Source organism: Microbacterium sp. S308A+, assembly GCF_049800815.1.
GTDB lineage: Bacteria > Actinomycetota > Actinomycetes > Actinomycetales > Microbacteriaceae > Microbacterium.
The window spans coordinates 110,849-166,063 of sequence record NZ_JBNAFT010000002.1; the positions used below are offsets into that span (position 1 = coordinate 110,849).

Annotated in this window: 54 protein-coding genes (2 of these 54 only partly in view); 30 read left to right on the top strand and 24 right to left on the bottom strand. The window is 72.0% G+C overall.

Annotation, left to right across the window (positions count from 1 at the left end):
• The 6 genes from ACP15J_RS06335 to ACP15J_RS06360 all read left to right on the top strand — a co-directional run.
• On the top strand, positions 1-880 hold the 3' portion of the coding sequence (locus ACP15J_RS06335; RefSeq protein ID WP_424936171.1) for an HtaA domain-containing protein. The gene continues 158 nt to the left of window position 1, outside the view; only the last 880 of its 1,038 coding nucleotides appear in the window; its start codon lies beyond the left edge, outside the window; it ends in the stop codon at positions 878-880.
• Positions 877-2,010, top strand: coding sequence for a heme/hemin ABC transporter substrate-binding protein (locus ACP15J_RS06340; RefSeq protein ID WP_424936172.1), 1,134 nt, complete (start codon positions 877-879; stop codon positions 2,008-2,010). Before ACP15J_RS06335 ends, ACP15J_RS06340 begins: the two co-directional genes overlap by 4 nt.
• Entirely contained in the window at positions 2,007-3,125 is a 1,119-nt protein-coding gene (locus ACP15J_RS06345) for a FecCD family ABC transporter permease (protein WP_424936173.1), read from the top strand. Before ACP15J_RS06340 ends, ACP15J_RS06345 begins: the two co-directional genes overlap by 4 nt.
• Positions 3,116-3,931 (top strand): heme ABC transporter ATP-binding protein, encoded by an 816-nt coding sequence (locus tag ACP15J_RS06350; RefSeq protein WP_424980897.1) that lies wholly within the window; start codon positions 3,116-3,118, stop codon positions 3,929-3,931. Before ACP15J_RS06345 ends, ACP15J_RS06350 begins: the two co-directional genes overlap by 10 nt.
• A gap of 105 nt (positions 3,932-4,036) precedes the next feature.
• Positions 4,037-6,646, top strand: a complete 2,610-nt coding sequence (locus ACP15J_RS06355) for an HtaA domain-containing protein (protein ID WP_424936175.1) — start codon at positions 4,037-4,039, stop codon at positions 6,644-6,646.
• Positions 6,647-6,736: 90 nt separating this feature from the next.
• Positions 6,737-7,999 carry a hypothetical protein gene (locus ACP15J_RS06360; RefSeq protein WP_424936176.1) on the top strand — a complete coding sequence of 421 codons (1,263 nt, stop codon included), beginning with the start codon at positions 6,737-6,739 and terminating at the stop codon, positions 7,997-7,999.
• 69 nt (positions 8,000-8,068) lie between these two features.
• Here ACP15J_RS06360 and ACP15J_RS06365 read toward each other — a convergent pair whose 3' ends face one another.
• Positions 8,069-8,968 (bottom strand): alpha/beta hydrolase, encoded by a 900-nt coding sequence (locus tag ACP15J_RS06365; RefSeq protein WP_424936177.1) that lies wholly within the window; start codon positions 8,966-8,968, stop codon positions 8,069-8,071.
• 73 nt (positions 8,969-9,041) lie between these two features.
• Between ACP15J_RS06365 and ACP15J_RS06370 the strand changes: the two genes are divergently transcribed.
• Both ACP15J_RS06370 and ACP15J_RS06375 read left to right on the top strand, forming a co-directional pair.
• A complete protein-coding gene (locus ACP15J_RS06370; RefSeq protein ID WP_424936178.1) occupies positions 9,042-9,746 on the top strand; it encodes a TetR/AcrR family transcriptional regulator in 705 nt (234 codons plus the stop codon).
• A gap of 36 nt (positions 9,747-9,782) precedes the next feature.
• A complete protein-coding gene (locus ACP15J_RS06375) occupies positions 9,783-11,216 on the top strand; it encodes an MFS transporter (protein WP_424936179.1) in 1,434 nt (477 codons plus the stop codon).
• Between the two features lie 18 nt (positions 11,217-11,234).
• Here ACP15J_RS06375 and ACP15J_RS06380 read toward each other — a convergent pair whose 3' ends face one another.
• The 3 genes from ACP15J_RS06380 to ACP15J_RS06390 form a co-directional block, all read right to left on the bottom strand.
• Positions 11,235-12,128 carry a sigma factor-like helix-turn-helix DNA-binding protein gene (locus tag ACP15J_RS06380; protein ID WP_424936180.1) on the bottom strand — a complete coding sequence of 298 codons (894 nt, stop codon included), beginning with the start codon at positions 12,126-12,128 and terminating at the stop codon, positions 11,235-11,237.
• A gap of 36 nt (positions 12,129-12,164) precedes the next feature.
• Entirely contained in the window at positions 12,165-12,623 is a 459-nt protein-coding gene (locus tag ACP15J_RS06385; protein ID WP_424936181.1) for a carboxymuconolactone decarboxylase family protein, read from the bottom strand.
• Between the two features lie 155 nt (positions 12,624-12,778).
• Complete coding sequence (locus tag ACP15J_RS06390) at positions 12,779-13,195, bottom strand: VOC family protein (protein ID WP_424936182.1); 417 nt, start codon at positions 13,193-13,195, stop codon at positions 12,779-12,781.
• A 115-nt stretch (positions 13,196-13,310) separates the two neighbouring features.
• On the opposite strand from ACP15J_RS06390, the gene ACP15J_RS06395 reads away from it, so the two are divergent.
• Positions 13,311-13,718, top strand: coding sequence for a RidA family protein (locus ACP15J_RS06395; protein ID WP_424936183.1), 408 nt, complete (start codon positions 13,311-13,313; stop codon positions 13,716-13,718).
• Between the two features lie 7 nt (positions 13,719-13,725).
• Here the strand turns inward: ACP15J_RS06395 and erm are convergent, their stop codons facing one another.
• The 4 genes from erm to ACP15J_RS06415 form a co-directional block, all read right to left on the bottom strand.
• Complete coding sequence (gene erm, locus ACP15J_RS06400; RefSeq protein WP_424936746.1) at positions 13,726-14,550, bottom strand: 23S ribosomal RNA methyltransferase Erm; 825 nt, start codon at positions 14,548-14,550, stop codon at positions 13,726-13,728.
• A 267-nt stretch (positions 14,551-14,817) separates the two neighbouring features.
• Positions 14,818-15,393 (bottom strand): hypothetical protein, encoded by a 576-nt coding sequence (locus tag ACP15J_RS06405; protein WP_424936184.1) that lies wholly within the window; start codon positions 15,391-15,393, stop codon positions 14,818-14,820.
• A 113-nt stretch (positions 15,394-15,506) separates the two neighbouring features.
• Positions 15,507-15,917: a VOC family protein gene (locus ACP15J_RS06410; protein ID WP_424936185.1), complete on the bottom strand. Its 411-nt coding sequence runs from the start codon at positions 15,915-15,917 to the stop codon at positions 15,507-15,509.
• A 72-nt stretch (positions 15,918-15,989) separates the two neighbouring features.
• The gene (locus ACP15J_RS06415; RefSeq protein ID WP_424936186.1) at positions 15,990-16,766 is read right to left on the bottom strand and encodes a siderophore-interacting protein; all 777 of its coding nucleotides are present in this window, start codon (positions 16,764-16,766) and stop codon (positions 15,990-15,992) included.
• A gap of 88 nt (positions 16,767-16,854) precedes the next feature.
• On the opposite strand from ACP15J_RS06415, the gene ACP15J_RS06420 reads away from it, so the two are divergent.
• The 4 genes from ACP15J_RS06420 to ACP15J_RS06435 all read left to right on the top strand — a co-directional run bounded on the left by ACP15J_RS06420 (position 16,855) and on the right by ACP15J_RS06435 (position 20,699).
• Positions 16,855-17,850, top strand: coding sequence for a siderophore ABC transporter substrate-binding protein (locus tag ACP15J_RS06420; RefSeq protein WP_424936187.1), 996 nt, complete (start codon positions 16,855-16,857; stop codon positions 17,848-17,850).
• Between the two features lie 77 nt (positions 17,851-17,927).
• A complete protein-coding gene (locus ACP15J_RS06425; RefSeq protein ID WP_424936188.1) occupies positions 17,928-18,911 on the top strand; it encodes an ABC transporter permease in 984 nt (327 codons plus the stop codon).
• A complete protein-coding gene (locus tag ACP15J_RS06430; protein ID WP_424936189.1) occupies positions 18,904-19,947 on the top strand; it encodes an iron chelate uptake ABC transporter family permease subunit in 1,044 nt (347 codons plus the stop codon). Before ACP15J_RS06425 ends, ACP15J_RS06430 begins: the two co-directional genes overlap by 8 nt.
• Positions 19,944-20,699 (top strand): ABC transporter ATP-binding protein, encoded by a 756-nt coding sequence (locus tag ACP15J_RS06435; protein WP_424936190.1) that lies wholly within the window; start codon positions 19,944-19,946, stop codon positions 20,697-20,699. The genes ACP15J_RS06430 and ACP15J_RS06435 overlap by 4 nt, the downstream gene beginning before the upstream one ends.
• Positions 20,700-20,715: 16 nt before the next feature.
• Here ACP15J_RS06435 and ACP15J_RS06440 read toward each other — a convergent pair whose 3' ends face one another.
• Together ACP15J_RS06440 and ACP15J_RS06445 are read right to left on the bottom strand one after the other, a co-directional pair.
• Positions 20,716-21,693 carry a DNA-3-methyladenine glycosylase family protein gene (locus ACP15J_RS06440; protein ID WP_424936191.1) on the bottom strand — a complete coding sequence of 326 codons (978 nt, stop codon included), beginning with the start codon at positions 21,691-21,693 and terminating at the stop codon, positions 20,716-20,718.
• A gap of 47 nt (positions 21,694-21,740) precedes the next feature.
• Entirely contained in the window at positions 21,741-22,463 is a 723-nt protein-coding gene (locus tag ACP15J_RS06445) for a winged helix-turn-helix domain-containing protein (RefSeq protein ID WP_424936192.1), read from the bottom strand.
• Between the two features lie 340 nt (positions 22,464-22,803).
• Here ACP15J_RS06445 and ACP15J_RS06450 point away from each other — a divergent pair, with 340 nt between their 5' ends.
• The 3 genes from ACP15J_RS06450 to ACP15J_RS06460 all read left to right on the top strand — a co-directional run bounded on the left by ACP15J_RS06450 (position 22,804) and on the right by ACP15J_RS06460 (position 27,563).
• Positions 22,804-23,112 (top strand): GNAT family N-acetyltransferase, encoded by a 309-nt coding sequence (locus tag ACP15J_RS06450; RefSeq protein ID WP_424936193.1) that lies wholly within the window; start codon positions 22,804-22,806, stop codon positions 23,110-23,112.
• Positions 23,113-23,208: 96 nt separating this feature from the next.
• A complete protein-coding gene (locus ACP15J_RS06455; protein WP_424936194.1) occupies positions 23,209-24,435 on the top strand; it encodes an exonuclease SbcCD subunit D in 1,227 nt (408 codons plus the stop codon).
• The gene (locus tag ACP15J_RS06460) at positions 24,435-27,563 is read left to right on the top strand and encodes an AAA family ATPase (RefSeq protein WP_424936195.1); all 3,129 of its coding nucleotides are present in this window, start codon (positions 24,435-24,437) and stop codon (positions 27,561-27,563) included. Before ACP15J_RS06455 ends, ACP15J_RS06460 begins: the two co-directional genes overlap by 1 nt.
• A gap of 17 nt (positions 27,564-27,580) precedes the next feature.
• Here the strand turns inward: ACP15J_RS06460 and ACP15J_RS06465 are convergent, their stop codons facing one another.
• The gene (locus ACP15J_RS06465) at positions 27,581-28,138 is read right to left on the bottom strand and encodes a hypothetical protein (protein WP_424936196.1); all 558 of its coding nucleotides are present in this window, start codon (positions 28,136-28,138) and stop codon (positions 27,581-27,583) included.
• A gap of 172 nt (positions 28,139-28,310) precedes the next feature.
• On the opposite strand from ACP15J_RS06465, the gene nadE reads away from it, so the two are divergent.
• Positions 28,311-29,129, top strand: coding sequence for an ammonia-dependent NAD(+) synthetase (gene nadE / locus ACP15J_RS06470; RefSeq protein WP_424936197.1), 819 nt, complete (start codon positions 28,311-28,313; stop codon positions 29,127-29,129).
• Positions 29,130-29,237: 108 nt separating this feature from the next.
• Complete coding sequence (locus tag ACP15J_RS06475; protein ID WP_424936198.1) at positions 29,238-32,750, top strand: TM0106 family RecB-like putative nuclease; 3,513 nt, start codon at positions 29,238-29,240, stop codon at positions 32,748-32,750.
• 208 nt (positions 32,751-32,958) lie between these two features.
• Here ACP15J_RS06475 and ACP15J_RS06480 read toward each other — a convergent pair whose 3' ends face one another.
• From ACP15J_RS06480 to ACP15J_RS06495, 4 genes are all read right to left on the bottom strand, one after another.
• Entirely contained in the window at positions 32,959-33,366 is a 408-nt protein-coding gene (locus ACP15J_RS06480; protein WP_424936199.1) for a hypothetical protein, read from the bottom strand.
• 104 nt (positions 33,367-33,470) lie between these two features.
• A complete protein-coding gene (locus ACP15J_RS06485; protein ID WP_424936200.1) occupies positions 33,471-34,244 on the bottom strand; it encodes a DNA-formamidopyrimidine glycosylase family protein in 774 nt (257 codons plus the stop codon).
• Entirely contained in the window at positions 34,237-35,049 is an 813-nt protein-coding gene (locus ACP15J_RS06490) for an EI24 domain-containing protein (protein WP_424936201.1), read from the bottom strand. Before ACP15J_RS06490 ends, ACP15J_RS06485 begins: the two co-directional genes overlap by 8 nt.
• A 14-nt stretch (positions 35,050-35,063) precedes the next feature.
• Positions 35,064-39,725, bottom strand: a complete 4,662-nt coding sequence (locus tag ACP15J_RS06495; RefSeq protein ID WP_424936202.1) for an ATP-dependent helicase — start codon at positions 39,723-39,725, stop codon at positions 35,064-35,066.
• A gap of 105 nt (positions 39,726-39,830) precedes the next feature.
• On the opposite strand from ACP15J_RS06495, the gene ACP15J_RS06500 reads away from it, so the two are divergent.
• On the top strand, positions 39,831-40,241 hold the full coding sequence (locus ACP15J_RS06500; protein ID WP_424936203.1) for a DUF6157 family protein: 411 nt from the start codon (positions 39,831-39,833) through the stop codon (positions 40,239-40,241).
• Between the two features lie 152 nt (positions 40,242-40,393).
• On the opposite strand, the gene ACP15J_RS06505 is transcribed toward ACP15J_RS06500, so the two are convergent.
• A complete protein-coding gene (locus ACP15J_RS06505) occupies positions 40,394-42,052 on the bottom strand; it encodes an ATP-binding cassette domain-containing protein (protein WP_424936204.1) in 1,659 nt (552 codons plus the stop codon).
• Positions 42,053-42,317: 265 nt separating this feature from the next.
• Here ACP15J_RS06505 and ACP15J_RS06510 point away from each other — a divergent pair, with 265 nt between their 5' ends.
• Positions 42,318-42,677, top strand: coding sequence for a hypothetical protein (locus ACP15J_RS06510; protein WP_424936205.1), 360 nt, complete (start codon positions 42,318-42,320; stop codon positions 42,675-42,677).
• On the opposite strand, the gene ACP15J_RS06515 is transcribed toward ACP15J_RS06510, so the two are convergent.
• Positions 42,650-43,342, bottom strand: a complete 693-nt coding sequence (locus tag ACP15J_RS06515; RefSeq protein ID WP_424936206.1) for an alpha/beta hydrolase — start codon at positions 43,340-43,342, stop codon at positions 42,650-42,652. The two genes, ACP15J_RS06510 and ACP15J_RS06515, sit on opposite strands and share 28 nt — an antisense overlap.
• 147 nt (positions 43,343-43,489) lie before the next feature.
• Here ACP15J_RS06515 and ACP15J_RS06520 point away from each other — a divergent pair, with 147 nt between their 5' ends.
• The gene (locus ACP15J_RS06520) at positions 43,490-44,092 is read left to right on the top strand and encodes an NUDIX hydrolase family protein (RefSeq protein WP_424936207.1); all 603 of its coding nucleotides are present in this window, start codon (positions 43,490-43,492) and stop codon (positions 44,090-44,092) included.
• Entirely contained in the window at positions 44,092-44,823 is a 732-nt protein-coding gene (locus ACP15J_RS06525; RefSeq protein ID WP_424936208.1) for a gamma-glutamyl-gamma-aminobutyrate hydrolase family protein, read from the top strand. Before ACP15J_RS06520 ends, ACP15J_RS06525 begins: the two co-directional genes overlap by 1 nt.
• Here the strand turns inward: ACP15J_RS06525 and ACP15J_RS06530 are convergent.
• Together ACP15J_RS06530 and ACP15J_RS06535 are read right to left on the bottom strand one after the other, a co-directional pair.
• Positions 44,812-45,696, bottom strand: a complete 885-nt coding sequence (locus ACP15J_RS06530; protein ID WP_424936209.1) for an alpha/beta hydrolase — start codon at positions 45,694-45,696, stop codon at positions 44,812-44,814. The two genes, ACP15J_RS06525 and ACP15J_RS06530, sit on opposite strands and share 12 nt — an antisense overlap.
• An 8-nt stretch (positions 45,697-45,704) precedes the next feature.
• Positions 45,705-46,676, bottom strand: a complete 972-nt coding sequence (locus ACP15J_RS06535) for a cation diffusion facilitator family transporter (protein WP_424936210.1) — start codon at positions 46,674-46,676, stop codon at positions 45,705-45,707.
• Positions 46,677-46,728: 52 nt separating this feature from the next.
• On the opposite strand from ACP15J_RS06535, the gene proC reads away from it, so the two are divergent.
• Positions 46,729-47,568 carry a pyrroline-5-carboxylate reductase gene (proC, locus tag ACP15J_RS06540; RefSeq protein ID WP_424936211.1) on the top strand — a complete coding sequence of 280 codons (840 nt, stop codon included), beginning with the start codon at positions 46,729-46,731 and terminating at the stop codon, positions 47,566-47,568.
• Between the two features lie 54 nt (positions 47,569-47,622).
• On the opposite strand, the gene ACP15J_RS06545 is transcribed toward proC, so the two are convergent.
• The 3 genes from ACP15J_RS06545 to ACP15J_RS06555 form a co-directional block, all read right to left on the bottom strand.
• A complete protein-coding gene (locus ACP15J_RS06545) occupies positions 47,623-48,303 on the bottom strand; it encodes an alpha/beta fold hydrolase (RefSeq protein ID WP_424936212.1) in 681 nt (226 codons plus the stop codon).
• 136 nt (positions 48,304-48,439) lie between these two features.
• Entirely contained in the window at positions 48,440-49,111 is a 672-nt protein-coding gene (locus ACP15J_RS06550) for a potassium channel family protein (protein ID WP_424980898.1), read from the bottom strand.
• Positions 49,104-50,519, bottom strand: coding sequence for a TrkH family potassium uptake protein (locus ACP15J_RS06555; RefSeq protein WP_424936213.1), 1,416 nt, complete (start codon positions 50,517-50,519; stop codon positions 49,104-49,106). Before ACP15J_RS06555 ends, ACP15J_RS06550 begins: the two co-directional genes overlap by 8 nt.
• Before the next feature lie 76 nt (positions 50,520-50,595).
• Here ACP15J_RS06555 and ACP15J_RS06560 point away from each other — a divergent pair, with 76 nt between their 5' ends.
• Positions 50,596-51,012, top strand: a complete 417-nt coding sequence (locus ACP15J_RS06560) for an ArsR/SmtB family transcription factor (protein ID WP_424936214.1) — start codon at positions 50,596-50,598, stop codon at positions 51,010-51,012.
• A 37-nt stretch (positions 51,013-51,049) separates the two neighbouring features.
• Here ACP15J_RS06560 and ACP15J_RS06565 read toward each other — a convergent pair whose 3' ends face one another.
• Together ACP15J_RS06565 and ACP15J_RS06570 are read right to left on the bottom strand one after the other, a co-directional pair.
• Positions 51,050-51,862 (bottom strand): ABC transporter permease, encoded by an 813-nt coding sequence (locus tag ACP15J_RS06565; protein ID WP_424936215.1) that lies wholly within the window; start codon positions 51,860-51,862, stop codon positions 51,050-51,052.
• Positions 51,859-52,755, bottom strand: coding sequence for an ATP-binding cassette domain-containing protein (locus tag ACP15J_RS06570; protein WP_424936216.1), 897 nt, complete (start codon positions 52,753-52,755; stop codon positions 51,859-51,861). Before ACP15J_RS06570 ends, ACP15J_RS06565 begins: the two co-directional genes overlap by 4 nt.
• Before the next feature lie 81 nt (positions 52,756-52,836).
• Between ACP15J_RS06570 and ACP15J_RS06575 the strand changes: the two genes are divergently transcribed.
• From ACP15J_RS06575 to ACP15J_RS06600, 6 genes are all read left to right on the top strand, one after another.
• Positions 52,837-53,769: a TetR/AcrR family transcriptional regulator gene (locus tag ACP15J_RS06575; protein ID WP_424936217.1), complete on the top strand. Its 933-nt coding sequence runs from the start codon at positions 52,837-52,839 to the stop codon at positions 53,767-53,769.
• Between the two features lie 118 nt (positions 53,770-53,887).
• Positions 53,888-54,079 (top strand): helix-turn-helix domain-containing protein, encoded by a 192-nt coding sequence (locus ACP15J_RS06580; RefSeq protein WP_424936218.1) that lies wholly within the window; start codon positions 53,888-53,890, stop codon positions 54,077-54,079.
• A gap of 132 nt (positions 54,080-54,211) precedes the next feature.
• Positions 54,212-54,310: a 30S ribosomal protein bS22 gene (locus ACP15J_RS06585; RefSeq protein WP_003792170.1), complete on the top strand. Its 99-nt coding sequence runs from the start codon at positions 54,212-54,214 to the stop codon at positions 54,308-54,310.
• A gap of 123 nt (positions 54,311-54,433) precedes the next feature.
• The gene (locus ACP15J_RS06590) at positions 54,434-54,736 is read left to right on the top strand and encodes a rhodanese-like domain-containing protein (RefSeq protein ID WP_424936219.1); all 303 of its coding nucleotides are present in this window, start codon (positions 54,434-54,436) and stop codon (positions 54,734-54,736) included.
• Positions 54,733-55,008 carry a glutaredoxin family protein gene (locus tag ACP15J_RS06595; protein WP_424936220.1) on the top strand — a complete coding sequence of 92 codons (276 nt, stop codon included), beginning with the start codon at positions 54,733-54,735 and terminating at the stop codon, positions 55,006-55,008. The genes ACP15J_RS06590 and ACP15J_RS06595 overlap by 4 nt, the downstream gene beginning before the upstream one ends.
• Positions 55,005-55,215 carry the 5' portion of a Dabb family protein gene (locus tag ACP15J_RS06600; RefSeq protein WP_424936221.1) on the top strand. 92 nt of this gene lie beyond the right edge of the window, so only the first 211 of its 303 coding nucleotides appear in the window; its start codon is at positions 55,005-55,007; the stop codon falls past the right edge of the window. Before ACP15J_RS06595 ends, ACP15J_RS06600 begins: the two co-directional genes overlap by 4 nt.

Below are 55,215 nucleotides of genomic sequence, written 5' to 3' on the forward strand. Positions count from 1 at the left end.
ATGCACCGTCACCGGCGGCACCCTCACGTGGGGCTTCAAGGAGTCCTTCCGCTCGTACATCAGCGGGACGATCGCCAACGGGTCGTGGGAGGCGTCGGACGGCGCCTCCTACAGCACCCCCACGTTCTCCTGGTCAGGGGCGACGGGCGAGGTGGACGCCCAGGGGAACGGGCGGATCAGGTTCGCGGGGACGGTGCGGTTCACCGGTCACGGCGGTCTGCTCGACACTCGGATCTCCTCGCCCGTCCTCGTGCTCGGCCCGAGCGGAGCCGTCCTCCAGCTCGACACCTCGGGCGTGTCGATGGACGACGCGCTGGCCGGGAAGACGGACGCCGTCGCCGCGCATCCCGCCGTCCCCTTCGCCGCTCTCTCCTTGGACCCGGCCGCCGTCTTCGCGGGCCGTTCCGGAGAGGTCTCGGCGTCCGACGTCCCCGCGACCGTCACCCCCGAAGGCTTCGCGGCCTTCGGGAGCTATGAGGCGGGCACAGCCCTGGACCCGGTGAGCGTCGCGGTGACCCTGGACTGCGTCTCCTCCTCTCCGTCGCCCGAGCCTGCCGCCACGTCGGCCGGATCCTCGCCTGCCGCCGAGACGCCAGGACCGGACGCCGGTCCTGGCGTCTCGGGCGCGGACGCGGGGCCTCCCCCATGGCTCGGGTGGTCGATCGCGGCCGCCGTCGTCCTGCTCGTCGCCGGCGTGACGGCCGGGACCCTCCGCGCGCGGCGCCGTCGGTCCCGCACGACGCCGGTCGGCCAGGAGGCCTCGGACGCGGCCGCCGTCGACACGGTCCCGGCGGAGGACGCGACGGCCGATCCGCAGACGGGCGGGGACCTCGGCGGACGCGTCGACGGCGAGCAGGGCGACGACGGACCGCGTCGATGAGGGCGCGACGGAGCACGACGGCGCGGCGGGGGCTCCCCGCCCTGGTGCTCGCCGCCGTCGCGCTGCTCGGCGGCTGCACCGCCGCCCCCGCCCCCGGGGCCGCCTCGGCCGCGGCGACCGCGCCCTTGGCTGACCTCGTTCCCGTCGCCGATCCGCGGACCTGGGAGGGGCCGTCCACGGCCGTGCTCGCTGACGACGCGATCGTCCCGGTCTCGCCGGGCGGGCGGCCCGCGCTGCCGACGACGGTCGTCTCGCACGACGTGGCGGGCGAGACGACCGTCACGGTTCGCGACGCGTCGCGGGTGATCGCGATGGACCGCGCCGGCGCCCTCGCGTCCACGATCTGGGGGCTGGGGCTCGGCGACCTCCTCGTGGCCCGCGACGCATCGACCTCGTTCCCCGGCACCGAGGGGCTGCCGGTCGTCACCGGATCCGGGCATACCGTCAACAGCGAGAGCATCGTCGCCCTGGCCCCCACGCTCGTGATCACGGACGGGTCGATCGGTCCCCGCGACGTGGTGGAGCAGCTGCGCGACGTGGGGATCGCGGTGGTGACGGTGCCCAACGCGCCTTCCTTCGAAGGGGCGGAGCAGCTGGCGAGGGATGTGGCGGCGGTCCTCGGCGTCCCGGAGCAGGGCGAGCGGCTGGCCTCGCGGATCGCCGCCGACATCGCCGCCGCCGTCGCGGAGGTGAAGGGCGTCGCGCCCGTCGCGGCGGAGGACAGGGTGCGGATGCTGTTCCTCTACGTCCGAGGGAGCGCCGGGGTGTACTACCTCTTCGGTGAGGAGTCGGGCGCGGATGCGCTCATCCACGCGCTCGGAGGCGTCGACGTCGCCGGCGAGCTCGGGTGGGAGGGGATGCGCCCGATGACCGACGAGGCGATGGCGGCGGCGAATCCCGACCTCATCCTCGTCATGACCCATGGCATCGAGTCCGCGGGAGGAGTGGACGGCCTGCTCGCGCAGAAGCCGGCCATCGCCGTGACGGCGGCGGGGGAGCGCCGACGGTTCGTGGACATGGCCGACGCCCAGGTGCTGTCCTTCGGGCCGCGTTCGGGAGACGTGGTCCGTGCGCTCGCCCGCGCGGTATACGCCCCCGACGGGCGGTCGCGGACGGAGACGGCGGGATGAGCGCTGAGCCTGCCGCCCCGCCTGCGCCCACCCCTGCCACGGGCTCCGCCTCGGCGCCCTCCCTGCCGGCGTCCTCCCGGTCAGGCCGTGGCCGACGCGGCCGTCGAACGGGGCTTGTCGTCTCGGTGCTGGTCGTGTTCCTCGTCGCGGGGATCGTCCTCTCGGCCGGACTCGGCCAGCTCGCGATCTCCCCGGTCGAGGTGGGCGGTGCGCTGCTGAGGGCCGTCGGTCTCGGGGAGCCTCCCGCCGATGTCCTCGCCGAGCGCACCCTCTGGCAGATCCGGTTCCCGCGCATCGCGATGGCGATGCTCGTCGGCGGTGCGCTCGCGGTGGCGGGCGTCGTCATGCAGGCGGTCTTCGGCAACCCCCTCGCCGAGCCGGGCGTCGTCGGCGTCTCCTCGGGCGCGGCGGTCGGTGCCGCGGCGTCGATCACGCTCGGCCTGACGGCGGCCGGATCGTGGACGACGGCGCTGCTCGCCTTCGTCGGCGGCCTCGGCGCGACACTCATCGTGTACGGCGCCGCGCGGGTGCAGGGGCGTGCCGATGCCGTCCGGCTGGTGCTCACGGGTGTCGCGGTCAACGCCTTCGCGGGCGCGCTGCTCGCGGTCCTGATGTTCGCCGGGAGCACCGCGTCGCGCGAGCAGATCGTGTTCTGGCAGCTCGGCAGCATGAACGGCTCGCGCTGGGGCGAGGCGGGGGTCGTGTCCGTCGTGGCCCTCGCCGCGGGCGCGCTCGCCCTCCGGCTCGGCCCCCGCTACGACCTGCTCGCGCTCGGCGATCGCACGGCCGTGCACCTGGGCGTGCGCGTCGAGCGGCTCCGGATCGTCTCCGTGGTCCTCGTCGCGCTCCTCACCGGCGTGGCGGTCGCGTTCGTCGGGATCATCGCGTTCGTCGGGCTCGTCGTCCCGCACCTCTTCCGCGGGATCGTCGGCCCCTCGGCGCGGCCGCTCATGATCGTCTCGTTCCTCGGCGGAGCCGTGCTGCTGCTGTACGCCGACCTGCTCGCGCGCACGGTCGTCCCGGCGGCCGACCTGCCGATCGGCATCGTCACCGCGCTCATCGGCGGTCCGTTCTTCTACCTCCTCATCCGGCGCAACCGCGGGGGATGGGCGTGAGCGCGGCGGGGAGGGTCGTCCTCGTGGCGGAGCACGTGAGCCACGTGATCGGCGGCACGACGATCCTGGAGGACGTATCCCTCGCGGTGGAGGCGGGGCGCGTGCTCGTGCTCGTCGGACCGAACGGCGCGGGGAAGTCCACGCTCCTCGGTGTGCTCGCGGGCGACGTCCGCCCCTCCTCCGGGGCGGTGCGGCTCGACGGCCGGGATCTCGGCGCCTATCGGCCGCGTGAGCTCTCCCGATCGCGGTCGGTGCTGCTCCAGTCCAACGACGTGTCGTTCGGTTTCACCGCCGCGCAGGTGGTGGAGATGGGCCGCGCGCCGTGGCTCGGCGCCGGACGCGACGACGAGGCGATCGTGGCCCGTGCGGTCGCCCGGGCCGACGTGGCGCATCTGGGCTCCCGCGTCTACCGCTCGCTCTCCGGCGGCGAGCGGGCCCGGGTCTCCCTCGCCCGTGTGCTGGCGCAGGACACGGGCGTCGTCATGCTCGACGAGCCGACCGCAGCGCTCGACCTCCGTCATCAGGAGGAGGTGCTGCGCGTCGCCCGCGAGCTCGCGAAGGAGGGGAGGGCGGTGATCGCGGTGCTGCACGACCTCTCTCTCGCCGCCGCCTATGCCGACGACATCGCGGTGATCGCCGACGGGCGGATGATCGCCCACGGCGCGCCCGCCGCCGTTCTCACTGCCGCGCGGATCGAGAAGGTCTACGGCGCGCCGGTCGCGGTGATCGTCGATCCGGTCAACGGGCACCCGCTAGTCCTCCCGCGCCGCGACACCTCTGTCCTTCCCGGCCGTTTGCCAGGTTAGGGCAACCTCACTACGATGGCTAACTAAGGTTAGGCTTACCTGATCTACCCCCCCCTGTGGTCGGGCGGCGTGCCGTCCGACCGCGCCCCAACCGAGGAGGAGAACGTGTCCCATACCCCCACGGCGCAGCGTCCTGTGCGCCGTCGTCTGATCGCCGCGCTCACGGCCGCGGCCCTGGCCTTCGCCGGGGCGGCCACGGTGGCGCCGTCGGCGCTGGCGGCGGGCGGCGCCACCGTGACCGTCACCGAGGCGCCCCGCGACGGCGGCAGCGTCACGGTGACCGGCTCCGGTTTCGCCGGCACCACGCCGGGCATCTATCTCGGTTTCGGCCCCGCAGGCCTGCCCGGCTTCTATCAAGGCGCGAGCAGCCTCACGCAGGTCGTCTGGATCGCGCCGGGCAATGAGAGCGGTCAGAGCGAGGCCGGCCCCACCGCGCCGATGGAGGAGGACGGCTCCTTCGAGGTGACGATCGACGTCCCCGCCTTCGCCGAGGGCACCGGCTGGGCGCTCTACACCTCCAAGGCGCACGGGCAGGGCTTCGCGGACCCGAGCCAGAACACGATCACCCCGGTGTCCTACGTGGCGCCGGCCCCTGTGTCGACGACGACCACGCTCGCCGTGAGCCCGGCCGGCACCACCGTCGAGGGGCTGCCGGTCGCGCTCACCGCCACGGTCTCGCCCGCAGACGCGGCGGGAACCGTGACCTTCTCCGCGCACCGCGCCGACGGCGTCACCGCGATCTCCGGGGACATCCCGGTCTCCTCCGGCGTCGCGGGGTTCACCGCCGAGGATCTGACCGCCGGTGTCATCGGGTTCAGCGCCTCCTTCACCCCCGTCGACGCCGCTCTCGTCGCCGCCTCCGAGAGCGCCGTCGTCGCGCACGAGGTCACGCGTCCTACGGAGCCTCAGCCGACCTTCGACCCGGCGATCCGGGTATTCCTCGCCGACGGGACGACGCCCTACATGGGCCAGGAGGTGCGGACGGGCGACCAGCTCGTGGTCAAGGGCACCGGGTTCGACCCTGCGGCCAACATCGGCGGACGCGGGGTTCCGATCCCCGCCGACCTGCCCCAGGGCACCTACGTCGTGTTCGGCTCGTTCCAGGACGACTGGAAGCCCTCCGCCGGGGCGCCCGGCTCCTCCCGCAAGGCCGTCGACCAGAGGTGGGCGCTCGCCGAGGATGTGCTCGGCAAGGTGCCGCCGCGCTATCAGGAGGCGGTCCGCGCGCAGTGGACGCCGATCGCCGCCGACGGCTCCTTCACGACAACGCTCACCGCGAAGGAGTTCGGCTCCGGGCCCGAGGGCGGACGTTGGGGCGTGTACGCCTACGGCGCCGGCGGGGTCGTGAACCCGGACCAGGAGCTCTCCGTCCCCGTGGCGTACGTCGGAGACGCCGTGACCCCCGAGCCGGCCGGTCCCGTGATCACGGTGAGCCCGGCGGGCCCGCTCGACCCGTCGGTGGAGAACGTCCTCGCCGTCGAGGGGAAGGGCTTCACCGGTCCCGGCGCGGCGAACGGCGCGTACGTGCTCTTCGGCGAGAAGGGGATCTGGAACGGCGGGGGTCCGCTCCCCGCCGACGGATGGGTCGCACAGGGCTGGGTGATGGCGAAGGACATCGTGGACGGCGCCTTCCGCACGACGCTGACCGTTCCGGCGGGCACGCTCGACCCGGCCCTGGGCTATCACGTGGCCACCTCGGCCGCGCACGGGCTCTCGCAGACCGATCGCTCGCTCGACGCCTTCGCCGCGGTGAGCGTCGCCGAGCCGGCAGGTCCCGTGGCGCCGGCCATCCGGCTGAGCGCGGACACCCTGCGCGCGGGCGACGCGCTCACGGTCACCGGTGCCGGCTTCCCCGCCGGCAGCCAGGTCACGGTCACCGTGAACTCGACCCCGGTCGTGCTCGGGACGACCCTGGTCGGGCCGACCGGAGGGTTCTCGGTCTCCGGCACCGTCCCGGCCGACGTCGCGGCCGGCGCGCACACGGTCGTCGCCGCGGCCGGCGGCATCACCGTCTCGGCCGCGCTCACCGTCCAGGCGGCCTCTGCGCCGATCCCTGAGGTCGCTCCGCAGCCGGTGTGCACGGCGGCCTCGGTCGGGGGCGCCTCACTGCAATGGGGTGTCAAGGCATCCTTCTCCGCTTACGTGAAGGGACCGATCGCGAAGGGATCGATCTCGGGCGGATGGGGCGGCGGGTCCGGGGCGTTCAGCGCCGAGACCGGCAACGGCCGCGTCTCCTACGACGGCAGCATGCGGTTCACGGGTCACGGCGGCAAGCTCGACCTGTCGCTGTCCAACCCGCGCATCCGCGTCTCCGGCTCCGTCGCGACGCTCGTGCTCGACGTGAGCTCCAAGGGGTACAACGGCTCGCCCGACGTCGACGCCTCCGGCGTCTCCTTCGCCTCGCTCTCCCTGCCCGCCGCAACGGTCGGCGACGGGGAGATCTCCTGGTCGGGTGCGTCGGCGACGCTCACCGCCGAGGGGGCGAGAGCCTTCGCGGGCTTCTACTCCGCCGGCGAGGCGCTGGACCCGGTGTCGTTCACGTTCCCGCTCGGCGCGACCGTGCCCTGCGATGCGACGACCGATGCGCAGGCCGGTGGCGGCGGCCTCGCCGCCACCGGTGCGGAGGCCGACCTCGGGCCCGCCGCCCTCGGCGCGGTGGCGCTGCTCGCCGGCCTCGTGCTCGTCGCCGTGCGCCGCCGACACGCGGCGGTCTGAGCCGGGCCCGCGGAGGGGGTCGCCTGGCCATCCGGGCGACCCCCTCCGTCAGTCCCTCCCGCCCTTATCGGGCTGCCGTATCGTCGGGGCATGTCTTCCTCACCGCGGCGCCGGGCGGCGAGCGCCACTCGTTCGACGGATCGCTGGTTCCGCGAGCTGGGGCTCCCGACCTTCGTCCCGCTCCGCCGCTGGTTCACCGACCTCCCGCGCCGTGTGGCCCCGTTGCTCGCCTGGGTGACGATCGTGTCCGTCCTTCTCGAGGGCGGAGCGGAGGAGACGATCGATGCGACCGTCGAGCTCTTCGGCGAGGACAGCTGGGCCATCGTCGCGGTGGTCGTCGCGGTCCTGCTGTCGACCCTGCTCCTCGCCTGGATCGGCTATCTCCTCGTGCGCACCGCGGTGCGGCGGCTCCCGACCGGCGCGGGGACGGCGGTCGGGATCGCGGTCGTCATCCTGTGCACGGCGGCTCTGATCGTCAGCGGGCACCTGGCGAATCGCGCGGCGAAGGTCGCTCCGACCTTCCAGGCGCTTCTGATCCTCGCACTCTGCGTGCTGGTGATCGGGGTCGGGGGAGGGGCGTTCCTCTCCTGGGCGTCCCGGTTGGCGATCCGCAACGCCTCGGCGATCGGTCACATGGCCTCGATCGCCTTGCCGGTGATCCTGATGCTCGTCGTGTTCGCGTTCTTCTCTGCCGAGGTATGGCAGATGGCGTCGGCCCTCCGCTGGCCCGCGATCGCACTGGTGGGGGCGGTGGTCGGGGTGCTCGCGGTGCTTGTCGTGCTCCGCGTCTGCGCCTCGGAGATCGACGATCACGCCCCGCTCGCGGCCGACCACCGGCATGCGCTCCTGCGCGGGACGCCCGCCGAGGGGCTGGCCGGGCACGTCGACGGCAAGGCGGTGCCGCATCAGCGGCTCCGGGTCGCCCAGCGCGTCAACATCCTGCTGGTGATGGCGGTCGCACAGCTCCTGCAGGCGCTGTTCTTCGCCGTCCTCCTCTGGACGCTCCTCGTCGTCATCGGGAGCATCGCGATCCCGAACGGGGTCGTCCAGCTCTGGGTCGGCTCCGGGAGCGAAGGGCTGCCCCTCTCTGTCGATCCGCTCGTGATCGGCAGCGCCACGCTGCCGATCACGACGAATCTCCTCAAGGCGGCCGCGCTCCTCTCGCTCATCGCGACGCTCCCGTTCGTCTTCTCCGCGGTGAGCGAGGAGCGATACCGCGAACGGTTCTTCGACCCGATCATGGCCGACATGCGGCGTGCGATCCTCGTGCGGGACGAGCTGGCTGCCCAGGTCCCCGCGGCCGGGAGACGGTCCGGGCCGGGGGAGGGCAGACGGACCCTCCCGCCGGGGTGAGGGACGAGCCGATCAGCGTCCTCTCCCTCCGCACCGGCCCTCGGCGGCGTCCTCCTCGGCGGGCGCCGTTCATCCTCCGAGGCGTGCTGCCCGTTCGGCGCTGTCCTCGGGCGCGCCGGCCGCGAGGGCGACGAGCGCGTCGAGGACGCGGTCGTCGACAAGGATCCTGGCGTGCCCGAGGCCCTCCGTGCGGAGCAGGGTCGACCGATCGGCATGCGCTGCGTGCAGCCTGAGGGCATCGGCGTCGGGCATCGTCCGGTCTCGACGGTCGTGGACGACGAGCAGGCGGGCGTCGTCCGGGAGCGGGCCGGTCACCGCGTCGTAGCGGCGCGACTCCTCGTCCTCGTCGACGCCGAGCCGAGCGCGGAAGCGGGCGTCGAACCGCCTCCTCGTCTCGGCGTCGAGTCCGATGCCGTCGGCGAACACCCGCCGGAACGTCGCCGGGCTGGCGGCGGAGGCGATGACGGCGACGGCGGGGGTCCTGAGACCGTCCCGCACGGCGGTGAGAGCGGCGAGCCCGCCGAAGGAATGGCCGATGACGGCCACGAAGCCGCTCCCGGGGTCGAGCTGGCGGATGGCCTCGAGCCAGTCCCGGATGTCGGTCCGGTGCCCGCCCGACGCGCCGTGCGCCGGTGCATCGAACGCGACGACGGACAACCCCTCTGCCACGAGGTCCCGCACGAGCGGTGCGAACTGCGCGGCGCGTCCTCCCCATCCGTGCAGCAGAAGGACGGCGGGGTCTCGCTTCGCTCCCCAGCGGTAGGCGACGACCTCCTTCCCGTTCACCCGCAGCCGCTCCTGCCTGGCGGCCTGGTGTGTCGCGGCCTCGGCGTCGCGGACGGGCATTCGCGGGGACGATCGGAAGAAGGCCTGCAGGGTGAGTCGTCCTCCCAGTGCGGGGGAGACGGCGCCCACGGCGCGGAGCAGGGCGGGGACGGCCGTGTGGGCACGCCTGTCGCGGCGAGGCATGGAGGCTCCTTCGACAAAACAACATGAACGGTCGTACGTACTCTATAAGAACGATCGTTCGTATACTAGAGAGATGGCGGAGCAGACGATCGAGGACGGCCGACGGGTTCGGGGCGACGCCTCGCGACGGGTCGTGTTGGAGCGTGCCACCGACCTCGCGTCCGTCGACGGGCTCGACGGACTCACGATCGGTCGGCTGGCTGACGCCTCCGGGATGAGCAAGAGCGGCATCGCGACCCTCTTTCGAGGGAAGGAGGGGGTCCAGCTCGCCACCGTGGAGGCAGCGCGGCAGATCTTCGTGGGGCGGATCGTGGATCCGGCCCGTCGTGAGCCGCGCGGAGTGCGCCGGCTGGCGGCGCTCCTGCGCAACGCGCTCGAATACTCACGGGACCGCGTCTTCCGCGGCGGCTGCTTCTTCGCCGCGGCCGCCGCCGACGTCGACTCCAAGCCCGGGCCGGTGCGTGAGGCCGTGCGCTCCGCGCTCGTCGACTGGTACGGCTACCTCCAGGCGCAGGTCGTGGCCGCGATCCATGACGGCGAGCTCGCCGTGGACGAGAGCGAGGCGGAGGTCCTCGCCTTCCACCTCGCCGCCCTCAATGAGCAGGCGAACGCCCGCTCGCTGCTCCTCCACGACGACCGCCCCTATCTCCTGGCCGCCGCCGGGATGAGGAACGCGCTGCGTGCGGCCGGCGCCGACCCGGCGCAGACCGCGGCGTTGCGGATGGACGATCGGGGCGCAGAGGGAGGAGCCGGCCCCGGTGTCGGTGCCGGCCCCTAGACTCGAGAGGATGTCGCGAACGAACCGAGAGCCCTGATGGGGGCCGAAGAGGAACGTCGCCGGCTCTCCCGTCCCGCCCCGCATCGTGCGATCGTCGCCGTGCTGCTGGCGACGGGGCTGTGCGCCTCGTTCCTGTTCACGCTCGTCGTTCCCATCCAGGCCAAGCTCCCCGAGCTGCTCGGCGCGGCGCGCGAGGACACTGCCTGGGTCGTGACCTCCACCCTTCTCGCCTCGGCCGTCATCACCCCGATCGCCGGGCGCCTCGGTGACATGTACGGCAAGCGCCGGATCATCCTCTGGCTGCTCGTCGTCACCGGCCTCGGGTCGGTCGTCGTCGCGCTCTCCTCGCAGATCGTGGGCGTCGTCGCCGGCCGCGCGCTGCAGGGGGCCATGGCGGGGGTCGTGCCCCTCGGCATCGCGGTCATGAGGGATGTGCTGCCTGCTCATCGCGTCGACGGCGCGATCGCGATGATGAGCTCGACCATGGGCGTCGGCGGAGCGCTCGGCCTGCCGGTCAGCGCGCTGATCACCGAGTACGCCGACTGGCACGCGCTGTTCTGGCTGACCGCGGGGATGAGCGCGGTCGCCATCGTCCTCGTGCTGTGGATCGTGCCGGTCAGCGTGCTGCGGGACCCGGGGCGGTTCGACCTGCTCGGCGCGATCGGTCTCAGCGCGGGGCTGGTCGGGATCCTCCTCGCCGTCTCCCGCGGCGACCAATGGGGCTGGCTGAGCCCGGCGACCCTCGGCTCGGGTCTCGGCGGGATCCTGATCCTCGTGCTGTGGGGCGTGTATCAGCTCCGGGCGGGCGACCCGCTGCTTGACCTCCGCGTCGCCTCTCGCCGTCCTGTGCTGCTGACCAACATCGCCTCCATCGCGATGGGATTCGCCCTCTTCGCCTCGAACGTCGTCTATCCGCAGCTTCTCGAGATGCCGGCGACCTCTGGCGTCGGATTCGGGCTTCCCCTGCTCCTGGCGAGCCTCATCGTCATGCCGTCGGGCATTCTCATGATGCTGCTCTCTCCCGCGGCCGGGAGGCTGGCCCGGGTCGTCGGGCCCAAGCTCCTCCTGCTCATCGGGGCCGCGGCGCTCGTCGCCGCCTATGCGTTCACGATCCTGCTGCACACCGAGGTATGGCACATCCTGCTCGCCAACCTCCTTGTCGGCGTGGGGATCGGGTTCGGATATGCCTCCATGCCCATGCTCATCATGCGCTCGGTGCCGCAGAACGAGACCGGAGCCTCCAACGGGCTCAACGCCCTGTGCCGATCGCTGGGCACGAGCACGGCGGCGGCCGTGATGGGGGCCGTGCTCGCGGCGTCGAGCGTGCAGAGCGGGACGGGGATGCCCGACGCCGGCGGTTTCCAGCTCGCGTTCCTCCTGGGGATCGCCGCCGCGGCCGTCGCCTTCGTGCTCGCGCTCCTCATCCCCGTCGGCCCTACGACCGAGCGGCATCCCTCGCTCCCTGACTGACCGCGTCGTCGCCTCGCGTCACAGGGCGAAGGCGCGGCCGAGCTTGTCCGGGTTCGCGATCTGGCGCACTCCGCGGATGAGTCCGTCCACGCCGGACTCGATCGTGAGGACGTCGCGACGCCCGTTGTGCCGGAGGGCGATCGCCGGCTCGCCGTTGACGTCGATCAGCGTGGCGCCGACGGGCTGGCGGGGTTTGGAGGCCGCGGCCTTCTGCAGGACGCGGACGAAGAAACGGGCGATGCGATCGGCGCTGAACACGGGGTTCAGCGCGCTGCGCACGCGCCCGCCGCCGTCCGCCCAGAGGACGGCGTCCGGCGCGAACAAGCGCACCACATCGGAGACGTCGCCCTCTTCGATGGCCGTCATCAGCCGGAGCAGCAGCGTGCGGTCGAGCGAAGGAGGCGGTGCGGCGTCGGGGTCGATGCGAAGGCGTCGTTCGGCGCGCGAGATGAGCTGGCGCACCGCCGCGGACGTCCGGCCCAGGATCCGGCCGATCTCGACCGCTGGCATCCCGAACGCCCGATGCAGGACGACCGCCGCACGTGCCTCCGGCGTCAGCTGCTCGGCGAGGTGGAGCAGTGCGACCGAAAGCAGCTCACGCGACGCGACGACGTCCTCGGGGAGGCGGGAGGTCGCGACCGGCTCGGGGAGCCAGGGGCCCGGATAGTCCTCGCGGGTCGCGACGAGCGCGCGGACCCGATCGACCGACCGTCGGACGCAGATGGTGGTGAGCAGCGCAGGCCACGAGCGCACGGGGTCTGCATGCTCACGCTCACGCTGGAGCGCGTCGATCGCGACCTCGGAGACGACGTCCTCGGCGAGGCCGAAGTCGCCGAGCATCCGGTAGGCGATGCCGATCAGCCGGTCCCGCTCGGCGCCCCACGCCTGTGCGGCGGGGGTGGCGGCGCTCATGCGCTCCACGCTAGCGTGCCGCCACCCTCGCCGCGGTCACGCGAGCGGGTGCCTGTCGTCGAGCGGGGGACGCATCTCGGTCGAGATCGCGATCCGGTTCCACACGTTGATGACCGAGATGGCGAGCACGATCGCTCCGAGCTCGCTCTCGTCGAAATGTTCCGCCGCGGCGCTCCAGATCTCGTCCGTCACGGTGTCCGGTCCCAGCCGGGTGACCGCGTCGGTGAGGGCGAGGACGGCGACCTCGCGCTCCTCGAAAAGGTTGCGGGCGTGCTGCCAGGCCCCGACCGCGTGCAGCACGCGCTGGGGGATCCCCAGCCGCGCGCCCTCGGTCGCGTGCATGTCCACGCAGAAGCCGCAGCCGTTCAGGATCGATGCGCGAAGCTTGATCAGCTCGTAGAGCCGCGGCTCCACGGCCTGATGGACGTACGACTCCATGCCGAGCACGGCCGCGTAGCCGGGCTTGTTCGTGCGGGAGATGTCGATTCTCGTCATCTGACTGTCCTTCCGACGCCGGATCGTCCGCGGATCTCGCGGACGCCGTTCTCACAGGAGGTGTCGGATCTCGCGGGAGAAGTGTGACATCCGACGGGCGCGGCGTGCCTCACGCTCCCGGTCGCACCGCGGCGGCGCGACCGGGAGCGTCGGTCTCAGCCCTGTTCCTGGCCGGCGTTGACCATCCACTGGATGCCGAAGCGGTCGGTGAACATGCCGAACAGGGCGCCCCAAGGCGCCCGCTCGAACGGCATGGCGACCGTCCCGCCATCGGAGAGCTTGTCCCATGCGGCGCGCAGCGCGTCGGCATCGGTTCCGCTGAGCGAGACCGAGATGCCCTGCGGCGCCGCGTAGGGCATGACGCTCGGGGTGTCTGACGCCATGAGCACGAGCCCCTCGGGGGTCGTGAGCTGGGCGTGCATGACGAGGGTGGCCTCGCTCGGGTCCGGGACCATCTCGGGGAAGGCCTCGAAGGTCATGACCTCGAGCTCTCCGCCGAGGGCCTGCTGGTAGAACTCCATCGCCGCACGAGCGTTGTCGCGGAAAGAGAGATACGGGTTCAAGGACGTCATGGTGCTCCTTCGTAGGGATGCACGGCCCCCTGCCGCGCAGAGACAGTCTCCGCGCCCCCGCCGACATCCGCAATGCGCCATCGGATCCTCGTGGTCGTCCCGCGAGAATGGAGGGATGACCGTCGTCTCCCTCATCCGTTCCTCCTCGCTCTCCGATATCGCCGAGTACGCGTACGCCGCCACCGCGCCGAAGGACGCGCGGCTCATCTTCCTCGCGGGCGCGTGCCCGCTCGGGGACGATGGGCGCACGGTGGCCGTCGGCGACTATGCCGGACAGGCGGCGCGGTGCGTCGAGACCCTCCGGGTGGCGCTCGCCGCCGCAGGCGCCACCCTCACGGACGTCATCTCCACGCGTGTGCTCGTCGCGTCGAGCGCCCAGGCCGATCTCGTCGCGGCTTGGGAGGTCGTGCGCGATGCGTTCGGTGCGCACGACGTGCCGAGCACCCTGATGGGGGTCACGGTGCTCGGCTACGACGATCAGCTCGTCGAGATCGAGGCGGTCGCGGCCGTCCTGGACGCCTGACGCACCCTCACCGCCGCTCTCCGAGCAGGCGCCACAGCTGACCCCACTGCTCCGGGGCGAGATCCCGTGGCAGCGCGTCCGCCGGGACGCCGGCGCGGGCGAGCGCGGTCCGCACGTCGCGCGAGGTCCGATGCCCCGCGTGTTCGAGGATGCGTCGGATCCCCCTGCCGCCGCCGCGGAAGGCCTCGTGGACGAAGCGCTCGTAGCGGCCCCGCTCGCGGGCCGGGAGGAGGGGAGAGGGGCGACGACGAACCCCGAGGATCCCGCCGTCGACGGAGGGAACGGGGCGAAACCGTTCGCGGGGCACTCTCCCGTGCAGCGAGAACGTGAACCACGGGGCCGCCTGTGCCGTCATGAGCGTGGCCCCGCCGACGCCCGCCCGCTTGCGCGCGACCTCCCACTGGGTGAGCAGCACCGCCTGCTGCCAGGAGCCGGTGGAGAGGAGGCGTCGCAGCAGCGGTGTGGTCAGATGGAAGGGGATGTTGCCGACGAGCACCGCCGCGTCGAGGGGCGTCCGCAGCGCATTGGCGCAGCGGACTTCGAGATGGGGCGCCCGCGCGAACCGCTCCCTGAGCCGTCGGGCGCGATGCTCGTCGAGCTCGACGGCGAGGAGCGGACGATTCAGGCGGAGGAGCTCGGCGGTCAGCGCGCCGTCGCCGGGGCCGATCTCCAGCATCGTGCCGGAGGAGGCGGCGACGAGCGAGGCCATCGTCCGTGCGGTCGGGGGATGGACGAGGAAGTTCTGGCCCAGCTCATGGCGTCCGCCGTGGATCGAGCGTGGCGGGACGGAGGGGCGGGAGGTGGAGGAGGGACGAGGGGAGGGGCGACGCATGATGCTCCCGGGAAGAGGGCGGAGCACACGGCGAGCGGCCGGGGCGACGGCGTCCGGATGTCCCTCCACGGGACGTCGGGATCGCAGGGTCGACGATGAAGGCCGCTCCCGGTGCGGGGACCGGGGGTGCGGCGCGAGCGGCGGCTAGGCGAACGTCATCGCGCCGTCAGGCGCGGCGGTCGCGTCGGCCGGAGATGCGCGCGCCGGCGGCCGCGCTGTTCAACGTTCCCATGCGGACCAGTGTAGGCGATGCAGATGCCGTGTCGCCTAGCCCAGGTCGAAGGCGCGCTTCATGAGGGCCCGCACATCGCGGTCGAGGCCTTCGACGCGTCGATCGGTCGCCTCGAAGCGGGTGTTCATCTCGGCGCGCAGGCTGCCGAGCTCGGTCCGCAGGCTCCCGATCTCCGCCCCGAGGGTGTCTCTCACCGTTCCGATCTCCGCCCCGAGGGTGTCTCTCACGCTGCCGAGCTCGGTCCGGACGCTCCCGATCTCCATCCGGAGGGTGTCTCTCACCGTTCCGATCTCCGTCCCGAGGGTGTCTCTCACCGTTCCGATCTCCGCCCCGAGGGTTTCTCTCACGCTGCCGAGCTCGGTCCGGACGCTCCCGATCTCCATCCGGAGGGTGTCTCTCACCGTTCCGATCTCCGTCCCGAGGGTGTCTCTCACCGTTCCGATCTCCATCCGGAGGGTTTCTCTCACGCTGCCGAGTTCGGTCCGCACGCTCCCGATCTCCGCGCGTAGCACGCGGACGAAAAGCGTGGAGACGGCCGTGAGCATGCCGAGCATCAGTGCGGTGAACGCTCCGATCATCGTCCAGATCTGTGCATCGTTCAATGGAACCATCCCCTCATCGTCGTCCTGCTCGACGATCCTGCCTAGGGCCGAAGGTCGATGAGGCCTCAGACGCATGATCAGTGGAGAAGGTGACCTTCGTCAGAGGGGTGGAGGGGCGTCGATCAGTCCGGGACGTGCTCCCTCGGCGGGTTGTGCATGAACTCGATCCGGATGCCGCTGTCGTCCTCGACGAACGAAGCGTAGTAGCGGGCGGAGAACCGCGGGTAGTCCTTCGGCTCTCGCACGACCGACCAGCCGGCGGTGACGGCCACCTCGTGCAGCCGGTCCACCTCCTCGCGGGAGGCGACCGCGAACGCGAGGTGCTGCCAGCCGGTCTCGCCGTGCCGGTGCGGCCCCTTCCCGGCCTCCCGTGCCGGGAAGAGGATCAGCTCGGGCTCTCCGTCGCGCTGCCAGGAGACGGAGCCTTCGGCGTCGTGCCGTGTGAAGCCGAGGGACTGGAGGACCGCGTCGAACTGCGCCGTCGATCGGGCGAGGTCGTCGACGGTGATCCCGAGATGATCGAAGATGAGCATGACACCCAGTCTCCTCGCCCTCATGGCCGATCGCCGCAGCGACCGACGGTCGGCCTGCGGACGAGGCGACGGTCAGTGCGGTGCGTGATACTCGGCCTCGCCCCGCTTCCAGTACCCCTTCACGATCGCGAGTCCGGGCTCGACGCCCCAGCGACCCAGCAGCGCGCGGCCTGGCTTGACGATCGACTGCTCGGCGGCGAGGAAGCAGAACGGGTCGTCGCCGGGAACGTCCTCTTCACCGAGCTCTTCGACGAACGCGATGAGGGCGGACCCGGCGGGCGCCTCGGCCCGGTGCAGCCATTCCACCGCGACCGGCGCGGCGATCTCCACCTCGTCTGCGGCCGACCCCGTCTCCACGACGATCCGGGCGGGGGCGTCGCCGATCGACGCGGCGAAGCGCCGGATCGCCGGCACCGCGGTCTCATCGCCGGCGAGGAACCAGCTCCCCGGCGCACCGGTCACGACGGCCGACCCCCGGGGTCCGCCCACGCCGATCCGGGAGCCGAGCGGCGCGGTGGCGGCCCACGGTGCCGCCACCCCTTCGCGGCCGTGCACGGCGAACTCGACGTCGAGCCAGTCCTCGCCCCAGGCGAGCGGGGTGTACTCCCGGCTCGGTGCCTGGCGCAGTTCCTCGACCGTCTCCGGCATCTCGGCCGGAAAGAACAGGCGCATGTGATCATCGGCGCCGGGGGAGGAGAAACCGGCGAGCTCCTCCCCGTGCAGGCGGAGGCGCACGTAGTTCGGTGCGAGCCATTCGCGGGCCGAGAGGGTCACCGTGCGGAAGCGCAGATCCAGACCCTGGCGCTCGATCGTGAAGGCCGAAGCGCGGGAGTGATTCGACGTGGTCATGAGCCTAGGCTAGCCTGAAGTCGTCCGGTTAGGTTTGGCTTACCTTCCCATGACGACCCGTCCCCATCCGCAGAACAGGAGTCCCTCCATGTCCGTGCCCAGAATCCTCGCGGCGACCGCCCTCGGCGCCGCCACCGTGCTCGCGATCGCCGGGTGCACCGCGGCCCCCGCCGCGCCGACCCAGTCCCCCGCGGCGTCGGTCGTCTCCGTCGAGGACAACAACGGCACGCAGAAGATCCCGACCCCGCCGACGTCGGTGGTCGCCACCGACAATCGGACGTTCCAGACTCTCTCGGAATGGGGGATCGAGCTCACGGCAGCCGCTGTCGCACTCATGCCGGAGACGGTCTCCTACAAGAAGGACGAGAAGATCCTCGACCTGGGGAACCACATCGAGCCGAAGCTCGAGACGGTCGTGGCCGCCGAGCCCGACCTCATCATCAACGGACAGCGCTTCACCCAGTATCACGACGACTTCGTCAAGCTCGTGCCGAACGCGACCGTCCTCGAGCTCGACCCGCGCGACGGCCAGCCGCTCGACGAGGAGCTGCGTCGACAGATCACCGTGCTCGGCGAGATCTTCGGAAAGCAGAAGGAGGCCGACAAGCTCGTCGCCGACTTCGACAAGGCGATCGATCGCGCCAAGTCCGCCTATCAGAAGTCGGACAAGGTGATGGCGGTCACCACCTCCGGGGGGAAGATCGGCTACATCGCTCCGACCGTCGGCCGGACCCTCGGCCCCGTCTTCGACCTGCTGGGCATGACCCCGGCGCTCCAGATGCCGGAGGGGAGCTCGAACCACAAGGGAGACGACGTCTCGGTCGAGGCGATCGCCACCTCCAACCCGGACTGGATCCTCGTCATGGACCGCGACGCGTCCTTCAGCGCCCAGGACCGGGAGGCCTCCTTCAAGCCCGCCGCCGAGGTCCTGGAGAGCTCGGAGGCGCTCGCCGGTGTCACCGCCATCCAGAAGAAGCAGGTCGTGTACATGCCCGCCGACACGTATCTCAACGAGGGCATCCAGACCTACACCACGTTCCTCAACGACCTCGCCGACGCGCTCGAGAAGAGCGCGAAGAGCTGAGGGCGGCGCCGGGGCGGGCGCTCTCGACACCCGTCCCGGCCTCGTGCCTCTGCCGACCTCGACGACCACCGCGCACCATGACGACCACCTCCTCCCTCCCCGCTCGCCCGCGGGGACGCCTCTTCGACCCCTGGCTCCTCGCCGGCGCCCTCGGGGTGACAGGACTCCTCGCCCTCTCCCTCTTCACCGGCGTCTACGACGTCGTCGGCGGCGTCGGCGGGGGCGAGATCTTCGCGATCACCCGTGTCCCGCGCACGGTGGCGCTCGTCCTCGCCGGGGCGGCGATGGCGATGTGCGGTCTCGTGATGCAGATGCTCACCCAGAACCGGTTCGTCGAGCCCACCACGACAGGGACCACGGAATGGGCGGGGCTCGGTCTCCTCGCCGTCATGATCCTCGTGCCGCAGGCGAGCATCCCCTTGCGGATGGCGGGCGCCGTGGTCGCGGCCTTCGTCGGGACGATGGTCTTCTTCCTCTTCCTCCGTCGGGTGTCGCTGCGCTCCTCCCTCATCGTCCCGATCGTGGGCATCATGCTCGGAGCCGTCGTCGGCTCGGTGTCGACGTTCGTCGCGATGCAGACCAACAGTCTGCAGAACCTCGGCGTCTGGTTCGCCGGGAGCTTCACCGCGGTCCTCCGAGGGCAGTACGAGATGCTCTGGGTCGTCGCGGTCGTCGTGGTGATCGTCTTCCTCGTCGCCGATCGCTTCACGGTCGCCGGGCTCGGTCAGGAGGTCGCGACGAACGTGGGTCTGAACTACGACCGGATCGTCCTGCTCGGCACGGTGCTCATCGCGGTCGCGACCGGAGTGGTCACGGTCGTGGTGGGCAATCTGCCTTTCCTCGGGCTCATCGTGCCGAACATCGTCTCGATGATCCGCGGCGACGACCTGCGCAGCAACCTGCCGTGGGTGTGCCTGCTCGGCGTGGCCATCGTGACCGCGTGCGACCTCATCGGGCGGACGGTCATCATGCCCTTCGAGGTTCCCGTGTCGTTGGTGCTGGGGATCGTCGGCGCCGTGGTCTTCATCCTCCTCGTGCTGAGGCAGCGTCGCCGTGGCTAGGGGGGCCGCCGTCGTCTCCGCCGGCCTCGGGGGCGCCCGCCGCTCCGGGGCGCTGCCGACGTCGCGCGCGCGAACCCGCTACCTCGTCGTCACCGTGGTCCTCACGATCCTCGCCGCCGGATCCGCGGTCGGGCTTCTCGTGCACGGCAACCCGATGCCGTTCGGAACCGAGGGGTTCTGGCGGATCGCGCAGCTCAGGGTCGAGAACCTGGTCGTGATCGGGATCGTGGCCTTCTGCCAGGCGATCGCCACCGTGAGCTTCCAGACCGTGACGAACAACCGGATCATCACGCCGTCGATCATGGGCTTCGAGTCCCTCTATGTCGCCGTCCAGACGACCTCGGTCTACCTCCTCGGCGCGGCCGGGATCACCGCCCTCCAGGGCGTCCCGCAGTTCGCGCTCCAGGTGGCGCTGATGGTCGGCTTCGCCATGCTGCTGTATGGCTGGCTGCTCTCCGGGCGTTACGGGAACCTCCAGATCATGCTGCTCATCGGCATCATCCTCGGTGGCGGGCTCGGCGCGGTGTCCACCTTCATGCAGCGGCTGCTCTCTCCGAGCGAGTTCGACGTGCTGGCCGCCCGTCTCTTCGGCAGCGTCGCGAAGGCCGACGCCTCCTATCTGCCGATCGCGGTCCCGCTGTGCCTGGCCGCGGGGCTCCTGCTGTGGGTTCGCGCGCGACGGCTGAACGTCATGGCCCTCGGCGCGGACACCGCGGGGGCCCTCGGCCTCAACCACCGGCGCGAGCTCATGCGGGTGCTGTTCCTCGTCGCGGTCCTCATGGCGTGCTCGACCGCGCTGGTCGGGCCGATGACCTTCCTCGGCTTCCTCGTCGCGACGCTCGCGTATCAGCTCGCCGACTCGTTCGACCATCGCCTCGTCTTCCCCGTCGCGGTCCTGACCGCGTTCACGGTGCTGGGCGGGGCGTACTTCGTCATGAAGAACCTCTTCTATGCCCAGGGAGTCGTCTCGATCATCATCGAGCTCGTCGGCGGCTCCGTGTTCCTCCTTGTCATCCTCAGAAAGGGCCGCCTGTGATCACCCTCGACGGCGTCGCCAGGAACTACAGCAGCGAGGTCGCCATCGGCCCCGTCGACCTCGTCGTGCCCGAAGGGGGCGTCACCGCACTCATCGGGCCCAACGGCGCGGGCAAGTCCACGCTCCTCACGATGGTCGGCAGGCTCATGGGGATGGACGCCGGCACGATCGCCATCGCCGGCCACGACGTCGCTACGACGCCGTCGAAGACGCTCGCGCGGATCGTCTCCATCCTGCGTCAGGAGAACCACTTCGTCACCCGGCTCACGGTGCGTCAGCTCGTGGGATTCGGCCGGTTCCCGTACTCGAAGGGGCGGCTCACCCGTGCCGACGAGGAGATCGTGAGCCGCGCGATCGACTTCCTCGATCTGCGGGACCTCGAGTCCCGCTATCTCGACGAGCTCTCCGGCGGTCAGCGGCAGCGGGCCTATGTGGCGCTGGTCCTCGCCCAGGACACCGAGGTGATCCTGCTCGACGAGCCGCTGAACAACCTCGACATGCGTCACGCGGTGCAGATGATGAGACATCTCCGCCGCGCGGCCGAGGAGCTGGGGCGGACCATCGTCGTCGTGCTCCACGACATCAACTTCGCCGGGCACTACGCCGATCGGATCTGCGCGATGAAGGACGGCTGCGTGGTCGAGTTCGGGACGCCGGAGGAGATCATGACGGACGAGGTGCTCACCCGGGTGTTCGACACCCCGGTGCGGGTGATCGAAGGCCCTGCGGGGCCGCTCGCGGTCTATTACTGAGTCCGCTCCCACGGGATCAACGACCCCGGTGATCCTCCGGGTCGAGCCGCGGCCCGCGCCGCGACTCGACCGCTCCGCTACGGCCGATGAGTCGGATCACCCGCTGGCGGTGCCCTGCCCACGGCGCCAGGAGCTCGAGCATGCCCGCGTCGTCCGTGCGTCTTCCGGTGAGGGCGAAGCCGACGTGGTGGCACAGATGGTAGTCGCCCACGCTCACCGCGTCCGGGTCGCCGAGCGCGCGGACCCGGACCTCTGCTGCCGTCCAGATGCCCACACCGGGCAGGCTGGTGAGCGCAGCGTCGCGCGCCGGTCCGTCGGGGGCGGCAAGGACGGCCCGCGCGATCCGGTCGCCGCGCTCTGCCGCACGGACGATCGTGCGCGACTGTGGCGGCTGTACGGCGGCGCGATGCCAGGCCCAGGACGGGATGCGCCGCCAGCCGGCGGCCGAGGGCGGCGCATGCATGGGGCGGGGGGCCGGCCCGGGGGCGGGCTCACCGAACCTCGTGACGAGCCAACGCCAGGCGCCGAACGCCTGCAGGCCGGTGACCTTCTGCTCGATCACGCAGCCGGCGAGAGACTCGAAGACGTCGTCCGTGCGCGTGAGGCGGAGGCCGGGATTGCGCCGGGCGGTCTCGGCGATGAGCGGGTGAGGCGAAGGGTCGAAGGACGAGGGGTCGTCGTCGGCGCCGCACAGGCGCGGGACGAGAGAGATCGCTTCGTCGGCGCCGGGGCCCCAGGCGCTGGCCCTGACCTCGCCGGCCACCGTGCGCAGCGCCAGGGTCGCGACACCGGAGCGGGTGAGCTGCGCACGCCAGATGACGGGGCCGTCGACGAGCATCGAGGGATCGCGAGGACCGCGGCGGAGCACCGCGAGGGTGGACGGCAGATCGAGCGGACCGCGGGGACGATAGACGGTCTCGCGGTCAGGGGCCTCTGTCGAGGAGGAGGCACGCGCCGACTCGTCGGGGGCGAGCGCGTCGGCGGTCATGACCATGCGCTCACCCTATGCCGGCTCCCCGACATCCGTGCCGACGGGGCGGATCAGAAGCGGTCGGGCGAGGGAGTGCCGTGGCCATAGCGGATGGTCACATCGGCGTGGCGGTCGAACCGGTATCCGACGCCGCGCACGGTCCGCACGATGTCCTCGTACCGGCCGAGCTTGGCACGGAGCCGTCGGACGTGCACGTCGATCGTCCGCTCTCCCGGGGTCTCGTCGCCGGGAGCCTGCCACAGGGCGGACACGAGCTCAGTGCGCTCTATGGTGCGGCCCTCGCGCAGCACCAGGTACTGCAGCAACTCGAACTCCTTGTAGGTGAAGGAGGCGGAATCGCCGTCCAGCAGCACACGCTTGCGTGAGATGTCCACGACGACGCCGCCACGATCCTCGGCGCCCTCCTCGGTCCCGACCTTGGCACGGGCGATCGCGCCGGGCTCGTGCAGCGCGAGGCGCACGACGTCGAGGTCGCGGCCGCCGGCGCCCTGCGGCGCGAGGGCGACGGTCGCGTGGGTCTCGGCCTCGGGAGCGAGCTCGGCGAGCGTGCGGCGAAGCGCGTCGACGAGGAGGGGAAGGCTCACGCCCGCGCTCGCGGCCTTGAGCTCATCGAGCCCGACGTAGAGGGCGAAGCCGCGCGGCGATCGGGCCGCGGGCTGATCGGCCGGCTGGTCGACGGCCGGCTGGGCCGCATCGATCTGCGTGCGGGGCACCGCGTGGAGGCGGGCCGGGGCGGAGAGGGCGGGACGCTCGAGAAGGGCGGGGTTCGACATGATGATGGTCCTTGACGGAGGGGGATCCGGGATCGCCACGAACGGAGGGCCGACGGATCGGGTGTGTTGCGACAGGCCGGGGAGGCCGGGTGCGAGCACGAGGCGGGTGCTCGGTGACTCGGTTCGCGGAGAACGCGGGAGTCAGGCGGGTGGCTGATCGATCAGCGACACATTCGGCAACACATGCCAACGCGGCCGGCCATCATCATGCCGGCAGTCCCGTTCGCCTCCTGGGCGGACATGAGACGTGCGTTGGTGGTCATGGGGGTGATTATGTCGGACGATGTCGCCGCTTGTCAAAACGAGTCCGTGACGTCGCCGTGCGCGTAACGTGGCGGGGATGACGGTGATCACTCTCGACGACGGATACGTCCTCACCCGTGAGGAGGGCGCCTCCCGGTACACCCTCACGCGGGACGGCGTCCTGGTGAGCGTGCTCGACTACCGCGACGACGGCCGCACGATCGCCCTCACCAGGGCCTTCACCGTCCCGACTTTCCGCGGGACGGGACAGGCGGCGCGTGTCGTCGCGGCCGCGGTGGCGGACATCGAGACGCGTGGCGACCGGCAGGTGGACGCTGTGTGCTGGTACGTCGCGGACTGGTTCGCCGCTCACCCCGAGCACGAGGGGCTGCTGCGTCGGCGATGAGCCGGAGTCGGGCCCGCGGGCCGGCACGACGCCGGGATCTCGCCTTCTCTGGCACGCCTGGGCGGCGATGTCGGTGCTCGTCCGTAGCGTGAGGGCATGCGGATCCTGCACACCTCCGACTGGCACATCGGGCGCACCTTCCACGGGCACCCGACGCTCGATGCGCTTGCCGGCGTGCTGGCGGCCATGACGGAGCAGGTGCGAGCGCATGCGGTTGACGTGGTCGTGATCGCCGGGGACGTGTTCGACTCGGCCACGCCGGCGGCCGCCGCGTTCGGGGTGCTCGACGATGCGCTGCTGGCTCTGCACGAGGCGGGTGCGCAGGTGATCGTGACCAGCGGCAATCACGACTCCGCCGCGCGGCTCGGCTTCCACTCCCGTCTTCTGCGCGACGGCATCCACGTCGTGACCGATCCGCGCACGGTCGGGACGCCGATCACGATCGACGACGCCGACGGTCCCGTGCACTTCTACGGCATCCCGTATCTCGAGCCCGCGATCGTCCGGCGGCACTGGGAGAAGGACGGGCACGGCGAGGCCGCGGACGGCGGCCAGGGCGGGACGCGTGCCGAGGGGACGCAGCGCACTGCCGAAGGGGCGCTGCGCACCCAGGCGCAGACGGTCGCGCACGCGATGTCTCTCGTGCGCGCGGGCATGGCGGAGAACCCAGGGCGGTCGGTCGTCGTGGCGCACTGCTTCGCGGCCGGGGTCGACGTGACGGCCGGCCTCGAGCGCGAGATCCGTCAGGGCGGGATCGACATGGTCCCCCTCGCCGCGTTCGACGGTCCCGACTACGTCGCGCTCGGCCACATCCACGGACGCCAGACGCTGTCCGAGCGCGTGCGCTACGCCGGCGCGCCGTTGCACTACAGCTTCGGAGAGCAGCACAAGGAGCGGGGGTCCTGGCTGGTCGACCTCGACGCCGAGGGCGCGGTCTCGGCGCAGTGGCTGGCGCTGCCGGTGCCGCGGCGGCTCGTCACCCTCACCGGTTCCTTCGAGGAACTGCTCGCGCCGGACCTCGTCGCGGCGCACGCGGACGACTGGGTGTGCGCGGTGTACACCGACGCGCTGCCGCAGGCCGATCCGATGCGGCGCCTTCGCGAGCGCTACCCGTTCTGCGCGGTGGTGCAGCACGAGCCGGCGGGCGAGGCCGCACGCGACCGGCGCTCCTACGGGCAGCGTCTCCGCGCCGCGGTCACCGACGCCGACCGGATCGACGCCTTCCTCGCCCACGTGCGCGACGGCCGAGGCGCGGACGAGCGGGAGCGCGCGCTCATCCGCGAGGTCATCGACGACCGGGTGCGCGCGGAGGCTCTCGTCTAGTGCGTCTTCATCGCCTGGAGGTCGAGGGGTTCGGTCCCTTCCGCGAACGGCAGACGGTCGACTTCGACGCGTTCGCCGACGAGGGGATCTTCCTCATCGCCGGACGCACGGGCGCCGGGAAGTCCAGCATCCTCGACGCCGTCTGCTTCGGGCTGTACGGCGGCGTGCCCCGCTACGACGGAGGGGAGCGCCGGCTGCGCAGCGACCACTGCGAGCCGGGCGACCCGTCCGAGGTCGTGGTCGAGTTCAGCACGGCGGCGGGGCGCTTCCGCGTGACGAGGTCGCCCGAGTACGAACGACCCGCGAAACGGGGCGGCGGCACGACGAAGCAGGCCGCCGCCGCGTCTCTCGAGGAGCTCGTCGACGGCCGGTGGGTGGGGCGCTCGGCGCGTGCGGTCGATGTCGCGCATGACCTGGACGAGATCCTGCAGCTCAACCAGGCGCAGTTCCTGCAGGTGATCCTCCTGGCGCAGAACCGGTTCGCCGAGTTCCTGCACGCCAGCAGCAAGGACCGGCAGGCGCTGCTGCGCAGGCTGTTCGGCACCGAGCGCTTCGGCCAGTACCAGGCCCGGTTCGAAGAGCGCCGGAGAGCATCGGAGCTCGCGCTCGGCGGCGCGCTCGCGGCCGTGACGGCGCGGGTCGAAGAGGGCGAGCGCCTCGTCCTCGCCCACGATCTGGGCCCCGCGTCGGCCGGCGACGCCGGGGGCGGAGACGGTGCGAACGGGGCCGAGCCGGGGAGCCTAGGAGGACCGGGGAGCCCAGGCGGGCCGGAGGACACAGGCGAGAGCACCGGCACGACACGGGACCGCGACGCCGGGCGAGCCGCGGACGAGAGCGTCGGCGCGCGGATCGACGAGCTGCGGCGTGCGCTCGACCGGGCCGCATACCGGAGCGAGCGGCGTGCGGCCGACCGGGACGCCGCCGACGCCGTGCTCCGCGAGGCGGAGCGACGCCGCGACGAGGCGCGTGAGCAGCGTCAGGCGCAGGCCGAGCGGGATCGGGCCAGGGCGGCCCTCGCCGAGCTCGACGACGCCGCACCGGCCGTGGCCGACGACGCACGCGCGCTCGACCGGGCCCGTGCGGCCGAGGTCCTCCGCCCCGTGCTGTCCGCCGAGCGGCGGGCCGTCGACGACCTCTCCCGCGCCGAGGCGGCGGCGGAGGAAGCCGAGGCGGCGTGGAGCGCCCTCGCCTCTGCGCACGGGGTGCAGGACGTCGATGCGGGCTCGGCCGCGGTGCTGCGGACGTGGACGTCCGCGCGCGTGCGGGAGACGGGCGCGTGGGAGCGGGCGGCGGCGCTCGAGAGCGACGCCGCGTCCCGCCGGGCCGCTCTGGGCGCCGCCCGGGCCGAGGCGGAGGCGGCCGAGGAGGCCGTCGTCGCCGTGGATCAGGAGCGCAGCGGCATCCCCGAGCGGCGCGAGGCGCTCGTCGCCGCGCGTGAGGAGGCTCGTCGGATCGCGGATCGCCGGGCGGATCTCGCCCGGGCGCGCGACGAGGCCGAGGCCCGCCTCGCCGGCACGCAGGAGGTCGAGCGCGCCGAGGCCGAGCAGCTGGCCGCCGAGCGGGAGCTTCTCGAGCGCTCAGAGAAGGCGACGGCGGCGCAGACACGGGTCACCGAGCTGCGCCGGCGACGCCTCGCCGGCATCGCGGGCGAGCTGGCCGCCGCGCTCGTCCCCGGCGAGCCGTGCGCCGTGTGCGGCGCGACCGCGCATCCGCGTCCGGCCGTCCACGCCGACCCGGTGTTGGCGGACGACGTGGCCGCCGCAGAGGCCGAGCAGGAGCGGACCGCGGAGGAGCAGCGCGTCGCGTCGGCGCGTGCGTCGGAGGTCGGCGCCGGGCTCGCCGCCGCCCGCGTCCGCGCCGGAGGCCTCACGGTCGCCGCGGCGCGCGCCGCGTGGGAAGAGGCGACGGCCGCGCACGCCGCCGCGACGGCGGCCGCAGAAGAGGCGGAGCGTCTGGACGTGTCGCTCGCGGAGCTGCTCGCGGTCGAGGAACGCCTCGACCGCGAGCAGTCCGCCGCCGCCGACCGGAGCGCGGCGGCGCGGGAGGCCCTGCTGCTGCAGGAGCAGGCGGCGCGGGAGGCCGACGAACTGGTCGCCGCCGCCCGAGGAGAGCATGAGTCGGTGGCGGAGCGGATCGCGGTCTCGACCGCGCTCGCCGCCGCCGCCGAGACCCTCGCCGCCGCCCTCGACGAGCGCGGTCACCGGAGGGAAGCGGTGGCGCGGGCGGTGGACGACGCCGAGAACGCCCTCGCGGGATCCCCGTTCGACGACCCGTCCGAGGCCGAGTCGGCGATGCTCGACGAGGCCGGACAGCGCCGGCTCGAGGAACGGATCAGGCAGCACGCCGCGGCCCGCGACAAAGAGCGCGCCGTGCTGCTCGATCTGGAGCTGCGGATGCTCCCCGAGGAGCCCATCGCCGTGGAGCCGTTCGACGCGGCCGCGGAGTCGGCGCGAGCGGACTGGGTCCGCGCGGTGGACGAGGCGAGCAGGGCGCAGGCGGTCACCTCGCAGCTGCGGGAGCTGATCGAGGCGGCGGCGTCGGAGCACGAGCGCAGCGCGGCGCAGGCCGAGGAGCACGAGACGCTGCGCGCCCTCGCGGACGCCCTCGCCGGACGTGGCGCGAACAGCTACAAGATGAACCTCGAGACCTTCGTGCTCGCCGCCGAGCTGGAGGACATCGTGGAGGCCGCGAACGTGCGGCTCGGCGACATGTCCTCGGGACGCTATCGCCTCGTGCACAGCGACGCGCTCGCGGCCAGGGGTGCGGCGTCGGGGCTCGGCATCGTCGTGTTCGACGCGTTCACCGGCCAGACCAGGCCCGCCCAGTCCCTGTCCGGCGGCGAGACCTTCCTCGGCTCTCTCGCCCTCGCGCTCGGCCTCGCCGAGGTGGTCACCGCGCGAGCAGGCGGCGTGCGCCTCGACACGCTCTTCATCGACGAGGGCTTCGGATCACTGGACGGCGACACGCTCGAGGTGGCCATGCGCACTCTCGACGAGCTGCGCCAGGGCGGGCGAACGGTCGGCGTGATCAGCCACGTCGAGGCCATGCAGGAGCAGATCCCGGCGCAGCTCACCGTCCGCGCGACCCCGCAGGGGCCGAGCGTGATCGACGCCGCACTGTCCGCCTGAGCCCGGCGGCGATCGCGTCAGACGCCGTACTCGGCCTGCACCCTGGTGCGGAGCCGGGCGCTGCAGTCGGCGACGACCTCGTCCCAGATCTGGGTCGCGCCGTCCTGCGCCCGGTCCGACACCGCGCGAAGAACACGGATCGGCACCCCGAACCGCTGGGCGACCCACACGTAGGCGAAGGTCTCCATGTCGACCAGCACGCCGCCGAGGGCGCGGATGCGCGCGACGACGACGGGATCGTCGACGAAGCTGTCGCCGGTCGCGATCGTGAGCCCTTCGCGGCCGGTCTCGACCCTCGGGGGGAGCGACACGTGCCGCCCCACGACGCCGTCGAGGTCCTGCACGTCGTGCTGGATCGCCGCTCCGACCTCGTACACGTCGGTGTCCAGGGCGTCGTCCACGGCTCCCGCGGTGCCGACGACGAGGAGCTCGTCGTACCGTGCGGCGTCGAGCGCGCGCGTCAGCCCGAACGCGGCCTTGAGCTTGCCCGGGCCCGTCACCAGGCGGTCGAAGCCGGGGAGCGCGGCGGGGAAGGCGGACAGCTCGGAGTCGAGCGCGGCGACGAGGAGTTTCACCCTCTCATCCTCGCATCCGCCCCGCCGGCCGCCCCTCGACGTCAGGGCACCGGAAGGCGCGGCCGCGCCGCTTCACACGGCCGTAACGCGGGGGGCGGATACTGGAGACCCGAGACAGCGCGTGCCCGACCGGTCGGAGCCGCGCGTCCGGCAGACCACGATCGGAGGACCCGTGACCCTGCAGCAGGAGATCGCCGCCGCCCTGGGCGTGCGTGCGGACATCGACCCCCGCGCCGAGATCGAGCGGCGCGTGGGCTTCCTTGCCGACTATCTGCGGCGCACCGGCGCGCACGGCTACGTCCTGGGGATCTCGGGCGGCCAGGACTCGACGCTCGCCGGGCGCCTGGCGCAGCTCGCCGTCGAGCGGATCCGCGGGGAGGGCGGGAACGCCGCCTTCATCGCCGTGCGGCTTCCCTACCGCGTCCAGCACGATGCCGACGACGCCGAGGCCGCGCTCGACTTCATCGAGCCAGACGAGCGGGTCGATGTGAACATCGAGCACGGCGTGGACGGGCTCGAGCGCGATCTCGAGGGCGCCGGCGTCGGGGAGATCAGCGACTTCACCCGTGGGAACATCAAGGCCCGGCTGCGGATGGTGACGCAGTACGCGATCGCCGGTCAGCGGGGCATGCTCGTCATCGGCACCGACCACGCGGCGGAGGCCGTGACCGGGTTCTTCACCAAGTTCGGCGACGGTGCGGCCGACCTCACGCCGCTCGCGGGGCTCACCAAGCGCCAGGGACGCACGCTGCTGCAGGAGCTCGGCGCGCCCGACCGTCTCTGGCTCAAGATCCCCACCGCCGACCTCCTCGACGGCACGCCGGGTCGCGCCGACGAGGACGAGCTGGGCCTCACCTACCTCCAGATCGACGACTATCTGGAGGGGCGCGTGGTGGACGCTGAGGTGGCCGCGCGGATCGAGGCGAGGTACCGCGCGACCGCGCACAAGCGGCATCTGCCGGTCGTCCCCGACGACGACTGGTGGCGCTGACGGTCCGGTCTTCCGAGAACGGGTGAGCGGCGTCCGGCGTCCGGGCCATGTCTGCGGCGGCGTCTAGGGTCGAAGGAGCGGCAGCCCCACCGCGGACAAGGAGTTCCCGTGCGCGTCATCCCTTCACCGACGGACTCCGCTGAGGCTCGCGTCGTCTGGAGCGCCACCGATCTGAAGCTCGCCGCGGAGTGCGAGTTCGCCTGGGCTCGCGCGCTCGATGCCAAGCTCGGGCGCATCCCCGCGGTCGAAGACCCGGAGGATGCGACGCTCCTGCGCGCCGCGGCGCTCGGAGACGTGCACGAGAGAGCGGTCCTCGACGACTATCTCGCGCGTTTCGGCCGCGCGGTCGACGGCTCGGTGGGCGTCGTCGAGCTTCCCAAGGTGTCGTCCGCGGATCCGGAGGCGCTCGACGAGGTCGTGGCCGACACCGGGCGGGCGCTGCGCTCTCCCGCGCAGGTCGTGTTCCAGGCGGCGTTCTCGACTCCGGAGTTCGTCGGCTTCGCCGACTTCCTGCTGCGAGACGACGACGGGCGCTGGCGGGTGCAGGACACCAAGCTCGCACGGACAGCGCGCGTCACCGCACTCATGCAGTTGGCGGCATATGTGGATCAGCTCGACCTTCTCGGCATCCCCCGTGCGGACGAGGTGGACCTGATCCTCGGCGACCGGTCGATCAGCACGCACGCGGTGGACGACCTCCTCCCGCTGTTCCGGGTGCGCCGGGCGCGTCTGCGAGCGCTCATCGCCGACCGCCGGGTCGGTGACGGCGCGGGGGGCGAGCCGCTCGCCTGGGGCGACGATCGCGGAGATCTCCAGATCGTCGCCTGCGGAAGGTGCGCGACCTGCGAGGAACAGGTCGAGGCCCATCGTGATCTCCTGCTGGTCGCGCGTATGCGTCCGGTGCAGCGCAAGCGCCTCCGCGCCGCCGGCGTCACGACGATCGACGAGCTCGCCGCCGCGGCGGACGCGCCAGAGGGCATGAGCGCCGACACCTTCGCGTCGCTGCGGGCGCAGGCGCGGCTGCAGGTCGGCGCCCCCGCCGACGCCGGCTCCCCGCCACCGTACGAGGTGGTCTCGGCCGCGGCGATCGGGATGATGCCCCGACCGAGCCGGGGCGATCTGTTCTTCGACTTCGAGGGAGATCCGCTCTACACCGAGCCTGCCGACGGCGCACCATGGGGGATCGATTACCTCTTCGGATGGGTCGACGACGCGGAGCAGTACTCGGCGCTCTGGGCGCACACGTTCGCTGAGGAGCGCGCCGCGCTGCGGAGCTTCCTCGACGTCGTCGCGCTCCGTCGGCAGGCCCATCCCGATCTGCACATCTACCACTACGCCCCGTACGAGCCCGTTCATCTGGCCGCCATGGCTGCCCGCTACGGCGAGGGGGAGGCCGAGGTCGACCGGCTGCTGCGCGAGGGCGTGTTCGTCGACCTCTATCCGATCGTCCTGCGCACGATTCGTATCGGGTCCCGGTCATACTCGATCAAGAAGCTCGAGCCGCTGTACATGGGAGACGAGGTACGCACGAGCGACGTGCAGAAGGGCGACGAGTCCATCGTCCAGTACGTGCAGGCGCGTGCCCTCGCCGCCGAGGGCCAGAAGGCGCAGGCCGACGCGATCCTCGCCGACCTCGCCGACTACAACCGCTACGACTGCGTGTCCACGCGCCGGCTGCGCGACTGGCTCATCGGCATCGCCCGGCGCGAGAACGTCCTCCCTGCGCCGCCGGACGACCCGGAGACGCGCGCCTACGAGCCGTCGCCCCTGTCGCTCGCGCTGCAGGCCGAGGCCCAGCGCGCGGACGCCGAGGGCGGTGACGGCGAGGTCCACCGGGTGGCCGCGGCCGCGATCGACTACTACCCGCGCGAGGCGAAGAGCTTCTGGCTCGGGCACTTCCAGCGGCTGCGGGAGCCGGTGTCGTTGTGGGAGTCCACGCGCGACGTGCTGCGGGTCGATCCGCAGCTCTCCCAGGTGGTGGAGGACTGGGGGATGGAAGAGGGCGCGCGGGCTCAGAGCCGTCTCGTCGAGCTGCGCGGCGAGCTCGCCCCGGGCAGCACGATCGGAGCCGGAGCGCGGCCCTTCGCGCTCTACGCGGTGCCCGCGCCGTTCGACGGGGAGTTCCCCTCGCGCGTGATCCACGTCCCGCACGAGGTCGAGATCGTCGAGGTCACCGAGGACGGCTTCATCGTGCGCGAGAAGGCGGTGCAGGGGCAGACCTGGTCCGAGGTGCCGCTCGCGCTCGCACCCGCCGCGCCTCCCCGGGTCGTCTCGCTGCAGGGCGCGATCGAGGAATGGGCGGGCGAGGTGCTGCGGGCCGCGCCGGGCTTCCCGCAGGACGCCGCCACCGACGTCCTGCGGCGGATCGCTCCGCGCACGCTCTCCGGCGAGCCTCTGCCCGTCGCGGAGGACGACGTGGTCGACGCGATCGTCCGTGGCGTCCTGGACCTCGACCGCAGCTACCTCGCGGTGCAGGGTCCTCCGGGAACCGGCAAGACATACACCGGGTCGCAGGTGATCTCCCGGCTCGTGCGCGAGCACGGCTACCGGATCGGCGTCGTCGCCCAGTCCCATGCGATCGTCGAGAACCTGCTGGAACGGGTCGTGGCCGACGGCGTCCCCGCGGCGCAGGTGGCCAAGGCGCCGAAGGACCCGGAGGGGGCGGAGCCCGCCTACACCCCGATCCGCAAGGACGGGATGGCCGCGTTCATCGCCGAGCGCAGCGGTGAAGGGTTCGTCGTCGGCGGCACGGCCTGGGACTTCAGCAACACGAGGCGGGTGGAGCGCGACGGCCTCGACCTGCTCGTCATCGACGAGGCAGGTCAGTTCTCGCTCGCGTCGACCATCGCGGTCGCCGCCGCGGCTCGCAACCTGCTCCTGCTCGGAGACCCGCAGCAGCTTCCGCAGGTGAGCCAGGGTGCGCATCCGGAGCCCGTCGACACCTCCGCGCTGGGCTGGGTCATGGCGGGGCAGGCGGTCATCGACCCGGCTCACGGGGCCTTCCTCGCCCGCTCGTGGCGGATGCACCCGGATGTCGCCGCCCCCGTCTCCCGGCTCGCGTACGCCGGGCGCCTGGCCTCGGCGCCCGGCACCGAACGGCGCATCATCGAGGGCATCACCCCGGGCCTTCACGTCGTGCCGGTGCGGCATCGGGGCAACGCCACGCAGTCTTCCGAGGAAGCGGCCGAGGTCGTGCGGATCGTCCGAGATCTGGTCGGACGGCCCTACCGCGACGCCATGGCGGCGGCGGATGCGCCCGCCCGCCCTCTCGCCGCCGAGGACGTCATCGTCGTCGCACCGTACAACGCGCAGCGTCAACTCCTCCACGATGAGCTGGCGGCGGCGGGGTTCGATCGCGTCGCCGTGGGCACGGTCGACAACTTCCAGGGCAAGGAGGCAGTGGTCTCGATCACGTCCCTCGCCGCGTCGAGCGGGCGGGACGCTCCGCGCGGGCCCGAGTTCCTGCTGTTGCAGAACCGGTTGAACGTGGCGCTCTCACGGGCGAAGGCCGTGGCCTACCTCGTCCATTCGCCGGCTCTTCTGGATGACCTGCCGTGGACACCGGAGGGGGTCGCACGCCTCAGCGCCTTCGCGCGGCTGGTCGGCGCGGATCGCGACTGAGCTCGTGACCTTGCCGTGGGCGGTTCGCGTTCGATCCGCCGCGGCAGGTCCTGATCCGGATGGCTGCCTGCCGCACGGTTGGCCGACGGTCGCGGGGCGTGTCCGCCGCCATCCGGAGGAACGTCAGCCATCCGGGGCCTTCAAACCGGGTGGGACAAGACCGTGCGCTGACCGTTCGGGGTCGAGGCGCCTGGTACGCCCGGGGTGCTCAGGCGGCGAGCCAGAGACCTTTCTGATCGGTCGCGAGATGCATGCCGGCGGCCACCGTCTCGTCGTCACCGATCTTGGCTCCGCGCGCGATGCGCGCCCCGGCACCGATGTCGGTGCGGACGCCGATCGTGGCGCCGTCGCCGACCGTCGCTCCCATGCCGATGTGAGCATGGGCGTCGATTCGTGCATTGACGCCGATCACGGCGTCGGGCTCGATCCATGCGCCGCGGGCCACGCGTGCGCCGGCGCCGACCTTCGCACCGGGCTCCACATAGGCCCCGGCCTCGACGAGCGCCTGCGGGTGGACCTTGGCGCCATGCGCGACGAGGCCACGACCGTTGGCATGCTTTCGATACCGCAGCGTGCTGCCCTGGTTGTCCTCGATGTCGACGTAGTTCTTACCCACGAAAACCTCCCGTGTCCGGGTTCTTCCTCCCGGATATATGGACAACCACGACGCCTGCGGATTCATTCCCGACTCGGGAGGACGCGAAAGCGCGACCCCGACCGTCAGCGCTGGCAGCGGGGACACCAGAACGTGATGCGTTCCTCCGTGGGCACGGAGCCGAGCTCGCCGCTCCGGATGAGCGTGCCGCAGCGCCGGCAGGGACGACGGTCCCGGCCGTACACCCAGGTCGTCTGTCCTCGCCTGGCCATGCCGGTGAACGTGCGATCGACACGGTCGACGTTGGCGCGGACGGTCCGTGCGCCCAGGTCGAGCAGGGCCTTCGCGTCGACCTCCCGTGCGGGCCTGGCCGGCAGGACGCCGCGGAGGAAGAGAAGCTCGGCGGCGTACTCGTTGCCGAAGCCGGCGACATTGCGCTGATCGAGCAGGGCCACGTGGATCGGGCGCGGGTCGGCGCCCACCCGTCGTGCGGCCTCGTCGGCGTCCCAGTCCGCGCCGAGCGGATCGGGCCCGAGATGGCCGACGAGGCTCTGCTCCTCCCGCGTCGGGACGAGGGCGAGCATCGACACGTCGAAGCCGACCGTCACCGCGTCCGCCGTCTCGATGACCGCCCGCGCGCGGAAGGCCGGCGCGCGCCAGGGCTCGCCGGGACGGTACACGTGCCAGGAGCCGTCCATCCGCAGGTGGGAACGGAGGGTCATCGTGCCGATGCGATGGAGGAGGTGCTTGCCCCGCGCGACCACCGCGTGCACGCTCTCTCCGCGCAGGTCGGCCGTGGCCAGCTCGGGCACCCGGAGATCGAAGCGGGTGACCTCGGCGCCGCGGAGCACCCGGTCGAGCCGCCGGGCGGCGCGGAAGACGGTGTCGCCCTCAGGCACGATCCGTCTCCTCCGCCCGTGCCTGATCCGTTCGTGCCTCGTCCAGTGCTCCGAGCAGGTCGCGGGCGAGCATCGTTCCGCCGGCGACCGCGGCCGGCATGACGAGGACCGCGCCGAGCGGCACGAGCATGCAGAGCTGGGCGGCGACGCCGAAGGCGAGAGCCCGTGCACGCCGGCGGCGGAACAGGGCCGTCCTCTCCGGCCGGCTCAGGCGTCGGGCGTCGAATGCTCGTCCGGTGAGCTCACGGGCGAGCATCCGCCCGTTCAGGACGACGCCCAGGACGAAGGCGAGCGGACCGCCGACGAGGGGGAGGAAACCGGTGAGCAGGACGATCGCCCCGGTCACGGTCGCAAGGCCGACCATTCGGAGGCCTTCGCCCACGCTCGCCCAGAAGGAGCCCTCGTCGGCGGGCGGAGCGCCCAGCTCCTGCTCGACGGCGCGCCAGATGCGCTGATAGAAGGGATCGCCGATCGTCAGCGCGAGGGCGGTGAAGACGGCGGCGGCGAGCAGCACCCCTGCGAGGAGCACGACCGATCCGACGGCGATCCGCACCGCGATCCGCCACCCTTCGATCCACCCGTCGGCGAACGGCGTGATCGCCTCGGCGATCGAGCCCAGCGAGAGCAGGAGCGGCACGAGCGCGGCGGCCAGGAGCAGGAACGCGAGCAGAGCGGGGAGGAGCCCCAGCGTCATCAGCCCGGGTCGCACGCGCCAGAACCCGAACCCGCGCCCCAGCGTCGCCACACCGCCGGCGAGCTCTCCCGCCACGGCGGCCGGACTGGCACGACGTGCGCTCTGGTCCATGCCCATCCCCAAGCTCAGACGACCTTCCGGAGCGTGAAGCCACGGGGCGTGGCGACGAAGCCGGCCTCCTGGAGGAACGTGCCCAGCGCGGCGCCGTTCTCGGTCCCGTACATGCCCTGACCGTTCACTTTCTCGACGGTCAGCGTGTCGAGGCGTCGTGACCGTGCGGTGGCGGCGAGTTCCGTCGCGGCCGCACGCAGAGCGTCGGCGTCGTCGACGAAGGAGAGCACCGTGCGCCCGCCGCGTTCGAGATAGAGCGCGAGCGCGCCATCCACCAGGACGACCAGGGCGCCGGCCTTGCGCCCCGGCCGGTGCGAGATGTCGTCCCGGCGGGGCCACGGCAGTGCGGCGCCATAGGGATTGGCCGGGTCGGTGGCGGCGAGCACGATCGCGGTCCGCGGAGGCGGATCGGCCAGGCCGGAGAACCCGCGAAGGCGGTCGACCGTCGCCGAGGCGGCGAACTGCGCCGCGCCGAGACGTTCGATCACATAGCCACGGCGGCAGTGCCCCGCCTCCTCGAAGCCGGCGAGCACCCGGTACGCCTGGGCGAACCCGCCGGGCACACCCTCGGACTGCACTGAGCCCCTGGTCACCACGCCGTAGCGGTCGAGGAGGAGGCCCGCCGTCACCGTCGCGCGTCGTGCGGGGTCGGTCTCGCGGGCCGGCATGAGCGACCAGCGCCCCCCGACCGCCGCGGGGCGGGGAGCCGCGGAGGGGCGGGCCAGGGAGATCCCTCGGAAGGTGCGCGTGCGCGGCGTCCGTCGGGTGACCCGATGAGCCTGGGAGCCGCCGGAGAGCAGCGTGCGGATCGGGGCGAACGTGTCGTTGGTCACGTGCCCCGTCCAGGCGAGGTTCCACAGCGCCTCGGTCACGGACTGCTCGTTCTCGGCGCCGGTCGCCTCCCGCAGCTGGGCGGCGAAGAACGCGCCGCCGCCGGCGAGGGCGGAGAGCAGCCGCTCCTCCAGCGATCCGGGATCGGGCTGCTCGGGCGGGTCGGGCAGGGTGAAGGGCGCGAGGTCGGTCGGATGCAGCGACACCCAGCCGTCGCGACCGGGCAGCGTCCCGTGTCCCGCCCAGACGATCTCGCCCGTCGCGGTGAGCTCGTCGAGCATCGCCGGAGCATAGTCGCGGACCCGGTGGGGGAGGATCAGGGACTCCCAGGCGCTCGCCGGGATCGGGACGCCCGCGAGCTGCTCGATCACGGTCGCGACGCCGTCGATGCCCTCCAGCGGGCGTCCGAGGTGCTGCCATTCCGGCAGGAACCGGGCGAAGGTCTCGGGCGACACCGGCTCCACGCTCCCGCGGATCGCCGCGAGCGAGCGCATCCGCAGCCGCCGCAGCACCTCCGTGTCGCACCATTCCCCGTCCGTTCCTGCTCCGGTGGAACCCTCCGGCAGGAAGAAGCCGCCGACCACCCGCCCGTCGGCCTCCAGCCGCTGCAGGGACTGACGCACGATCGCCGTGCCCAGTCCGAGGCGGGCGGCGACGTCGCCGGCGGGGAACGGGCCGTGGGTGCGCGCATGCCGTGCGACGAGATCGCCCAGAGGGTCGGCGACTGGCTCCAGGAACGCGACCGGGATGCCGACAGGGAGCGGGACTCCGAGCGCATCGCGCAGGCGCCCGGCGTCCTCGATCGCGGCGATGCGCGGGACGCCGGCGATCGTCACGTCGATCGCGCGTCGCGCCTCTGCCAAGGCCGTCAGGTGCGCAGCGGCCTCGGCGAGGGGAGGCTCGGCGGAGCCGTCGGCGGGCTCCAGCCGGTCGGCCACCTCGGCGGCGTCGAGAGGGCCGAGCAGGCGCAGGAGGTCGGCGACGCCCTCTATGCCCCTGGCACGTCGGGTCGGCTCCCGCCGTTGCGCCTCTCGTTCGAACTGCGCGATGACTCCGGGATCGAGCAGTTCGCGCATCTCGACCGTGCCGAGCAGCTCGCCGAGCAGGGCGGGATCGACCGAGAGGGCCGCTGCTCGTCGCTCGGCCAATGGCGAGTCGCCCTCGTACATGAACGCGCCCACGTAGCCGAACAGCAGGTCGCGCGCGAACGGCGACGGCTGTGAGGTCTGCGTCTCGACGAGCCGGATCCGGCGCTCGGAGATCGCCGTCGCGAGTCGGCGGAGGGAGGGGAGGTCGTAGACGTCCTGCAGCACCTCGCGCAGGGTCTCCAGGATGACGGGGAAGGTGGGGTGACGACGCGCGACCTCCAGGAGCTGGGCCGAGCGCTGCCGCTGCTGCCAGAGCGGCGTCCGGCGCTGGGGGTTGGTGCGCGGCATGAGCAGCGCCCGGGCGGCGCACTCCCGGAACCGCGACGCGAACAGGGCCGAGCCGCCGACCTCGTCGGTCACGATCCGCTCCAGCTCGTCCGGCTCGAAGACGAACAGCTCCGCGCCTGGCGGCTCGGCATCCGCATCCGGGACCCGCACGATGATGCCGTCGTCGCTCGCCACCGCCGAGCCCTCGACTCCGAGCCGCTCGCGCACCCGGGCGTTCACGGCGAGGGCCCAGGGGGCGTGCACGGTCATTCCGAACGGCGAGTGCAGGATCACGCGCCAGTCGCCGATCTCGTCACGCCCCCGCTCCACCGTGAGCGACCGATCGGTCGGGAGCGTCCCGGTCGCCTCCCGTTGCTCGGAGAGGTGGGCGAGGAGGTTCGCCTGCGCCCGTTCGTCGAGTCCGGCCGCGCCCAGCCGCTCCCGCGCCTTCTCCGGCGTCGCGGCGTGCACCTCGCGGGTGAAGCGACCCAGCGCCTCGCCCAGCTCGTACGGGCGGCCGAGGCCGTCGCCGTGCCAGAACGGCACCCGGCCCGGCTGGCCGAAGGCGGGGACGACGTTGACCCTGTCGTGCGTGATCTCCGCGATCCGCCAGCTGGTGGTGCCGAGGGTGAAGACGTCGCCGACCCGCGACTCGTAGACCATCTCCTCGTCGAGCTCACCCACCCTGGCGCCGGTCGTCTCTCCGGCGACGAACACGCCGAACAGCCCCCGGTCGGGGATGGTCCCGCCGCTCGTCACCGCGATCCGCTGGGCACCGGGACGGCCGGTGAGGGTGCCCGCGTCGCGATCCCAGACCAGACGCGGGCGGAGCTCGGCGAACTCGTCGGAGGGGTAACGGCCGGCGAGGAGATCGAGCGTCGCCTCGTAGGCGGAGCGGGGGAGCGAGGCGAAGGGCGCGCTGCGGCGCACGGTCTCGAACCAGCGCTCCACGTCCAGGGGGTCGAGCGCACAGGCCGCGACGGTCTGCTGGGCGAGGATGTCGAGCGGGTTGCGGGGGACCGAGATCGCCTCGATCTGCCCCGACAGCATGCGCTCGGTCACGACGGCGGTGTGCAGCACGTCGCCGCGATGCTTGGGGAACAGCGAGGCGCGGCTGATCTCGCCGACCTGGTGTCCTGCCCGCCCCACGCGTTGCAGCCCGGAGGCTGCCGACGGCGGGGACTCCACCTGGATCACCAGGTCGACCGCGCCCATGTCGATGCCCAGCTCGAGACTGCTCGTGGCCACGACGCAGCGCAGTGCGCCCGATTTCAGCTCCTCCTCCACGAGAGCCCGCTGCTCCTTGGAGACCGAGCCATGGTGGGCCTTCGCGAGCACGGCCTCGGCGCCGGCGGTGGACCCCGCCTGCGCCATGGTCGCGGCGGGGACGACCGGTTCGGGAAGCGGGATCCCGATGCGCTCGCTGTAGATCTCGTTCAGCCGCCCGGTCAGCCGCTCGGCGAGCCGGCGGGAGTTGGCGAACACGATGGTCGAGCGGTTCGCGAGGATCCGGTCGACGATCGCCTCCTCGACATGCGGCCACACCGAGCCGGTGATCTCGGTGTTCTCGCCGAGCGCGTCGCCGCCCTGGCCCGCGGACGGCGCGGGGACACCGGGCGGGGGCGGCGGGTTGAGCATGTCGTCGATGGGGACGACGACGTCGAGGGCGAAGGTCTTCGAGGCCGGAGGGGCCACGATCTCGACCGGCTGCGCGCCGCCGAGGAACCGGGCCACCTCGTCGATCGGGCGCACGGTCGCCGACAGGCCGATGCGCTGCACGGGGCGCGCGGGCTCGGCTCCGTCCGGCGATGCGATGCCCGCCGCCGCGCGCAGGGCGTCAAGGCGCTCCAGGCTGAGCGCGAGGTGCGCGCCGCGCTTGGTCGCCGCGACCGCGTGCACCTCGTCCACGATCACCGTGTGCACGCTGCGCAGGGTCTCGCCGGCGCGGCTGGTGAGCATGAGGTAGAGGGACTCGGGCGTGGTGATGAGGATGTCAGGCGGCTCGGCGACGAGCCGGCGCCGGTCGGCCGAGGTCGTGTCGCCCGAGCGCACGCCTACCGTGACGGCGGGGGCGGGCTCCCCTCGGCGCCGCGCGGCTTGTCCGATGCCGATGAGCGTCGAGCGCAGGTTGCGCTCGACGTCGACTCCCAGGGCCTTCAGCGGCGAGATGTAGAGGATCCGCGTCCGGGACCGGCTCTCCCTCTGCACGGTGTCGTCCGCGGCCTCGGCGACGCGCTCGCGGAAGACGCTGTCGATGGCCCAGAGGAAGGCGGAGAGGGTCTTGCCCGATCCGGTCGGCGCGACGACGAGGGCGTGCCGACCGCCGGAGATGGCGTCCCAGGCCCCGGCCTGGGCCGCGGTGGGCGCGGTGAACGCACCCCGGAACCAGTCCTGCGTGGCCGGGGTGAAGCGGTCGAGCACGTCGCCCATCCCCCCATCTTGGCCGGTGCCGAGGACATCGGCCTCGCGTTCGCCGAGAGCGGCGGGAGGGCGGGTCGTGTTGCCCTGGCGCCCTCGACGTCGGATGCTGGAGGCATGGCGCACACGACGAACTACACCGACACGTTCATCGAGGTCGCGGAGGACTGCCCCGTCGATCACGCCGTCGAGCCGCCGACGGGGGAGAATCCGACGATCGCCGCACTGCATTACCGCCTGCTCGCGGAGGCGCCGTACGCGCGCACGTCGGACGACGTGATCTTCGAGACCTGGGCGCTCCGTCAGGGGCTCTCCGACGAGGAGCGGCCCGCGGCCCGGGAGGCGTTCTTCGCACGGGGGCAGGCGTGCCTGCGCGCCTCGCCGCTCGGGAAGCGCTACGGATGGGGCTTTCACCACGACGCGGAGGGCAGGGTCGCCCTGGTGCCGCGCGAGTCGGAGCAGTATGACCTTCTCGCGGCCGAGCCCGCGCTGGGGCACACCCGCGCGATGCGCTCGCGCCGGGCGTGACCCGCGGCACGGCACGACGGCTTTTGTCCTGGGCCTGGGCCGAGTGAGCCCAGAACCAGAACCAGAACCAGTACCAGAACCCGCGACGCGGGCCGCGGCCTGGCCGCCGCACGACGGTCCCGGCCTCTGCAGGGCCCGTCGTGCGCGGGAGCTCAGCCGACCTGACGCAGACCTTCGACCGGATCGAGCTCGAGCGTGAGGTCGAGATCGAGGCGGTCCAGGAACGCATCGTCGTGGCTCACGACGAGCACGGCGCCACGGTAGGCCCGCAGCGCCTCGACGACCTGGTCGACCGTGTCGAGGTCCAGGTTGTTCGTCGGCTCGTCGAGCACGACCAGGTGCGGTGCCGGATCGGCGAGCAGGAGCGCGGCGAGGGCCACGCGGAAGCGCTCGCCGCCGGAGAGCGAGCCGATCGCGCGGTCCGCAGTGCCGCCACGGATCAGGAGCCGCGCGAGTCGGTTGCGCAGCTCCTTCTCCGGAACACCCGGCGCACGGGCGGCGACGGTGGACATCGCGCTCGCCGCATCGTCCAGCCCGTCCATCCGCTGCGGCAGGTAGCCGACGCGATCGGTGTGCCGCTCCCAGGCGACGCGTGCCGCGGGCGTCTCGTCGCGAGGGCCACGATCGTCAGGGCCCCCTTCGGCGCCGGCCTGCTCCTCGGCCACGATCCGTCGCAGCAACGTGGTCTTGCCGACGCCGTTGCGGCCGATGAGCGCGACGCGCTCGGGGCCCTGGACGATCCAGGACCGCGCGCTCTCGCCGGTGTCGGCGAGCGTGAGGATGCGGCGGCTCCGGGCGACCCCTGGATCGGGGAGCTCGATCGACATGCTGTCGTCCTCGCGCACCCGTCGCCCCGCCTCGTCCCAGGCGCTCCGTGCGGTGGCCTCCTTCTCGCCGACCTCGGTGCGGAGCTTGCCGGCGGAGACCTGGGCCGCCATCCGTCGCCCGCGGGCGACGATCTTCGGCACACGCTTCTCGATCTCGGCCTTCCGCGCCGTCCTGGCGCGGCGGGCGAGCTTCACCTCGGCGTCGATCCGCTGCTGTTTCTCCTTCTTGAGGGTCTGCGCCGCCTCTCGTTCGGCCTGGCGAGCGGCCTCCTGCTCGGCGTCGAGCCATGCTCGCCATTCCGAGTACGGTCCGCCGAAGACGCTCAGCTCGTGCCCGTAGAGCTCGGCCGTGTCGTCCATGAGGTCCAGGAGAGCGACGTCGTGGCTGACGACCACGAGGGTCCCCTGCCAGGAGCGCACCATCGCAGAGAGCAGCTTCCGTGCCTCCCGATCGAGGTTGTTCGTCGGCTCGTCGAGCAGCGTGATCGGCGCGCGGCGGGCGCGGATCCCGGCGATCGCCACCAGCACCGCCTCACCGCCGGACAGCTCGCCGACGGTGCGGTCGAGGAACGACGGGTCAAGGCCTGCCTCGGCGAGGGACGCCTCGGATCGTGCCTCGATGTCCCAGTCGTCGCCGACCGCGTCGAAACGTGCCGGGTCGACGTCGCCGGCGGCGATGGCACGGACCGCGTCGAGCGGGCCGGCGACGCCGAGCAGCTCGGCCACCCTGGCGTTGGTGTCCAGGGTGAGACGCTGTGGGAGGTAGGCCACCTCGCCGTGCGCGATCAGATGGCCGGACGTCGGGGCGATCTCTCCGGCGATGAGGCGGAGCAGAGTGGACTTGCCTGAGCCGTTGCGACCGACGAGGCCGGTGCGGCCGGCGCCGAAGGAGCCCGAGACCGCGTCGAGCGCGGGGCTCCCGTCGGGCCAGGCATAGGAGAGGCGATCGAGGACGACCGCGTTGGACGGTGTGGGTGTAGACATGAGCGGCTCCCGGGTGCGGGTGCGCTGAGCCTGCGATCGGCGTCACGTCTATGGAGAAGACGGGGAGAGGCCGGTGCCGGTGGCGGAAGGATCGTCGGTCAGCGCGTGGTCAAGGACGCGGAGGCGACGATTCAGATCAAAGGACTTCCAGACACGGCGGACAGGACGCTCAATGTTACTCCGCGGTCGGAGGTCCGTGCAACCCGGGCGTGTCGCGGCGTGCGCCTCCGTCGCCGCGCGGGCGGACGCTGCCTATCGTGGGGACATGGCTGATGAGCGGACGAGCCCCGGTGAGACGATGATGCGGATGAGCTGGGCCGTCGGGCTGGCGGTGGGGGTGGGGACCGGCGTGGCTCTGGGCAGCGCGCTGCGGGACATGGGCGTGGGCATCGCGATCGGCCTGGGGCTGGGAGTCGCGGTCATGGCCGCGTTCTCCGTGACCGGCGCTCGGATGCGGCGCCAGGCGGCGTCGGGAGAGTCCCCGGCGGAGGAGCCTCCCGGGGACCAGGGGAGTACCGGCGAGCCCGGGCGCCTTCAGGGCGAGGGCGCACGGGACAAAGAAGCACGCGACGGCGGAGCAGCGCACGACGGCGGGGCTCAGCCGCCGTCGGACCCCCGGGCCTGACTGTCGCGGACGGCGGCGCCGACCTCGCTCCGCTCCCGCCACCGGTCGAGGAAGGTGCGCACGTCGGCCAGCTCCTCCTCCGAGACGCTGTGCGTGAGCCCGGGGTAGACCCGTCCCGACAGCTCCGTGTGGTCTGGCATCCACTGCGCGGTGAGGGCGATCAGCTCCTCGCGGATCACATCGTCCCGAGTGCCCCTGCCCCAGAAGGCGGGAGCAGGGCGGGCGCGCAGCTCCGCGTCGTGCGGCAGGTCTCCCGGCACGACGAAGCCGCTGAGATTCACGACCGCGTCGATCCGCGTCGGTGCCAGGCGCAGGGTCTGCAGCGCGATCGAGGCACCCTGGGAGAAACCCAGGAGGGCGATCGCGGGCGCGTCCGCCGCGTTCTCCTCGAGCCAGCGGAGAACGGCCTCGGCGGCCGCGGTCGCCGCAGAGGCGTCACCCCGCTCCAGCTCGTCGAGCGGATACCAGGAACGGCCGGGCGACGGCCACGGCGCGTCGAGGGGGGCAGGGAGCGAGACGATCCCGATGTCCTCGGGAAGATAGGGGACGAGGGCGAAGAGGTCGTTCTCGTCCGAGCCGTATCCATGCAGGAGGACGAGCAGCGGTGCGCCGTCGACGGCGCGGCGGCGGACCGCATCGCGGTCGATGTCGGGTCGTGCGCTCACCCGACCATCCTGCCAGCCGTCCGTGCACGATGGCTCCGCGCCGCGATGGCCCGTCCGCCGGCCGCGGTCTCCCGGCCGGCTCGCTCGCGGGGTGCGCGAGGTCGCGCCGGGGAGGGGCGCCACAGGAGCCGCTGGTAGAAAGGGAGCATGTCGGTGCGAACCCCTGATCCTGATCCGTCCGGCGACGACGGCCTGCCCGAGGGGCTGAACGGCCTCGAGAGCGAGAGCGCGACGAACCCGGCCTGGCTCAGCGAGTTCGAGCTCGCCCAGGCTCGGCGGCGGCTGCCCATGCTCTACGTCGAGGCCGTCCCTGTGCGCACCGACGGCGCGGGACAGGTCACCGACGTCGGCATCCTGCTGCGTGCGACGCCTCTCGGCGAGATCACGCGCACGATCGTCTCCGGCCGCGTCCGCTTCGGCGAGACCGTGCGCGATGCGCTCTTCCGCCATCTCGAGAACGACCTCGGCCCGATGGCGTTCCCGCTCCTCCCCGCGTCCCCTGTGCCGTTCGCGGTGGCCGAGTACTTCCCGATCCCTGGGGTCAGCGCCTTCCACGACGACCGGCAGCACGCGGTCTCCCTCGCGTACGTCGTGCCGGTCACCGGCACCTGCGAGCCCCGTCAGGACGCCCTCGAGGTCACCTGGTTCTCGCCGGAGGAGGCGGTCTCCGACGCGCTCGCCGCGGAGATGGAGGGCGGTCGCGCCACCCTCGTCCGGCAGGCGCTCGCCCACCTCGGCCTGCTGCGCTGATGGGAGGGACGGATGCGGCCAGGCCGCTGATCGGGATCACGGGTCGGCGGAAGACCGCAGCGCTGATCGATGCGCCTCCGGGCTTCTCCGACGCGCCGCTCGAGACCTACTTCGGCGAGTACGCCCGTGCCGTGCTCGACGCGGGAGGCCTGCCCGTGCACCTCCCGCTGGATGCCCCGCCCGCGCTCCTCGTCGAACGGCTGGACGGGGTCGTCGTCTCGGGCGGTGACGATGTCGACCCCCGGCGCTACGGCGAGGCCCCCGGTCCGCACACCCTCACCGTGGATCCGGAGCGCGACGAGTTCGAGTCGGGGCTCATCGCCGCAGCGATCGCCCGGGAACGACCGCTGCTGGGCATCTGCCGCGGCGCCCAGCTCCTCAACGTCGTGCGCGGCGGGACGCTCCGCCAGCACCTCCCCCTCGGCGAGGGGGAGTCCCACGGCTCCTATGCCTATCCCCGCGCCCACCGGGTGCACGAGGTGCGCACGGTGCCCGGCAGCACGATGGCGGCTCTGTACGGCGAGGCGCCTCGAGTCAACTCCTTCCACCACCAGGCGGTGGACCGTCCGGGCGCCGGGCTGTCGGTCACCGGACGAGCGCCGGACGGCGTCGTCGAGGCGATCGAGCTGGAGGGGATGCCGGTCCTGGGCGTGCAATGGCATCCGGAGGTCTTCGACCGCGATCCGGTGTTCGGCTGGCTCGTGGAGTCCGCGACGTGGCTAGCGCCCTGATCCCGTGGCGAGGTCGGCGAGGCGGGCTACGACGAAGAGGTAGGCCTGCGCCTCCGGATCGAAGTACCCGCGGCGTGTGACGCCGTGCTCGTCCACGTATGTCTGCGAGGTGTGTCCGTCCGTCGCCAGGCCCCGAACTCCGTCCAGACCGTCGACGGGCCCACCGTCGGAGCCGTAGACGATCGCGCCGTCGATGTCGCGCGGATCGACCGGGTGCTGCCCCAGTCGCCCGAGCGGCGCGATGCCGTCGGCGGCGCTCTCGGTCGCGGCGAAGCTCAGCCGTCCCTGCGCGATGAGATCTTCCACCGCGCCGGCCGCGATACGGGTCATCCCGGCGGCGCCGATCGAGAAGGCGGCCGACACGGAGCCCGCGCCGCCGAGGGCCACGAGCTCGCCGAACAGGGTCGAGGAGTAAGAGTAGGCGAGCACGGCGATCCGGGCGGACGGGGCGCGCCGCGCGATCGCGTCGAGGTCGAGCGAGAGTCGCGCGGCGCCGATCGTCGCGTGCACGGTCGCGCGGGCCGACTGGTCGCCCCCGGAGTCGTATCCGAACCAGGCGACGGTCGCGATCGTCGCCCGTCCGCCCCGTCCCGCGACGGCCCTGATCACGTCGGCGCACAGGCGCCGGGCGATGCCCGCCCACCTCGGGAACAGGGAGAGGTCGGTGTTGATCCCGTGCATCACCACCGCGACGAGGTCGGCGTGGTCCACGTCGCCGAAGGAGACGACCGCACGGGGCCCGGCGCCGTGGAAGAACAGCGAGAGCAGCCGTGCCTGCGGGTCGTCCGCGAGGGTGCGCTCGAGTCCGCGCAGCTTCTCCCTGGCCTCGTCGGTGAGCTCCTCGCGGGCGAGCGCCTCGGCGAGCGGGTCCACGGGCCGGCTCAGTCCTCGGATCGGAGCACGAAGGCGTCGGTGGGCGGCGCCGGGTCCTTCGACGGGCGGTAGACGTCCGGCTCGAGGTAGATGACCCGCGCGATCGGGACCGCGGCGCGGATCCGCGCCTCGATCGCATCGATGTCGCCGGCGGCCTCGCGGATCGGCTTGTCGGAGGTGAGGGCGACCTTGGCCGCGACGAGGAGCTCGTCAGGGCCGAGGTAGAGGGTCTTGATGTGGATGAGCCTCTCGACCTCGTCGCCGTTCTCGATCGCGGCGACGAGCCGGTCGTGGTCCGCGTCGTTCGCACCCTCGCCGACCAGCAGGCTCTTGGTCTCGATCCCGAGCACGATGGCGATGAGGACGAGCAGCGCGCCGATCATGAGCGTGCCCAGTGCGTCGAACACCGGATTGCCGGTGAGGATCGTCAGGCCCACCCCGAACAGGGCGAAGACGAGGCCGACGAGCGCGCCGATGTCCTCCAGCAGCACGACCGGGAGCTCGGGGGCCTTCGCACGGCGGATGAAGGCGATCCAGGACTGTCCCTTCTCCCGCACCTGGTTGCTCTCCCTGACGGCCGTGCGCAGGGAGAAGGACTCCAGGCCGATCGCGACCACCAGCACGACGAGCGGGAGCCACCACCAGGCCTTGTCGAGCTCGTGCGGGTGGGTCAGCTTCTCGACGCCTTCGTAGATCGCGAAGAGACCGCCGACGGAGAAGAGGATGATCGAGACGACGAAGGCGTAGACGTACCGCTCGCGTCCGTACCCGAAAGGGTGCTCGCGATCGGCGTTGCGGCGGGCCTTGCGCCCGCCGAGCATCAGCAGCAGCTGGTTGCCCGAGTCGGCGACCGAGTGGATGGCCTCGGCGAGCATCGACGCAGACCCCGAGAGGAGCCAGGCCACGAACTTCGCCAGGGCGATTCCCATGTTCGCCAGGAACGCCGCGAGGATCGCCTTCCCGCCGCCGGATGCACTCATGCCGAAGAGTCTAGGTCAGCGTGGCGGGACCGATCGTTCGTAGGATGGAGACATGGCCGATGCGCTTCCGTCTCTCGCCTTCCTCGGCGCCGGATCGATGGGCGGTGCGATCCTCCGCGGCGTCGTCGCCTCAGGGATCCCGATCGACGGGGACGTCCTCGTCACCAACCGGAGCGTCGACCGCGCCCGCTCGCTCGACTCTCTGGCAGGCGTCCGCAGCCTCGCGCTCTCGGAGGATCCCGAGGGCAACGTCCGCGCGGCGGCGTCGGCGCGGATCGTCATCGTGGGCGTCAAGCCCGCGATGGTCGCCGACCTCCTCGCCGAGATCCGTCCGCACCTCCGCCAGGACGCGATCGTCGTGAGCATCGCCGCAGGGATCACGCTGGCGACCTTCGCCGACGTCCTCGGCCCCGAGGTGAGTGCGCTGCGGACGATGCCGAACACTCCGGCGACGGTGGGCCGTGCCGTGACCGGCCTCGCCGCGTCGGCGTCCGTGAATGCGGACGAGCGCGCGCTGGTCCGCCGTCTGTTCGAGACCGTCGGCTCGGTGGTGGAGGTCCCGGAGGACCAGATCGACGCGCTGTCCACGATCTCCGGCTCGGGCCCGGCCTATGTTTTCCTCCTCATCGAGGAGTTCACCAAGGCCGCGATGGGCAAGGGGTTCGCCGAGGCCGACGCGCGCCTGTTGGCAGAGCAGACCTTCGTCGGGGCGACTGCGCTGCTGGAGGCGACGGGGGAGGATCCGGCCGAGCTCCGCCGGAAGGTCACCAGCCCGAAGGGAACCACCGAACGCGCGGTCGCGGTGCTGCACGAGGCGCGTCTCGACGAGGTCTTCGCCCGTGCGACCGACGCGGCGCTCGCACGGGCACGCGAGATCGCGGCCGGCGGCTGACCGCTTCTCCGGCCTGCCGCGTCTGCCGGCCGGAGGAGGCCTTCGAAGCGCCGGTCAGTCGGCCGAGCGGAGGATGATCGCCTCGGTCGGTGGCGCGGGGTCCTGCGGGTGGCCGAGGTAGCCGATCCGCTCGAGCAGCGCCTGCCGGAACACCGAGGGCCGGTCGCGATGTGGCGCGTCCCCGACGCCGTCCAGGCTCACCTCGGTGACGTCGCCGCCCGTCCGCGCATACGCGGCGGCGGCTTCGCGAATCGCCTCGGCGGGTTCACCGGGACCACGGATCCACAGCACGGGAGGGGTGCCGGCCGCCTCGGGGAGGCCCGTCGCATCGACCCCGTCGTCGGCGGTCTGCAACGTGAGACTGAGCACGGGATGATCGAGCGCGTACTGGACGGCGACCGCCCCGCCCACCGACCAGCCGACGAGATGGGCGGTGTCCACGTCGAGCGCGTCGAGAACCGTGCGGACCTCCTCGGTCAGGGCGGGAAGATGATCCCGGCCCACCGGATCGGCGCCGCGGAGGTCGATCGCGATCACCCGCAGGTCCGAGGGCAGGCCGCGCATCAGCTCCTGCCAGAACGGCACAGGGGTGACCGCGCCGTGCAGGAGCACGATGGTCCCTTCCGGCGGTGTCGCGCGGTCGTCACGCTCGCGCTCGAGCACACGGATGCGTCGTCGCGTCGTCGTGATCACGCGCGCGGAGAGGCCTTCGGCGAGGGCTTCGGAATCGGGCATCCGGGTCTCCTTTCCCTGCGCGGGAGCATCGTCGCCCCGACACCTCGACTCTACGCTTCCCGCCTCCGAACGGTCTTCGAACCTCGTCGCGGAACCGGGTGAGACGGTGCGAGGGCGCCGGCGCGCGGTCCCGGGTTCAGCGGTCGAGGGCGGCGAAGCGCTCGATGTCGCTGTTCGTGCCGGAGACGATGATGAGGTCGTGGTTGGTCACCACGGTGTCGGCCTCGGCGTAGCGGAACGGCTTGCCGGGGCTCTTCACCCCGACGACGGTGACGTTGTACTTCGTCCGCACGCCGGACTGGTTCAGGCCCACGCCGCGGATGAACTTCGGGGGGTACATCTTGGCGAGCACGAAGTCGTCGTCGAAGCGGATGAAGTCCAGCATGCGGCCGCTCACGAGGTGCGCCACGCGCTCACCGGCCTCACGCTCCGGGTAGATGACGTGGTTGGCACCGACACGGGCGAGGATCTTCCCGTGCGACTGCGACACCGCCTTCGCCCAGATCTGCGGCACCTTGAGGTCGACGAGGTTGGCCGTGATGAGGACCGACGCCTCGATGAGGGAGCCCACGGCCACCACCGCGACCTGGAAGTCCTGGGCGCCGATCTGGCGCAGGGCGTCGATGTTGCGGGCATCGGCCTGGACCGTGTGCGTCACCCGCTCGGACCACTTCTGCACCAGCTCCAGGCTGTCGTCGATCGCGAGCACCTCGCGGTCGAGGCGGTCGAGCTCGCCGGCGCAGGCGGCGCCGAACCGGCCGAGTCCGATCACGAGGACGGGCGCGTCGCTGCGCAGCACTTCAACCAACGATCGGCCTTTCCACGGGCAGCGAGTACAGCTGCGTTCGGGACGTCGCGGCCACCGCCGCGGCGAGAGTCACTGTACCAACGCGGCCCATGAAGACCGTGGCCGCCATGACGTAGACCGCGGGATCCGGGAGGCTCGCGGTCACACCGGTGGAGAGGCCGACGGTGCCGAAGGCGGAGATGACGTCGAAGAGAACGTCGACGACCGGCTCCTTGGTGATCTGGGTGATCGTGATCGTCGAGACGGCGACGATCGTCGCTCCCCACGCCACGACGCTGAGCGCGACGCGCTGCACGTCGCTGGGGATCCGGCGGCCGAACGCCTCGACCGAGGGCCGGCCCTTCGCCTCCGACCACACCGCCAGGGCCAGCACCGCGAGGGTCGTGACCTTGATGCCGCCGGCGGTCGAGGCGGACCCGCCGCCCACGAACATGAGCATCGAGGCCGCGAGCAGCGAGGAGCCGTTGAGGTCGCTCTGCTCGATCACGGAGAAGCCTCCCGAGCGGGTCATCGCGGAGAGGAAGAACGCCTGGAAGGTGGTCTCGCCCGCGTCCATCGATCCGAACGTGCGCGGGTTGTCGTACTCCAGCAGCAGGAAGACCCCCGCGCCGATGACGAAGAGCAGGACCGTCGTGATGAGGGTCAGCTTCGTGTGCAGCGACCATTTCTTCACGTGCCAGAGGTGCCTGGTGAGGGTGTAGATCACCGGGAAGCCGATGCTCCCGAGGAAAACGCCGGCCATGAGGAGGGTGAGGACCAGGTAGTCGTCAGCGAAGGGGGCGAGCCCGCCGGGATTGGGGGAGAAGCCGGTGTTGGTGAAGGCCATCGCCGCGTAGAAGGGAGCCTCCCACAGAGCCGCGATCGGATCGGTTCCGGCCATCACGAGCGCGGGATAGAGGAGCAGGGCGAGGGCGGCTTCGATCACGAGGGCTGAGATCGCGACCGTGCGCAGCAGCTGGCCGACCTCGCCCAGACGCACGGTCTGGCTCTCGTTCACGGGTCCGCCGTGGGCTCGCATCGGGTTGGTGTCGCCCGCGGCGATGAGCTTGGCGCGAAGGCCCAGGCGCTTGGAGATCACCAGACCCATGACCGAGGCCAGGGTCAGCACGCCGAGCCCGCCGATGTTCACCCCGACGAAGATCAGGGCGTGCCCGAGGAAAGACCAGTGCGTGGCCATGTCGACGGTCGCCAGACCCGTCACGCAGATGGTCGAGACGGCCGTGAAGAGCGCGTCGGCGAGGGGGGTCACCACGCCGTCGGCGCTCGCGGCCGGCAGCGACAGGAGAGCGGTGAAGAGCAGGATCAGCGCCGAGAAGATGACGATGGCGAACCGTGACGGCGAGGAGGTCGTGAACTCCTTGCCCAGATGCACGGCGGAACGCACGGTCGCCCCCAGGGTGCGTGCCATGTCCTCCGCCCTTCCGATGCTCCACTCCGGAGCCCTCGTCATGGTACTCCGCCCCTCCCGCGACTATCGTGAAGTCATGACCGACATCTTCGACGTGATCGCGGACGGCACGCGGCGGGAGATCCTCCAGCTCCTGCGCGGGCGCGCGGCGGACGGGGACGCCGGCACCAGCGTGACGCAGATCGTGAGCGAGCTGGGGATCAGCCAGCCGACGGTGTCGAAGCACCTGAAGGTGCTGCGTGACGCGGAGCTCGTGACCGTCCGCGAAGACGGCCAGCGTCGTTTCTACAGCATCGCCGTCGCCCCGCTGGAGGAGGTGGACGACTGGCTCGTCCCGTTCCTCGTCGATGCCTACGGCGACTCCGCTCCCGACCTCTCGGGGGCAGTGCCGCCGCTGCCGGAGGGCGCCGCTCATGCGGCCGAGGTCGTCGGCCGCGCGGCCGCGTCGGCCAAGCACGTCGTGCAGACGGCTCTCAAGCGCCTGGGCGCCTGAGAGCCGTCCGCGAGAGAGCCATCCGCTCGGCGGCGCGTCAGCGCCGGGTGCGCCGGAAGAGCCAGGCCCCCCAGAGCACGGAGACGACGAGGATCGCCGCGCACCATCCCAGCGCCCAGGCCGGCTGCGTGCCCAGCGGCGTGCCCATGAGCAGCCCGCGGATCGTCTCGATGACCGGCGTCACGGGCTGGTTCTCGGCGAACCACTGGAGCCACGACGGCATGGTGTCCACCGGCACGAAGGCGCTGGACAGATACGGGACGAACATGAGGATGAACCCATAGCCCGCCGCAGCCTCCGGGCTTCCCGCCGCCAGGCCGATCGCGGCGTACAGGTAGGTGATCACCAGGATGTACGCGCTGATCACGATCGCGGCTCCCAGCCATTGGGCGGGGCCGGCGGTGGGACGGAACCCGAGCAGGAGAGCGACCCCGAACACCACGGCGGTGGACAGGAGGTTGCGGATCAGGCTCGCGATCACGTGCCCGGTGAGGACCGCGCCCGGGCGCAGCGGCATGGTGCGGATCCGGTCGATGATCCCGGTGGACATGTCCCGCGACACGTAGGTGGCGGTGGACGCAGCGCCGAAGCCGGCGCACAGGAGGATGATGCCCGGCACGACATAGTCGACGTAGCTGCCCTCGCCCGCGATCGCACCGCCGAAGACGAACGTGAACAGCAGCATGAGGGCCACCGGCAGCATGATCGACATCGAGAGCGTCTCGCCGTCTCGCAGCGACAGGATGAGGCTGCGGCGGACGAAGACGCGCTCGGCGGCCAGGCCTCGCAGCCGCGGACGGACGGCGGGGGCGGGGGAGGCGGCCCGCGTCGGAGGGGTGAGGGCGGTCATGCGTGCTCCCGGAGGGTGACGGGCTCGGCGGTGCCGGGCGAGGTGAGGGCGAGGAAGACGTCGTCGAGCGTGGGACGGCGCAGCTGCACGCGCGCGCCGGGGTGGAGGACCTCGAGGTCGGCGAGGGCGCGGCGGACGCCGGCGATGGACCCGTCGGTGGCGACCTCGGCGAGCGCCGTGCCGTCTGGTGCCTCGGCCACGAGCGTGTCGGTGCCGAACTGCGCCTTGAGCTCCGCAGCCGTCCCGGTCCGCGCGATCCGGCCTTCGTGGAGCACCGAGATGCGGTCGGCCAGCTGGTCCGCCTCTTCCAGGTACTGCGTGGTGAGGAAGACGGTGGTACCGGCATCGGCGAGACCGCGGATGACGTCCCACAGGTCCATCCGGCTTCGCGGGTCGACGCCCGTGGTGGGCTCGTCGAGGAAGAGCACCTGCGGAGTGACGACGAAGCTCAGGGCGAGGTCGAGCCGACGGCGCATGCCGCCGGAATAGGTCTTGACACGGCGCGACGCGGCGTCCTCGAGGGCGAACCGTCCGAGCAGCTCCTCCGCTCTCCGACGCGAGCCGCGGGGGGAGAGGCCGGACAGGCGCCCCAGCATGACGAGGTTCTCGGTCCCGGTGAGCGCGTCGTCGACCGCGGCGGACTGTCCCGTCAGGGCGATCCGCTGTCGCACCCGGTCCGGCTCGCGGCGGACGTCGTGACCGGCCACGATGGCCTCGCCCGCGTCGGCCTGGGCAAGGGTCGTGAGGATCGAGATCGTCGTGGTCTTGCCTGCGCCGTTGGAGCCGAGCAGCGCGACGATCTCGCCCTGCGCGGCGACGAGGTCGACGCCGCGCAGCACGGGAGTGCCGCGGTACTGCTTGGTCAGCCCTCTGACTTCGATGGCGGTGGTCATCGTCGTTCCTTTCTGCGTATGGCTGAAACTGTTTATGACGCTAACACACTGTTTAGGGCATACACAACGTAGGATGTTCATATGAACGACGAAGGCGCTCCGGAGCTCCCGCGCGGTATCGCGCTCGCCTGGGGAGTGGCAGCCGCCCCGCAGCGAGGGCCGAAGCGCGAGATGAGCGTGGAGCGGATCGTGGACGCCGCGGTCGAGCTCGCCGACGCCGAGGGGATCGCCGCGGTGTCGATGGCGGCGGTCGCCGCCAAGCTCGGCTTCACGCCGATGTCCCTCTACCGTTACGTCAGCGCCAAGGACGACCTGCTTCTTCTCATGCAGGAGGAGGCGACCGGACTTCCTCCGGAAGGGATCCTCGAGGCCGAGGGATGGCGGGCGCGGATGGAGCTCTTCTACGCCGAGCAGGTGCGGATCTACCTGCGCCATCCCTGGCTGCTGGGTCTCCCGATCTCCGGGGCGCCGATCACACCGAACAGCTCAGCCTGGTTGGACGCGGCCCTCTCGGCGCTGGCGGAGACGCCCTTGCGCAGCGGCGAGCGACTGGCCGTCGCGCTCGGTGTCCTCGGCCAGGCGCGTTGGTGCGGCACCGTCCAGGCCGGCTATGCCGAGCGCTCCCGTGTGAGCGGGCTCTCCCCGGCAGAGGTGACGGCGGAGGAGAGCGCGCTGTTCGACCTTCTGGTGACCGCCGAGGAGTATCCGGTGCTCCGTCGGATCGTTGACGACGGTGCCTTCGCCGCCGAGGACGACCCGTTCCGGTTCGGCCTCGACCGCTACTTCGACGGCGTGGAGCGCCTGATCGACACGCTCACCGCCGGGGGCGAGCACCCTCCGGCGGGCGCCTGGGTCGAGCTGGACCCCGCAGAGGTCGCGGGGGACAAGAAGTACCGTGAGGCGCAGAAGGCCGTCCGCGAGGCGGAGAAGGCCTTGCGGAACGCGCGCAAGGTCGAGCGGCAGGTGCATCGGGACGCCCAGGAGAGGCTGGCGAAGGCGCGCGCCGCCTCCTGAGGCGGTCGGTCAGGAGACGGCGGGGCACATGGCCCCTCCGCGGTCACAGGAGCCACTCGGGTTTACACCCGTCGTCACGAGCCCCTAAAGTGTGGACAACGAGAAAGGGGTACGGGGGATGCCCGAGATTCCGGACGTGCGCTTCCTGACGGTGGCCGAGGTGGCCGAGATCATGCGCGTGTCGAAGATGACCGTCTACCGGCTGGTCCATGCCGGAGAGCTGCCGGCGATCCGATTCGGCCGAAGCTATCGCGTGCCGGAGTCCGCCGTCACCGACGCGCTGCGTCGCCCCGTCGCCGACGTCGGCTGACCGAAGGCGGCGCTCGACCGGCGGCGACAGGCTCGCGCTGCGCGTACGCTAAACTGTCCCGAGGCATTTTCCGTGCCCGATCCCGGGCGCTGCGAACGAGCGGCGCCCAGCCCCTGACGTAGTGAGGTTTCCGTGGGTTCTGTCATCAAGAAGCGCCGCAAGCGCATGGCGAAGAAGAAGCACCGCAAGCTGCTTCGCAAGACTCGCCACCAGCGCCGCAACAAGAAGTAAGCGGCCCAGGCACCGAGCGCCCCTGACGAGAGTCAACAGGGGCGCTTCGTGTCTGTACGCTCTTTCCATACCCGTCCTTCCTTCGATCGCCGGCCCGCCCCCGGGACGGCACCGGGAGCAGCCATGAAGTCGATCACCGTCGTCCAGCTCGCCGAACGCTCGGGCATCCCTCTCATCGACGTGCGCGAACGCGACGAGTTCGCCGCCGGCCACGTTCCCGGCGCTGTGAACATCCCCATGTCAGAGATCGGCGAGCGCCTCTCCGAGCTCCCCGGCGAGGCCTTCGACGTGATCTGCCAGGCGGGCGGGCGCTCCGCGCGCGTGGTCCAGGCGCTCGAGTCGCGGGGGTACGACGCAACCAACGTCGAGGGCGGCACGGGCGAATGGATCGCGCAGGGGCGCGCCGTCGAGACGCCCGCGTCGTGATCAGCATCACGCTCATCGGCAAGCCCGACTGCCATCTCTGCGACGTCGCCTCGGACGTCGTCGACGCGGTCATCGCCGATCTGCCAGATGCGCTCGCCGAGGACATCCAGATCACCGAGACGTCGATCCTCGACGACGCGGCGCTCTCCGAGAGCTGGTGGGAGAAGATCCCGGTCGTGCTCATCGACGGGGAGCTCCACGCGTACTGGCGGGTGTCGCCGGATCGCCTGCGAGACGCCCTGACCCTTCGGGCTCGCGAGGAGGCGCGATGACCCTGCGACACGTCGTGATGTGGAAGATGGCGGCGGAGGACGCGGGAGAGCGCGCCAGGCATGCGGCTGAGGCGGCCGATCGGCTGCGCGCCCTCGAGGGCGTCGTGCCCTCGATCCGTGCGATCTCGGCCGGACCGAACACCCTGTACCCCGACGCGAACTGGGACCTCGTGCTGGTGGCGGACTTCGACGACGTCGCCGGTCTCG

Excerpts from the sequence above, each read along its gene's own strand:
- ACP15J_RS06450 (WP_424936193.1), top strand. The coding sequence starts at position 22,804 with ATGACGGTGATCACTCTCGACGACGGATACGTCCTCACCCGTGAGGAG.
- ACP15J_RS06535 (WP_424936210.1), bottom strand. The coding sequence starts at position 46,676 with ATGAGTGCATCCGGCGGCGGGAAGGCGATCCTCGCGGCGTTCCTGGCG.
- ACP15J_RS06415 (WP_424936186.1), bottom strand. The coding sequence starts at position 16,766 with ATGACCACGTCGAATCACTCCCGCGCTTCGGCCTTCACGATCGAGCGC.
- ACP15J_RS06575 (WP_424936217.1), top strand. The coding sequence starts at position 52,837 with ATGAACGACGAAGGCGCTCCGGAGCTCCCGCGCGGTATCGCGCTCGCC.
- ACP15J_RS06500 (WP_424936203.1), top strand. The coding sequence starts at position 39,831 with ATGGCGCACACGACGAACTACACCGACACGTTCATCGAGGTCGCGGAG.
- ACP15J_RS06420 (WP_424936187.1), top strand. The coding sequence starts at position 16,855 with ATGTCCGTGCCCAGAATCCTCGCGGCGACCGCCCTCGGCGCCGCCACC.
- ACP15J_RS06360 (WP_424936176.1), top strand. The coding sequence starts at position 6,737 with ATGTCTTCCTCACCGCGGCGCCGGGCGGCGAGCGCCACTCGTTCGACG.
- ACP15J_RS06510 (WP_424936205.1), top strand. The coding sequence starts at position 42,318 with ATGGCTGATGAGCGGACGAGCCCCGGTGAGACGATGATGCGGATGAGC.
- ACP15J_RS06560 (WP_424936214.1), top strand. The coding sequence starts at position 50,596 with ATGACCGACATCTTCGACGTGATCGCGGACGGCACGCGGCGGGAGATC.
- ACP15J_RS06495 (WP_424936202.1), bottom strand. The coding sequence starts at position 39,725 with ATGGGCGACGTGCTCGACCGCTTCACCCCGGCCACGCAGGACTGGTTC.
- ACP15J_RS06455 (WP_424936194.1), top strand. The coding sequence starts at position 23,209 with ATGCGGATCCTGCACACCTCCGACTGGCACATCGGGCGCACCTTCCAC.
- ACP15J_RS06380 (WP_424936180.1), bottom strand. The coding sequence starts at position 12,128 with ATGAGCGCCGCCACCCCCGCCGCACAGGCGTGGGGCGCCGAGCGGGAC.
- ACP15J_RS06590 (WP_424936219.1), top strand. The coding sequence starts at position 54,434 with ATGAAGTCGATCACCGTCGTCCAGCTCGCCGAACGCTCGGGCATCCCT.
- proC (WP_424936211.1), top strand. The coding sequence starts at position 46,729 with ATGGCCGATGCGCTTCCGTCTCTCGCCTTCCTCGGCGCCGGATCGATG.
- ACP15J_RS06345 (WP_424936173.1), top strand. The coding sequence starts at position 2,007 with ATGAGCGCTGAGCCTGCCGCCCCGCCTGCGCCCACCCCTGCCACGGGC.
- ACP15J_RS06375 (WP_424936179.1), top strand. The coding sequence starts at position 9,783 with ATGGGGGCCGAAGAGGAACGTCGCCGGCTCTCCCGTCCCGCCCCGCAT.
- ACP15J_RS06445 (WP_424936192.1), bottom strand. The coding sequence starts at position 22,463 with ATGTCGAACCCCGCCCTTCTCGAGCGTCCCGCCCTCTCCGCCCCGGCC.
- ACP15J_RS06520 (WP_424936207.1), top strand. The coding sequence starts at position 43,490 with ATGTCGGTGCGAACCCCTGATCCTGATCCGTCCGGCGACGACGGCCTG.
- ACP15J_RS06545 (WP_424936212.1), bottom strand. The coding sequence starts at position 48,303 with ATGCCCGATTCCGAAGCCCTCGCCGAAGGCCTCTCCGCGCGCGTGATC.
- ACP15J_RS06340 (WP_424936172.1), top strand. The coding sequence starts at position 877 with ATGAGGGCGCGACGGAGCACGACGGCGCGGCGGGGGCTCCCCGCCCTG.
- ACP15J_RS06570 (WP_424936216.1), bottom strand. The coding sequence starts at position 52,755 with ATGACCACCGCCATCGAAGTCAGAGGGCTGACCAAGCAGTACCGCGGC.
- ACP15J_RS06565 (WP_424936215.1), bottom strand. The coding sequence starts at position 51,862 with ATGACCGCCCTCACCCCTCCGACGCGGGCCGCCTCCCCCGCCCCCGCC.
- erm (WP_424936746.1), bottom strand. The coding sequence starts at position 14,550 with ATGCGTCGCCCCTCCCCTCGTCCCTCCTCCACCTCCCGCCCCTCCGTC.
- ACP15J_RS06370 (WP_424936178.1), top strand. The coding sequence starts at position 9,042 with ATGGCGGAGCAGACGATCGAGGACGGCCGACGGGTTCGGGGCGACGCC.
- ACP15J_RS06385 (WP_424936181.1), bottom strand. The coding sequence starts at position 12,623 with ATGACGAGAATCGACATCTCCCGCACGAACAAGCCCGGCTACGCGGCC.
- ACP15J_RS06490 (WP_424936201.1), bottom strand. The coding sequence starts at position 35,049 with ATGGACCAGAGCGCACGTCGTGCCAGTCCGGCCGCCGTGGCGGGAGAG.
- ACP15J_RS06410 (WP_424936185.1), bottom strand. The coding sequence starts at position 15,917 with ATGCTCATCTTCGATCATCTCGGGATCACCGTCGACGACCTCGCCCGA.
- ACP15J_RS06395 (WP_424936183.1), top strand. The coding sequence starts at position 13,311 with ATGACCGTCGTCTCCCTCATCCGTTCCTCCTCGCTCTCCGATATCGCC.
- ACP15J_RS06365 (WP_424936177.1), bottom strand. The coding sequence starts at position 8,968 with ATGCCTCGCCGCGACAGGCGTGCCCACACGGCCGTCCCCGCCCTGCTC.
- ACP15J_RS06555 (WP_424936213.1), bottom strand. The coding sequence starts at position 50,519 with ATGGCACGCACCCTGGGGGCGACCGTGCGTTCCGCCGTGCATCTGGGC.
- ACP15J_RS06425 (WP_424936188.1), top strand. The coding sequence starts at position 17,928 with ATGACGACCACCTCCTCCCTCCCCGCTCGCCCGCGGGGACGCCTCTTC.
- ACP15J_RS06350 (WP_424980897.1), top strand. The coding sequence starts at position 3,116 with ATGGGCGTGAGCGCGGCGGGGAGGGTCGTCCTCGTGGCGGAGCACGTG.
- ACP15J_RS06525 (WP_424936208.1), top strand. The coding sequence starts at position 44,092 with ATGGGAGGGACGGATGCGGCCAGGCCGCTGATCGGGATCACGGGTCGG.
- ACP15J_RS06580 (WP_424936218.1), top strand. The coding sequence starts at position 53,888 with ATGCCCGAGATTCCGGACGTGCGCTTCCTGACGGTGGCCGAGGTGGCC.
- ACP15J_RS06390 (WP_424936182.1), bottom strand. The coding sequence starts at position 13,195 with ATGACGTCCTTGAACCCGTATCTCTCTTTCCGCGACAACGCTCGTGCG.
- ACP15J_RS06440 (WP_424936191.1), bottom strand. The coding sequence starts at position 21,693 with ATGGTCATGACCGCCGACGCGCTCGCCCCCGACGAGTCGGCGCGTGCC.
- ACP15J_RS06505 (WP_424936204.1), bottom strand. The coding sequence starts at position 42,052 with ATGTCTACACCCACACCGTCCAACGCGGTCGTCCTCGATCGCCTCTCC.
- ACP15J_RS06405 (WP_424936184.1), bottom strand. The coding sequence starts at position 15,393 with ATGGTTCCATTGAACGATGCACAGATCTGGACGATGATCGGAGCGTTC.